Source organism: Mycobacterium sp. 852013-51886_SCH5428379 (genome assembly GCF_001665575.1).
In the GTDB taxonomy this organism is placed as follows: domain Bacteria; phylum Actinomycetota; class Actinomycetes; order Mycobacteriales; family Mycobacteriaceae; genus Mycobacterium.
Window position 1 is genome coordinate 228,748 of sequence record NZ_LZSU01000036.1, and the last position, 55,307, is coordinate 284,054.

Here is a 55,307-nt window from a genome sequence, read left to right on the forward strand (position 1 = left end):
TGAGCCGCTGTCGTCGGCGGATGCGCTCAAGTGGGGCCTGATCAATCAGGTGGTGCCGGACGGCTCAGGAAGCAGCGCGGTCGATGCCGCGCTCGAACTCGCCGCACGGATCACCTGCAACGCGCCGCTGGCGGTGCGGGCCAGCAAGCGGGTGTCCTACGGCGCCGTCGACGGTGTGGTCGCCGCCGACGAGCCGTTCTGGAAGCAGACGTTCAGCGAGTTCTCCACGCTGCTGAAGACCGAGGACGCGATGGAGGGTCCGATGGCCTTCGCGCAGAAGCGCGAACCGGTCTGGAAAGCCAAGTAACACAAGACGTTAGGAAATACCATGAAACGCACCATCTACGACGCCGAGCACGAGGCGTTCCGCGACACCGTCAAGGAGTACATCGAGCGCGAACTCGTCCCGAACGCCGAGAAGTGGGAGACCGAGCGCATCGTCGACCGGTCGGCCTACACCGCGGCGGGTAAGTACGGGCTCATCGGGTTCAACATGCCCGAGGAGTACGGCGGCGGTGGCTCCGACGACTTCCGGTTCAACGCGATCATCGACGAGGAGACCGCCAAGGCCGGGGTGCACGGTCCCGCGCTGAGCCTGCACAACGACGTCGTCGGCCCCTACTTCAAGGACCTGACCAACGACGAGCAGAAGAAGCGCTGGCTGCCCGGCATCACCAGCGGCGAGACGATCATCGCCGTCGCGATGACCGAGCCCGGCGCGGGCAGCGACCTCGCGGGCATCCGGACCTCCGCCGTGCGTGACGGGGACGACTGGATCATCAACGGCTCCAAGACGTTCATCTCCTCGGGTATCAACTGCGACCTCTGCGTCGTCGTCGCCCGCACCGATCCGGAGGCCGGTCACAAGGGCTTCTCACTGTTCGTGGTGGAGCGGGACATGGAGGGCTTCAGCCGCGGCCGCAAGCTCGACAAGATGGGCCTGCATTCGCAGGACACCTCCGAGCTGCACTTCGAGAACGTCCGGGTGCCCAACGCCAACCTGCTCGGCAAGGAGGGTCGCGGGTTCTACCACCTGATGACCAACCTGCCCTCGGAGCGGCTGTCGATCGCGATCTCGGCGATCGCCGGCGCGCGTGCGGTGTTCGACGAGACGCTGCAGTACAGCAAGGACCGCAAGGCGTTCGGCCAGCCGATCGGCAGCTTCCAGCACAACCGCTTCCTGCTCGCCGAGATGGAGACCGAGCTCGAGGTCACCGAGAACTACATCGACCGCTGCCTGCAGGGCGTCGTGGACGGTGAGCTGACCGCCGTCGAGGCGGCGAAGGCCAAGTGGTGGGCGACCGAGGTGGCCAAGAAGGTCGTCGACCAGTGCGTGCAGCTGCACGGCGGCTACGGCTACATGCTCGAGTACCGCGTCGCGCGCGCCTACGTGGACGGCCGCATCCAGACGATCTTCGGTGGCACCACCGAGATCATGAAGGAGATCATCGGCCGCGACCTCGGCGTCTGAGGTTCGTCAGTTCGTCCCCCTGAAACAGAATCGCCCCGCCTCGCAAGAGGAGGGGCGATTCTGCACTATCCGAGTGTCAGGCGGCCGGGGCCGCGGTCTCAGCGGGCAGCGGCGTCGCGGGCTCGGTGGTCTCGGTCGGGGTGTCGGTCGTTGTGGTCTCGGTCGTCGACGAGGTCCCCGTCGGGGTGAGCGGCGTCGGCGCATCGGCCGGATCGAGCACCGTGTCGATCATGTAGATCCGGGCGTTCTCGGCAGAGATCCCGCCGCAGATCACCTTGGCGGTGTCGTTGACCGTGATGTCACCGTTCGTGCCGACGACGTTGATCTCGGCGCCCTGCTGGGTGGGCCGCTGACCCTTCACGTCGGCGGGACCCAGCAGACCGAGGAACACGTGGTAGTAGTCCAGGTCGGTCAGCGCGGCCGGATTGCTCTTCAACGCCTCGAGCTGCTCGGGCGGCAGCTTCGCGAACGCCTCGTTGGTCGGCGCGAACACCACGTACGGGCCGTTGTCGAGCACCGACGCCACGTTCACCGCGGGGTTGAGCCCGCCGGAGACCGCCGCGCTGAAGGTGCTCAGGTCCGGGATCTGCGCGAGGACCTGGCTGACCGGCTGGTTGGCGAAGCTCTTCCAGTTCGGGTTGGCTGCCCGGAAGGGATCGCAGTCGCCCTCGAGCGGGCCGAGCGGGGTCTCCACCGACGACGGCTCGGTCGTGGGCTGGGCATAGGCATTGACCGACAGGGGCAGGGACACCGCGATCGCGGCGATACCCACGGCGGCTCCCACTGTCTTGATGCGGGTATTCACTCTCGGCTCCTCAGCTCGTCAGGACGCCTGCGGATGGGCGGCGTCGGACCGGCTACCTGTGTGGCGCCGTTTCGGATGCTAAGGGCACCGCTGGCCTGCGACCAACTCGGCGACCTGCACCTTCACCCGCCGGAGGCTGCTGACCTGCACCGATGCAGGCTGAATCGGTTGTCTCACACCGCAGCACAAACGCCCGCATACGATGACGCCCATGCCAGAACCGCTGATCATCACCCTCGGTGAGAACGCCCCGGACCTGCACGAGACGGCGTGGGTCGCGCCCAACGCCGCGGTGATCGGCCGGGTGTCGCTGCTCGCGAAGGCCAGTGTCTGGTACGGCGCCACTCTGCGCGCCGAGGTCGAGCCGATCGAGATCGGGATGGGCAGCAACATCCAGGACGGCGTCACCGTGCACGTCGATCCCGGCTTCCCGGCCACCATCGGCGCCAACGTCAGCGTCGGGCACAACGCGGTCCTGCACGGCTGCACCATCGAGGACGACTGCTTGATCGGGATGGGCGCCGTCGTCCTCAACGGAGCGCGGATCGGCCGGGGCTCGCTGGTCGCGGCCGGCGCCGTCGTTCCGCAGGGCGCGCAGATCCCCGAGCGGTCGCTGGTCGCCGGCGTCCCCGGCAAGGTGCGTCGCGAACTCGCCGACGCCGACGTCGACGGCAACCGCACCAACGCGGTGCTCTACCAGCACCTGGTCGACGTGCACCGCTGACAGCGGGGTGTGGCGCGGGCAACGCCAACACGACGGTTCCCGGCGAGCGGACCCGGGTACCAAGCGGGAGTGAACACTCAGCGGGTGCTCGTCACGGGCGCCACCGGGTACATCGGCTCGCGGCTCGTCGCTGCGCTCCTGCAGGAGGGGGCCGACGTCGTCGTCGCGAGCCGCACCGTCGAGCGGCTCCGGGAATTCGGGTGGTACGACGACGTCACGAGCGTGTCGCTCGACGCCTCCCAGCCGGAATCGGTCAAACAGGCGTTCGCCGACGCCGGTGAGGTCGACGTCGTCTACTACCTGGTGCACGCCATCGGACAGCCCGACTTCCGCGAATCCGACAACCGTGCCGCCAGGACCGTCGCCGAGGCCGCCCGGGACGCCGGCGTCAAACGCATCGTCTATCTCGGCGGGTTCGTGCCGACCGACGACACCCTGTCCGAGCATCTGGCCAGCCGGGCCGAGGTGGCCGAGGCGCTGTCGGTCGACGGCGGGCCCGACGTGGTCTGGCTGGGCGCGGCGATCGTCATCGGGGCGGGGTCCACGTCGTTCGAGATGCTGCGCTACGTGGGCGATCGGTTCTGGCTGATCCCGATGCCGAAGTGGGCGGCCAACCCGCTCGACCCCATCTCGGTGCGCGACGCGCTGCACTACCTCGTCGCCGCTGCCGACACCGAGAACGTCCCGGCCGGCGCGTACGACATCCGCGGCCCCGAGACCACCACATACGGCGATCTGCTGCTGCGCTACGCCTGTCTGTCTGGCCGACTGCGGGCACCCCTACCGGTCCGCGGGATCGCCATCGGCCTGATCTCGCAGGTCAGTGGTCTGGTGTTGCCGGTGCCCGGCGGGCTGGCCGGCGACCTCGTGGAATCGCTGGACCATCCGATGACCGCGTCCAAGCTCGGCATTCGCGACATCGTGCCCGATCCGCCCGGCGGGCTGATGCCGATCGACGAGGCCGTGAAACGTTCGCTGGCGTCCCGGCGCGCCCAACCGGTCGACAAGCTCAGCGACGTCCACCATCTGGCGGACACCGACCCCGACTGGGCCGGAGGCGATACGCTGCGGATCAAGCAACTCGTCCGAACCATCACCCCACCGCTCGCCCGGCCGGCGCTGGCGCTGTTGGGTGCGGTGCCCGGCCCCGTCGCCGGTGCGCTGCGCACCGGTTTGGACACCCTGGTCAACCTGGTACCGAAAGGTCATCCGGCATGACGGAGGTTTCACCCCCGCCCTGCGACGAGCGCAGCGGCTTCCTCGCCGAAGCGCGCCGCATCCTGACCGGCGTCGCCGAGCCCCACAACGAAGGCCCGGCCACGATCCGCCGTCGCCGGATTCTCGTCGCACTCTTCGTCGTCGTCGGGTTCGTGCTCCTGGGCTACTCGCTCCGGCTGCCGCCCGGCGATCCGTCGTTCTACTGGTTCACCATGGCCCTGGCGGCGTGGTGGACGCTCGGCGCTTTCGTATCGGGACCGGTCCATCTGGGCCGGATCTGCTTCCGCGGACGCAATCAGCGACCGGTGATCACCGGTACCGCGGTCGGAGTGATCCTCGGTGCCATCTTCGTGGTCGGCGGGCTCGTAGCCCGCGAGATCGAGCCGGTGCGCGACTACATCGTCCAGGTCCTCGCATACGCCAACCAGGGATCGCTTGCCGTCATCGTGGCCATCACCGTGATCAACGGCCTGGCCGAGGAACTGTTCTTCCGCGGTTCGCTGTTCACCTCCCTGGGCAAGCGCAACAACGGCTGGTTCGCCTTCGTCGTCTCGACCGTCATCTACGTGATCGTCACGGGCGTCAGCACGCAGAATCCGATGCTGGCGTTCGCAGCGGTCATCCTCGGCACGGTCTGCGCGATGGAACGCCGGGCGACCGGCGGGGTGCTCGCTCCCATGCTGACCCATTTCTTCTGGGGGCTGGTCATGGTCCTTGCGCTGCCACCGATCTTCGGCGTCTGACGCCCGGTCAGCTCAAGGGGTGGGCGATCTCGTCGCGCGGCATCCGCGCGGCGATCAGCGCCACCGCGGCCAGTAGCACCGGTGCGACGCCTGCCACCAGGAAGATCGTCTGCATCGGGATCACCTTCGACAGCGGCCCGACGATCGCGAACGACAGCGGCATGAACGCCAGCGAGACGAAGAAGTCCAGGCTCGACACCCGGCCCAGCATCTCGGTCGGCACCCGGCGCTGCAGCAGCGTGCCCCAGATGACCATGCCGGCGCCGTCGGTCAGTCCGATGACGAAGGTCGCCGCCGCCATCACAGGGAACGACGACGTCGTGCCCACGACGGCCAGCGGCAGGGAGCCCGCGCCCCACATCGCCATCATCACCGTCAGGTAGCGCCGCGGCATTCTCAGAGACGAGACTGCGAGCGCGCCGATGGCGCTGCCGATGCCGAAGAACGCGAGGACGAAACCGTATGCGCGGGCGCCGTCTTCGAAGCGCTGCTGCGCGATGAACGGCAACAGCACCTCGATCGGGCCGAGGACGAGGAGTACGAACACGCTGGCGAACAGCAATGTCCAGAGCAGCCACGGGGTGGACGTCACGAAGCGCACGCCGTCGCGCAGGTCGCGCAGAACATGGTTGCGCGGCGCGGCCGGCGGCTGCTGGGCGACCGCTGCCGGACGGGTTGCGACGAGCAGGAGCAGTGCGAGGCCGAAGAGCGCGGCCACGGTCACCGCGCCCACCGAGGGCACGGTGGCACCGACGACGACGCCGGCCACCGCAGGCCCGACCGAGCGCTGGAACACCGGACGCACGACGCCTTCCACACCGTTGGCGGCCAACAGATGTTCGGGCGCCAGGATGCGGGGGAGGATCGCGCTGTAGGCGGGGAAGAAGAACGCCGCAGCGATCCCCAGGGCCGCCGCCGCCACCGCGAGATGCCAGATGCGCAGCGCACCAACCACACTCAGCACTGCTACCGCCGACACCGCGGCGAGGTTCACGATCTGGACGAGGATGATGATGGCGCGCTGTTCGAATCGGTCAGCCGCGATACCGCCGACGAGCACGAACGCCACCAGGCCGCCGCCGAGGCAGGCGGCCACCAGGGACAGCGACGCGGGATCGTTGTCGAGTGCGATGACCTGCAGGGCCATCACGACGGTCCACATGCCCTCGGCGAAGATCGACAGCGACACCGCGGCGATCAGCAGCCGGTACTCGCGGGAAGCGAAGGGCGCGAGTACGCGCCACCGGCCGGTGCGGCAGGTGTCGGCTTCGTACTGCGTCTTCACCTGTCGATGGTCGCGGACGGGAGCTGTGCCCGTCCAACGATTTTCGGACTACCGGTCGGTGAACTCCGCGGTCCGCCGCTGCTGGAAAGCCTTGGTGCCCTCGCGGAAATCGTTGCCGGCGAGCAGTTCCAGCTGACCCTCGGTCTCGCGGCCCAGCGCTGCCTCGAGTTCGGTCAGCGTCGAAGCGTTGATGGCCTGCTTGGTCTTTCGCAGCGCCACCGCAGGCCCCGACCGCAACGTCGCCAACACCTTGTCCAGCTCGGCGTCGAAGTCCTCGGGTGGGTGCACCGCGGTCACCATGCCCCACTCATAGGCCTGCGCCGCGGTGATCCGTTCAGCCAGCAACGCCATCCGCATGGCGCGGATCCGGCCCACCGCGGCCGCGAACAGAGCGGATGCACCACCGTCGGGCATCAGACCGATCTTGGTGAACGCCAGCATGAAAAATGCCTTCTCCGAAGCGATCACGACGTCGCAGGCCAGCGCCAGCGAGGCCCCCACTCCGGCGGCCGGGCCGTGCACCGCCGCCACCACCGGCTTGGGCAGCGCGACGATCGACCGGACGGCCCGGTTGGCGGCGTCGAGCACCGCGTTGATGCCGACCTCGGCCTTCTTGTGCTGATCCTCCTCGCTGATTCCGGCGCCCGAGCTGAAGCCGCGGCCGGCGCCACCGAGCCGCACCACCTTGACCTGCGGATCGTCGGCCGCCCGGTCGAGGGTGTCGGCCACACCGTTGAGCATCTCGTCGGTCAGCGAGTTCAGGCTGTCGGGCCGGTTCAACGTCACGGCCAGCACGCCGTCGTTGAGTTCCACGGTGAGGTCGTCGATGCTCGTCATGAGTTCACCTTCGCATGCGCGGGCGATGCCCGTGGTCGGTCGACAAGGTTATACAAGTAAGCTATGTCGCGGTCAACTACTCCGAAGGAGCGGTAGAAATGGCGGGACCCCTGCACGGATTGCGCGTCGTCGAACTGGCCGGTATCGGTCCCGGTCCGCACGCGGCGATGATTCTCGGCGACCTCGGCGCCGACGTCGTACGTATCGAGCGACCGGGCAAGGGCCCGGGCATCCCGACGAAAGGTCGCGATCAGCTGCTGCGCAACCGTCGTTCGGTCGCCGCGAACCTCAAGACCGACGAAGGCCGCGAGCTCGTCCTCAAACTGGTCGCCAAGGCCGACGTCCTCATCGAGGGTTTCCGTCCCGGCGTCACCGAACGTCTCGGCCTCGGCCCGGAGGACTGCGCCAAGATCAACGAGCGCCTCATCTACGGCCGCATGACGGGGTGGGGGCAGACCGGCCCGCGCAGTCAGCAGGCCGGCCACGACATCAACTACATCTCGCTCAACGGTGTGCTGCACGCGGTCGGCCGCGCCGGCGAACGGCCCGTCCCCCCGCTGAACCTCGCCGGTGACTTCGGCGGCGGCTCGATGTTCCTGCTCGTCGGGATCCTCTCGGCGCTCTGGGAGCGGGAGCGCTCGGGCCAGGGACAGGTCATCGACGCCGCGATGGTCGACGGCTCCAGCGTCCTGGCGCAGATGATGTGGGCGTTCCGCGCGATGGGCATGTGGACCGACACCCGCGGCGAGAACATGCTCGACACGGGCGCGCCCTACTACGACACCTACACCTGCGCCGACGGTAGGCATGTCGCAGTCGGTGCCATCGAGCCGCAGTTCTACGCCGAGCTCCTCGAGAAACTCGGCCTGCAGGACGCCGGTCTGCCGGATCAGAACGACATGGCGCGGTGGCCGGAGTTGCGCGAGGCGCTCACCAAGGCGTTCGCCGAACACGACCGCGACCACTGGGCCGAGGTGTTCGCCGGCAGCGACGCCTGCTGCACCCCGGTGCTGTCGTTCGGCGAGGTGGAGAGCGAATCCCACAACACCGAACGCGACACCTTCTACCGCGAGGGCGACTGGCTGTTCCCGGCCCCCGCACCCCGCTTCTCCCGCACGCCCAACGCGGCGCCGAAGCCGCCCGGCGTGCCCGGCGCGGACACCGAAGCAGTTCTCAACGACTGGGCTTGAGCCCGAACAACAGAAAGGTATGTGCGAGTGGAAATCAAAGACGCCGTCGCCGTTGTCACCGGCGGAGCATCCGGACTCGGCCTGGCGACCACCAAGCGCCTGCTCGACCGGGGCGCCTCCGTGGTGGTCATCGACCTCAAGGGTGAGGACGCGGTCAAGGAACTCGGCGACCGGGCCCGCTTCGTGCAGGCCAACGTCACCGATCCCGAGCAGGTCAGCGCCGCGCTCGACGCCGCAGAGGAGATGGGCCCGCTGCGCATCAACGTCAACTGCGCGGGCATCGGCAACGCGATCAAGACCCTGAGCAAGAACGGCGCGTTCCCGCTCGAGGAGTTCAACAAGGTCATCCAGGTCAACCTGATCGGCACGTTCAACGTGCTGCGGCTGAGCGCGGAGCGCATCGCGAAGACCGAGCCCCTCGGGGAGGAGCGCGGCGTCATCATCAACACCGCGTCGGTCGCGGCCTTCGAAGGCCAGATCGGGCAGGCCGCCTACTCGGCGTCCAAGGGCGGGGTGGTCGGGATGACCCTGCCGATCGCCCGCGATCTGTCGCGCGAGTTCATCCGCGTGTGCACCATCGCGCCCGGCCTGTTCAAGACCCCGCTGCTGGGCTCGCTGCCCGAGGAGGCGCAGAAGTCCCTCGGCCAGCAGGTGCCCCATCCCGCCCGCCTGGGCGACCCCGACGAGTACGGCGCTCTGGCCGTGCACATCGTCGAGAACCCGATGCTCAACGGTGAGGTGATCCGCCTGGACGGCGCGATCCGGATGGCGCCCCGATGAGCCTGAGAACGAAATTCACCGAGACGTTCGGCATCGAGCATCCGATCGTCCAGGGTGGGATGCAGTGGGTGGGTCGCGCGGAACTCGTCGCGGCGGTGGCCAACGCCGGCGCCCTCGGTTTCATCACCGCGCTCACCCAGCCGACGCCGGCCGATCTGGCCAACGAGATCGCGCGCTGTCGCGATATGACCGACAAGCCGTTCGGCGTGAACCTGACGATCCTGCCGACGATCAACCCGCCGCCGTACGACGAGTACCGCCAGGTCATCGTCGACGCCGGCATCAAGATCGTCGAGACGGCCGGCTCGAACCCGGCCCCGCACCTGCCGATGTTCCACGACAACGGCATCAAGGTGCTGCACAAGTGCACGTCGGTGCGGCACGCCGTCAAGGCCCAGAGCCTGGGTGTCGACGGCATCAGCATCGACGGGTTCGAGTGCGCGGGACACCCCGGCGAGGACGACATTCCGGGTCTGGTGCTGATCCCGGCGGCGTCGGCCAAGATCGACATCCCGATGATCGCCTCGGGCGGATTCGCCGATGCCCGCGGCCTGGTGGCGGCGCTGGCGCTGGGCGCCGACGGCATCAACATGGGTTCGCGGTTCATGTGCACCGTCGAGTCGGCGATCCATCAGAAGGTCAAGGAAGCGATCGTGGCCGGCACCGAACTGGACACCGAGCTGATCTTCCGGCCGCTGCGCAACACCGCCCGCGTGGCGAGTAACGCGGTCTCGCGTGAGGTGGTCGACATCCTCAACAAGGGGGGTCAGTTCGAGGACGTCAAGGATCTGGTCGCCGGCAAGCGCGGCGTGAAGGTCTACGAGATCGGCGATCTGGATGCCGGCATCTGGAGCGTTGGGACCTCGATGGGCCTGATCAACGACATTCCGACGGTCGGCGACCTGGTGGCCAGGATGGTCGACGAGGCGGAGGAACTCATTACCGGTCGACTGGCCGGCATGGTGGGCTCGGCAGGAGACATGGTCGCGGTCTGAGACCGGACCGGGCAGCAAACGGCTCAACTGACACGCGCGCCATATGGGCGCGCGTGGTCAGCCGGCTTGGGCGAGGGGGGTCGAGTCGTCGAGCTGCTCAGAGGTGTCGCCCTCGACGAGAAAATCGCCGTGGTAGAGCGCCTCGAAGTCAACCTTGATGACATCGGCACTGGTGTCGTCGATCCACATGACTGAGAGCCTATGAGTCACCTTTAAGGATTCATTGAGTCACGATTCGGAAAATGGTGGCAATCCTACTTTTCGGTAGGTTTCTGGCCAGTAGGACCTGAGCGGGGTATGAGGTCCGATTGCAATGTCGGGCTGACAGCCCCGTCACGCATATATATCCATGACGACGCTCTCACGCCGACATTGCATGGGTGATACTCATCGCGTGGACAATCCGTTCTTCGCTCGACTGTGGACGGTCATGTCCGGCCACGAGCCGGAGGCGGTGCGGCGGCTGCGCCACGACAATCTCGCCGGTCTGAGCGGGCGGGTGCTCGAGGTCGGGGCCGGGACCGGGACGAACTTCGCCCACTATCCCCCGGGGGTGAGCGAGGTGGTCGCCCTCGAACCCGAGCGCAGGCTGGCCGACCTCGCTAGATCCGCCGCCGCCCACGCGCCGGTACCGGTGACGGTCAGCGAGGAGACCGTCGAGCAGTACCGCACCCAGGACCGGTTCGATGCGGTGGTCTGCGCGCTCGTGCTGTGTTCCATCGACGATCCCGATGCGGTCCTGCGCGAGCTGGCCGGACTCCTCAAGCCGGGCGGGCAGCTGCGCTATCTCGAACACATCGCGGGCAGCGGTGTGCGGGGCCGGATCCAGCGGGTGGCCGACGCCACGGTGTGGCCGCGGCTGCTCGGCAACTGCCACAGCCACCGGCACACCGAGGACGCCATCGCCCGCGCCGGGTTCGACGTGGTGGCCTCCCGCCACGAGTGGGTGTTTCCGCGCTGGCTGCCGTCACCGGTCGCCGAAGTGGCGGTCGGCCGGGCCGTGCGCTCCGGAAACTAGCCCAGAAGTTCGGGCAACCTCGGCAACAGCGCGGGCAGCGCCCCCGCCGCCGTCTCGCGCAGCGACAGCGTCGCACTGTCCGACAGCGGCGTGCGCTCGGGGTTGACCTCGATCACCGGGACACCGCGGGCGATTGCCAGCTCGGGCAGGCCCGCCGCCGGATACACGATGGACGACGTACCGACCACGATGACCACGTCCGCGGACGTCACGGCCGCCACCGAGCGCTGCCACGCGTCGTCGGGCAGCGCCTCGCCGAACCACACCACGTTCGGACGGATCAGCCCGCCGCACGGACACCGCGGCGGATCCACCGCCTCGACTGGTTCCGGCATCTCCGGCAGATCACCCTCGAACTCCGCACCGCAAGAGTCGCAATGGAATTCGAACAGACTGCCGTGCAGGTGGTAGACGCGATCACTGCCGGCCCGCTCGTGAAGATTGTCGACGTTCTGGGTGACGACGTGCACCTCGGCGTAGTCCTGCCACGCCGCGACCGCGCGGTGCCCGTCATTGGGGGCCACGCCGCCCATCATGTAGTGCCGCCACAGATACCAGGCCCACACCTTCTCCGGCTGGGCCCGCCAGCCCTCGACACTGGAGATCTCGTAGGGGTCGACAGTGGCCCACAGCCCTGTTTCCACGTCGCGAAACGTCGGCACCCCGCTCTCGGCGGAGATGCCGGCGCCGCTGAGTACCGTCACCTGCACATGACCAACGGTAGTCGGGTGGGTGATACTGAGCACGTGGCCGAATTGGGGGATTGGGTTCAGATGGACCCGCGGGCGCCGCAACCACTCTTCGAACAGCTCCGGCTCCAGATCATCGACGGTGTCCGCGACGGCCGGCTGCCGCCGGGCACCCGCTTGCCGACGGTCCGTGATCTGGCGGGGCAGCTCGATCTCGCGGTCAACACCGTGGCGCGGGCCTACCGCGAACTGGAGACGTCGGGGATCCTCGAGACCCGCGGCCGGTTCGGCACGTTCATCGCCCGCAGCGATCCGGCCGACACCGCGATGGCCACGGCGGCCCACACCTTCGTCGCGGCCGCCCGCGCGCTGGGCGTCGGCCGCGACGACGCGATCCGGTACGTCGAGGACGCGTTCGGCTAACCGAATTCGAGCAGCGTGAACACCGGGCGCACCGCGTCGAACACCGGAAGTCGCTGCGCCGCCCACACCAGGGAGTTGATGATCCGGCCGCGGCCCTGAGGTAATGCGACGTCGTGCACCGCCCGGATTCCGGGCACCTTGTTCACCAGGTCGGCGGCCTCGCTCGGACTGAGGCTGAACGGCATCGGGGGAACCCGGTAGCGCAACGAGGTCCGCATCCCCTTGCGCGCCCACCACGCGAACCACGACGGCGGCAGGTCGAACATCATCCGCCCGCCCGGGAACCGTTCGGCGCACGCGGTGATCAGCGCCATCGACTCCTCGGGCTGCAGATACATCAGCAGACCCTCCGCGGTGATGAACACGCCGTCGGAGTCGTCGACGTGGTCCATCCAGCTGTAGTCGAGCGCGGACTGGGCGCGGACGGCGACGCGATCGGACTGCGGCAGCAGTTGGTTGCGAAGCGCGATGATCGGTGGGAGATCGACGGTGAGCCAGCGGAAGTCGTGTCCGACGTCGGGGGTCTGGCCCTCGGCGTCGAGACGGTAGAAGCTGGTCTGCAGACCCTCGGCCAGCGCGACGATCGTGGCCTTGGGGTGGGTGCGCAGATAGCGCCGGGTTTCGGCGTCGAACGCCTTGGCGCGCAACGCCATATCCTGACGCCGGCTGGGCCCGAACTTGGCGAAGTCGAAGTCGATTGCATCGACGAGGTGAACGGCCATCGGATCGTCGATGAGGGCATCCGGGCGGCGAGCCTCGGCGGCCCGCACCTGCAGCGTGAGCAGTGCCGTCTCCGACACACCGGTGAGCGCGCTGCCGTCCGCCCGTCCGGAGAGGGGAGCGTTCGGGGTTGGTGTCATGCTTTCGAATCTACCGACCGCAGCACCTTGTCCAGGGTGCGCAGGTTGCGCGTGGTGGTCGACGACTTGTACCGCTTCTTGCCCATGGTGGCGCCCATGGCGGTCTTGAGCGTGGCGCTTCTCGGCACCTGCCAGTAGACGACGCCGTCGCCGCGCTCGATCTTCTCCTCCGGCGCGGCGTCCGCCGCCAGAGCGGCGAGCTCGTCGAGCACATCGCCGTCGCTGACGAAGGTGACGTAGGAGTGGTGGCCCTCGACCTCCCGCTCGAACGGATACGCCGCGGAGATCGCGGCGACGGTGTCCATGTCGTAGGCCAGCACCCAGGCGTCGTAGCCGAACCGATCCCGCAGCGCCCGCTCGGCGGTGGTGCGCACGGTGCTCGTCGCGGCGCCGCTGTCGAAGACGACGTTTCCGCTGGCGAGGATCGTCTTCACCGCGGTGAAACCGGCGTCCTCGAAAGTCGCTTTGACGTCGGCCATCTTCAGCGTCACCTTGCCGACGTTGACACCCCGCAGGAACGCCGCATAGCGCGTCATGACCCGAACTCCAGCAGCGTGATGCTCGGCCGCCCGCGCCGGTAGACGCCGATGCGATCCCACCCCGGCCGGAACATGACGTCAAAGACGCCACGACCGCGGGGCATCGCGACGTCGTACGCGGACCGAACCCCCGGCACGCTGTCGGCCAGCGCCACCCCGTCGTCGGCGGTGAAGCCGAACGGCATCGGAGGTGCGGTGTACCGGTCGGACAGCTTCCAGCCCTTCAGGGTGCGCCGGCTCAACCACGGCGGGATGTTGTCGAACATCAACCGGCCGCCGGGAAAGCGTGCGGCGCAGTCGGCGATCAGGCCGATGACGTCGTCGGGGTCGAGGTACATGAACAGGCCTTCGGCGGTGATGAAGACACCGTCCGAGGGGTCGACGCGGTCCATCCAGCTGCGGTCGAGCGCGGATTGGGGCAGCGCGACGATGCGGTCGTCGGCCGGCAGCAGTTGCTCGCGCACCGTCATCACCGGCGGCAGATCCACCGAGTACCAGGTGAGTTCGTCGGCGACGCCGGTCCGGTCCAGCCGCCACAGGCTGGTCTGCAGGCCCTCGGCCAGCGCTACGACCGCGGCCCTGGGGTGGGCGGTCAGAAAGACGCCGGTCGCGGTGTCGAAGGCGCGGGCGCGCAGCGCATGCGACTGGTTGGGCTTGCCGAACTTCAGGTAGTCGTACTCGATCGTGTCGAGCAGCGTGACGGCCCACGGATCGCGGATCACGCCGTCGGAGCGCTTGGCCTCGGTGCCGCGGTTGTGCAGCGTCCACAGCGTGGTGGCCGAGACGCCGTCGAGGGTGTTGCCGTCGATCGCACTCATCGCTTTCGATGGTAAGGACTCCGCCTTGGACTACGCTCGTTTCATGGCGCGCCAGGTGTTCGACGACAAGTTGTTGGCCCTCATCGGCGGCAACTCGCTGGGGGTGCTGGCGACCCTCAAACGTGACGGCCGCCCGCAGCTGTCCAACGTCTCCTACTACTTCGACGCGCGCGCGGTGGCGATTCAGGTGTCGGTCACCGAGCCCCGGGCCAAGACGCGCAATCTGCGCCGCGATCCGCGGGCGTCGATCCACGTCGGTTCGGACGACGGCTGGGCGTACGCCGTCGCCGAGGGCGACGCGGTGCTCACCCCGCCCGCCGCCGCCCCCGACGACGACACTGTCGAGGCGCTGATCACGTTGTACCGCAACATCTCCGGTGAACATCCGGACTGGGACGATTACCGCCGCGCGATGGTCGACGACCGGCGGGTGCTGCTGACGCTGCCCATCTCCCACGTCTACGGCATGCCGCCGGGCGTGCGGTGATCAGGCGCGGGTTATTTCGAATGACGGCGCCGCACCGCCCACGCTAGGCTTCCGGCATGGCTGAGCAACCGGAAGACGACAACAAGCGCAGGTTCCGGGAAGCGCTCGAACGGAAGAAGGCGAACGCCGGCGGCGGCACCGACCACCGCGACGGCGGACGCAAGCAGCCCAAACAGCACGGGCCCGTCGAAAACCGCCGCGAGTTCCGCCGCAAGAGCGGCTGATCGCGCCGGGGGAGGTCAGTCTCCGGCGCGGTCCGCGTTGGCGTGGATTGCCTCGCGGCAGTACTGCGCGAGGCCCGGGAGCCCGAAGGATTCGTCGTAGGTGGCGACGTATCTGGGGTCGCTGACGTACATGTCGCCCAGATTGCGGTGGAAGGCCGGCGGGCACTCGTAGAACCAGCGGTTCACATGCCGTCGGTGTAGCTCCGCGGCGTCCATCGCCTCCCTGGACTCGGGTGGCAGCCCGGCGCGGAACGCGTCGGCCAGGGCCTTCTCGACGGCTTCTCCCTCGGTCTTGATCTGAATCCAGTCGTCCTTGCCGTAGGCCTTCGCCCGTCGCTGCGATTCCTTCCACTCCGCGGTCTCGCCCCACTTCTGTTCGGCTTCCGCCTGATAGTCGTCGAAGCCGTCGCCGAAGAGCTCGCGCATGTCGTCGTCGGTCATGGGGGTGTTCGTCATCGCTTTCTCCAATGCCTGGTCGATTGCCTCGACGAGCTCGTTCAGCTCGTCGAGCCGGGCCATGACGCGTTCGCGTTGGCGGAGCAGATGGCTGACCTCGTCGCCCTCGGCGAGCAGACTGGCGATCTCGTCGAGCGACAGTTCGAGCCGGCGGTAGACGATCACCTGCGACAGGCGCATCAGGTCTGCCGACGTGTACACGCGGTAGCCCGATGCCGTTCGTCGACTCGGGTTCAACAAGCCGATCTGGTCGTAGTGGTGAAGCGTCCGGACCGTGATGCCGAACCGCTCCGCGACCTGGCCCACGGTGAGTGCGTCCACCAGCGTCTCCTGCGTCACGTCGATCAGAGTGCTGCCTCACGTCGCGTGAGGGTCAAGCTCGACGATATTCGTGCGGCGACGAGCGCGGCCAGCATCGCCGCCACACACCACAGGCCGTCCTCCTTGAGCCCCCAGTTGACCGAGACCAGGGTGGCGGCCCCGGCCACGCACAGCAGGGTGCCGACGAGCGCGCTACGCCCGCCGGGTCCGGTCACCGCGCCACCGTCCCAGTAGGGCAGCGGCGAGTTCTCCAGCGGTCGTAGCGCGATGAACGCGGCGCCGACCAGCACCACCATGATCACCACCTGAACGATGGACAGCACGATGAAACCCGTTGCGGCCGGGTCGAACCGCGGGAAGCCGAGATAGTCGAACGTCAGGTGCATCCCGAGCAGCACCGGCATATGCCAGAGGTAGAGCGTCATCGCGCCTGAGTTGCCGATCGCGGTCAGCCACCAGACCCGCGGCCGCCGAGCCCACCGGGAAATGGCGGGGGCGGCGGCAATCGCCAAGGCGCACAACATGATCGCGTGGCCGGCCAGCAGTAACGACGGCGGCGACATGTTCTTGAGCTGCTGGGTCTCCACACCGACGAGGCTGAGCTCGTAGGGGCCCAGCCACATCAGCACGACGTTGACCGCGAACATGGCGGCCCCGAGCGTGACGCCCGCCCGGGGGCGCAGCAGCCCGCGGCGGTACGCCACGCCGAGCAGACCGGGCAGCAGCCACACCACGGTGTTCACATACCCGAGCGCCGAGAAGCTCTCGACGTTGAGCCGGATGACGTCGACCGTCGCGATGACGCCGTACGTCACCGCCATCGCGGCGATCAGCCGGCCGGTCGTGTGCACCCTGCTCAGCAGCGGCACCGCGGCGAGCACCAGCACGTACGCGCCGAGAAACCACAGTGTCGGTCGAAGGCACTAATGTCCGCTACATGCGAACGGCCATCTATCTGCGGCAGTCTCTCGACAAGGCCGGTCTTGAGCTGGGCATAGACCGCCAGCGGGAGGACTGCTTGGCGCTGTGTGAGGCGCGGCGGTGGTCCCACCCGGTCGAGTACATGGAGAACAACACCAGCGCGACCCGTGGCATCCGCACGGAGTATCAGCGGATGCTCACGGACATCGCTGAGGGCCGCATCAGCGCAATCGTCGCGTGGCACCCTGACCGGCTGTACCGCAAGCTGCGGGATCTCCTGCCGCTGATCGAGCTGTGCAACGAACGTGGCGTGACCATCGCGACCGTCGAGTCGGGCGACCTCGATCTGTCGACCGACTCGGGGCGACTCGTCGCGAAGATCCTCGGTGCCGTCAGTGAAGGTGAAGGGGAGCGCCGTACCGCACGGCAGAAGCGGGCCATGCGGCAGCTCGCCGCGAACGGCAAGGGGTGGGGACACCGCAGCTTCGGCTACGTCTACGACCACGTGGACCCACGACTGGACCCGGCCGAGGCTGAGGCCGTGCGCCAGGGCTACGCCGACCTACTACGGGGAGCAACCCTGTACCGGATCGCGAAGCAGTGGAACGAAGCGGGACTGAGGACGACGCAGAGCGGCAACCTGTTCGACTCCACGTCTGTCGGCCGCGTGCTCCGCAGCCCGCGCAACGCCGGTCTCCGGGCCTACAAGGGCGACGTGGTTGGCCCGGGTGACTGGCCTGCCATCGTGGACCGGGCGACGTGGGAGGCGGCGTGCGTCGTCATGTCGGGCAAGGGTCGGCAGTGGGGCGCTGACCGGGCACGGGTACAGCTCCTCGGCGGGCTGCTGGTGTGCGGCGAATGCGGCAAGGGCCTGGGTACCGGCAGGCGCGAAAACGGCGGGCCGAGGATCTACAAGTGCAAGACCATGGGCTGTTACAAGGTGAACCGCAAGGTGGACGAGCTGGACGCCTGGGTGTCTGAGCTGATGGTGCAGACGCTGAGCCGCCGCCAGTGGGCGCGTCCCGACACCGGCGAAGACGTTTCGGTGTTGCAGGCTCAGGCTGACGTGATCCGGGCACGAATGGATTCCCTCGCAATAGAGTTCGCGGTGGGTGAACTGACGGCCAGCCAGTTGCGGGCAGCCACCGAGACGATGAAAGCCAGCCTTGCAGAGGTGGAGGAGAAGATCGCGGCGAGCGTGCACCGCCACGCAGTGCAGGATGTTCTGTCCTACGCAGACCTGAGTGCCGAGTGGGACAGCCTGGAGGTGGACCGCAAGCGCATGCTCATTCAGACGCTCACAACTCGCATCACGGTCAACCGGCTCGGGAAGGGCGGCAAGTCCTTCCCGGTGGGCACCGGTATTGAGGTGGAGTGGCGAAGCGCCTGACGGTCCCCCTGTAACCTCCCTCCGCTGCGTGGGAACATGTCTCTCAGCTAATACTCGATGCTCTGTCGAGCGATTGCGTGAGACAATGGACATACGGGTGATTGACTCTCCCGGTTCGCTATTCACCGATCCCGCCATGGCGCATCTACCAGCCTGCGGATGGAGCAGCAATTGAGCACACCACTACGTGGCGACCGGCTACTGAGCCTGGACGAGATCGCCGTGGCAATCGACCGCACCCGCCACACGGTGCGCTGGATGCGGCAAAACCAGCGCGGCCCTCGAACCTTCCTACACCGCGGCCGGATCGTGGCTTACGAGTCAGAGGTACGTGACTGGCTGCGTGCCGAGGAAGCCCGTACAGCACGGGCCGGTGTCCGTTGAGCGTCGACAAGTTCGCGTACATTAAGGCTCTACGCGGAGCCAAGATGACCCTCGCGGAGCGATGTGTACTACTCGCAGTCTGGGACTACTCGAACGCTGACGGCACCAACGCCTACGCGGGTGTCCAGCGGATCGCCGAAGATGTCGGCATCAACGAACGCACCGTGCGACGTGCCCTGCAGGCGCTATGTGCGGCCGGGTGGCTGCGCAAGGAATCGACCGGTGGCCGGTCCGGTGACGGTGCGCGGTGGGCGTCCGTCTACTCGCTGACCGTCCCGTCTCAACCGGACATTGACGACACTCAACCGGACACTCGCGACACTCAACCGGACATTGACGACATGTCAACCGGGCCTCAGACCCTCCCACCAGAGCCTCTACCAAATCCTCTTACACCAGATCCAGATACATCAGATCCCGTCGCGGGCGATCCTGCGCCACCCGCCGTCGTCGGCCGGTTCCCGCACCACGACAAGCGGGACGGCTACCAGGACGGCTGCCAACGCTGCGAGTGGGACGGGCGCGTATGCACCGACCACTACCGATCAGATTTCGGGATCGCGGACTACGCAGCACAGGTGCTCACTGGCGCGAGTCGGTGACCACATCTCCCTGTATCCCCCGATCCAGGCCCTATAGGATTGGACATAAACAATTGCGGCAGAACGGGATTGACAAGACATGAGCCAGACCACCGTCACCCACGGATACCCGCGCACCACATGCCCGTTGTGCGCCAAGGATGTTGCCCGCGACCCCGCTAAGGGAACCTACTTCCAGCACGGGCCACGGCAGCGCCGCTGCCCGGCATCCCGGCTCACCGAGGACCAGGCCCGCGCCTTCCGGCCCGAAGGAACCCCGCAGCTTCGCTGCGACTACGTGAGCTTCCTCAAGCGACAGTTCGAGATCGGCGACGCCGCGCCGGTAGCCAAGTGGTTGGGCTTGACCTACGTGCCGACGACCGCACCGTCCGGCATGACCGCCGAACAGGGGCTCGCCTTCCTCGTCGCCGACGCCCGCGACTGGATCATGCGCGTGTACAAGCGGCTGTACGGCACACCCAACGTGTGGGAGTGGTCGCCGTGACCGCACCGGCCGTCTGGGCGACCGGCAGCGCCTCGATTCTGCAGATGCGCCACCGCTGGGTCACGATCCGCTGCCCGTTCCAGTGCAAGGCCGGGATTCACATCCACACCCGTGAGTCCCTCGGTTCCACGGCCGTTCTAGCTGGCTGCCACGTCCCACACCGCCCGCGCACCTACTCCATCCCCGAACCCGCACCACGGAAGAGGCACCCATGACCGGCTACATCAAGCCGTCCGACTACGCAGCCAGCCCGCGCAGCACCGACCCCGCCGTCCTGCTGCGCGAAGAGCGAATCCGCTCGCGATACCTGCGCGAGCAGCTCGACGCCGCCGACAACGAGATCGCCGCCCGCGAGCGCCTGGTGAACCAGATGTACGCCGAGGCCGCCGCGTCCGCCCAGCCCGCTACTCCTGGTCCGTCTCGTTAACCGCCTCGGCCACCATCTGCAACACCTGCGAACGTGGCAACCCGGCCGCCTCAAACATCTGGATGAGGCGTGAGGACAAGTGGACGAACCCGTCGAACAGACCCTGCACTCCGCCTGGCTCACTGACGTATTCGCTGGCGATCTGTGAGGCGAGGGCAGTGCCCTCCTCCTCCGCGAAGTAGGCGGTCATCACCGCGATTGCACGGCGCGTGTTCTCCGCTCTCGCTGCCTTGTCGTACATGAACGGAGTATCGCAGTGGGAAGCCTGTTCCGTCCGTGCATCGAATGCGGCGACCTCATCGGCTCAGGGTCGCGATGCCCTGACTGCCGGCTCCCCAGCCCCTCGAAACCCTCTGCAGCGAAGCGCGGCTATCCCGCATGGTGGCGGCGTCTTAGCAAGGCCGCGACGACGGCGCAGGGCTTCTGCAGCACGTGCCTCACCACCGGCACACCGCGCAACCCGCTAACCCTCGACCACGGCCCAGAAGCGTGGGCGCTCATCCAAGCAGGCAGGCGACTCACCCTCAAAGACGTTGCAGCAGGACGCCTCTCAGTCCAGTGCATGAGCTGTAACAACAAGCTCGGAGCAGCACGCGGCGAGAACGTCACCCGCACCGTCTAGACGCGCCCCTGACGCAACGAGAGTCATCTTCTCGCCCCTGACTGCGCCCGACGCCTAAACGTGCGCTCACGGGCCGCGCAGGGACCAGCAAAGCGATGCGGGGACGGGCCCCAAGTGATCTGGACCGAGACCCAGACGGGCAAAGCGCAGGGTCGATTACTTTCTGCAGGAGGGCAGATTAGCTCTTGTAGCGTTGAATCAACTTCTCGTCGCCATCGTCCATGCTGGCGACGATTCCGATCCACTTCTCGAAAGACAGGAGTGCAGAATCGATCTGTCGCTGCAGCCTGCTTCGACTTGCGTTTAGTTTCCGGCTAGCCTGCTCTACCTCTTCGGTGTCTACCTGATCGCGGCTGTATGCCTTCTTGAGTCGGTCGGCGTACCACTTCACGTTTTCAAGATCGCTGGGAACCATGTAAGCCGCTGTACGGATGTCTGTAAGCCAGCTTGAGGTCGGGGACGTTAGCCCCTCCGTTCCTAGCGTTTCGATTTGCTCCTCTAACGTGACGAAAATACCAAGCACGTCATCAGGTGGGGGGTCGCCAGAATCCAACGCCTGTTTCAACCTCTTGAGTTCACCCTGAGCATCGAGCAACAGCCTACGCAGTCGTTCCCTTAGCTGACGCTGTCGCTCTTGCGCGGGCTTAGCTCGCTCCTGCTCCGCCTTGGCCGCATCTTGCTTTCTCGCCTGCCACGTGTTGAAGGCGCCGAGACCAAGACTCCCGAGACCCGCAAGCCCACCGATTTGCGTAACCGTTTCCCACCACCCCACCCGAGGAAGTCTCTCATGCCTGCCGGGCCAAAACGGGCATCCGACCCCAGTCCGCTTCCATTCAATTCCGACTTGATTGGTGCTGAGCGGTTCGCGGCATGGGCCCATCAATTTCTGACCGTCCCGAAGGGGCGCGGCGCAGGCGAGCAGATGCGTATTCGCCCCTGGCAGGTCGAGATGCTGCGGCCGTTTCTTGACCCTGTTCCGCGTCCGGTTATCGGCGCAATCATGGGGCCTCGCGGGCTAGGTAAGACGGGGATCTTCGCGGCCTTGGGGCTGTACGAATTGTTTGAAGGTCCACAGGGAAATGAGATCCCAATCGTGGCTGTCGATGAGCGAATGGCGATGCGGCTGCTGTCGCCCGCCGCGCAAATGGTCGCGCTCAACCCCGCACTGGCGAATCGGGCCCAGGTGTTTCGCGATCACATCGATGTGCCGGGTAAGCGGTCCAGCCTGATGGCCCTTCCCGCTGAGGCGAAGCGCATCGAGGGTCTGGGAACGTGGAGCATCGCCCTGGCCGACGAGATCGGCGAGATTGATCCGGACACCTGGACGACGCTGCTCCTGGGTGCAGGCAAGCTCGACGCGGCCATGGTGCTGGGTATCGGCACCCCGCCGAACCGGGACCAGTCGGTTCTGACCGATCTGCGCAGCCAGCACTTGGCGAATCCCGACGCTCCGACGCTGGCGTTCGTTGAGTTCAGTGCTGCAGGGTTCGAGCACCATGACGCCGCGTGCGTGCATTGCCTTGAGTTGGCCAATCCGCAACTGGACGATCTGCTGGACCGGCACCGGGCTACGGCGTTGCTAGCTCAGGTGGGCGAGGCCGAGTACAGGCGAAAGCGCCTCTGTCAGGTGGTCACCAGTAACGAGCACCCATTTGTGAACCCCTCGACTTGGGAGGGTCTGAGTACCGTCGAACCGATCCCCGAGGGTGTGGATGTGGTGATTGGTCTGGACGGCGCGTTCGGTGGCCGCGATTCCGACGCCTGCGCCCTGATCATCGGCACCGTCAGTGCAACACCACATTTCGATGTGCTCGCCTGCTACGAGAACCCCGGAGATCCGAACTGGCGCGTGGACCTGCTGCAGGTGGAGCGGGACATCAGGGACGCCGCGAAGCGATACAACGTGCGCGAAGTGGTCGCCGACCCCTTCCGCCTTGGCCGCACCCTGCAGGTGCTGCAGGCCGAAGGCCTGACCGTCAGTGAGTTCCCGTGGTCCCCGTCGCGTCTCACCAAGGTGACCACCGCGTTGCACGGTGCCGTTCTGTCCGGCGAGTTCACCCACTCCGGGCACGAGACGCTGACCCGCCACGCCCTGGCCGCCCAGGTCATCGACGCCAACGGCGGCCTACGCATCGGCAAGACCTCCCGCAAACGCAGCGCCGGGAAGATCGACTGTTTGGCCGCGCTGCTGATGGCTTGGAGCAGAGCCACTTGGTTGGCCAACAACACCCGCAAGCGACGTTCCCGAGTGATTGGAATCTGACCCCCTTGTCCGCCGACCTACTGACCGACCTGCTCCACTCACTGAACGCCCCACAGGGAACGTTCACCGAACTTGAGCGATACGCCACCGGAACCCAGCCGCTAGCCTTTATCAGCCCCCAGAGCCGAAAGGCATTGGGGGACCGCCTGACCCGCATCGCCAGCAACATCCCAGCCCTATCGGTCGACTCGATTGTGGAGCGGCTTCGCATCGTCGGCTTCTCCGACGCCCGCGCCTGGGAGGCATTCACTGCGGCTGATCTCGACCAGAAGGCAGCCGACGCCATGCGGGCCGCACTGCTCTACGGCACCGGCTACGTCCTGGTGTGGGGCAAGGACGGCAAGCCCGTTGCCTCCGTCGAGTCGCCCCGTCAGTGCGCCGTGATCCGCGACCCGGCAGACCGCAGCGTCCTCGCCGGGGTCAAGCGGTACAGCGACGACCGAGCGAAGACCACACATGCCTGGGTGTATCTACCCGACCGGGTGGAGCACTGGGTGGCTGACACACAGGGCGCAGCCGTCGCAGGCTTCCGCATCGCCGAGACGCTCGATAACCCGCTGGGCGTGGTGCCCCTGGTGCCGGTGGACAACGGTGCCTCGGAGATCCGCGACGTGATGCCGCTGGTCGATGCGCTCAACAAGCTGCTGGCCGACATGATGGTGGCCTCCGAGGCCGCTGGTAAGCCGCGTCGGTGGATTTCCGGGCTTGAGCTTGTAGAGCGAGCCCGTCTCGACCGGGACGGCAATCCGATCCTGGACGGCAACGGCGAACCGATCATTGACACCGTCTCGCCCATCGATGACGTGAACGTGGTGCAGACCTTGATCAGCGAGAACCCGGACACGAAGTTTGGGCAGCTCTCCGCGTCGGACCTGTCAGGTTTCCGGGAGGGCGTGCAGGTGATCATTTCCCAGCTATCGGCTGTCAGTTCGCTTCCCGCGCATTACCTTTCGCCATTGACGGCTGCGCAGGTGCCTAGCGCGGATGGCCTGAGGGCTGCCGAGGCATCGCTGACCGCCCGCTGCGAACAGAAGCAACTCGCGTTCGGGCGTGCCTTCGAACAGGTCGGCCGTCTGCTGATTGCCGTCGAGACCGGTCTCGATCCGGCTGCGATCCCGCTTCGCGTGAAGTGGGCTTCCGCTGCGACCCGCTCCGAGGCCCAGGAGGCCGACGCCGCCGTGAAGCTCTTCCAGTCCGGACTGCTGTCCCGACGTGCCACCCTGGCCCGGATCGGCATGAGCCAGGACGAGATCGACGCAGAACTGGCTGCCATCGACCGCGACGCGCAGGTCGGCCAGGACATCAAGTTCGGGCGCTTCATGGCCGACATGACAGACCGCTGAGAGGACACGACACAATGAGCGATACAAAGGCCGGCCCAGCGGCCACGGAGGCCGACGAAACCGACCCTGTTGGGGTCACCACACCGGACACCAATCCCGATGCGGCAGCGGGCGACTCATTCCCGCGTGAGTATGTCGAGACGCTGCGCCGGGAGTCCGCCGGTCACCGTGACAAGGCCCGCACCGCCGAGGCCCGCGCCGACGAACTGGCCCGCGCCCTGTTCACGGCCCGCGTCGCCGCCCTCGGCATGGTCGAGAACCCCGCCGAGATTGCGTATGACGCCGACCTCCTGGACGACGCCGACGCCCTCAGCGCCGCCATCGAAGCCGCGATCACCGAACGTCCCTACATCAAGGCCCGCCGGGTCACCGGCAGTGTCGGACAAGGCGCTCAGGGGGGACGAGACACAGGCCCGCGAGACTTCTCGTCGCTTTTCAGCTAACTCGCGGTACCATTAGGGAGACTAACGACCTGGTGTCAACGTCGCCCTTGAGCCTGGCGCTCACCTCTCACGCCCCGGCGGCGTAATCCAAAACTGTTGACACACAAGGACATTGATTATGGCTGTACTCAACCAGAACCTCCCACAGGCTTGGACCCCCGAGGACTACGGCACCCTCATCGATCTCGTCATCGCTGAGCAGTCCATCGCCTTCCAGGCCGCCACCAAGATCTCCACCACCTCGGAGACCTGGCGCACCCCAATGCACACCGCCGACCCTGCCGTCGCGTGGTACGGCGAGAACACCACCATCGCCCTGGCTGACCCATCCGCCAGTGAGCTGGTTGTAACCCCGAAGAAGGTCGCCGGTCGCACCCAGATCTCCAACGAGGCCGCGCAGGACACCAACCCTGCCGCCGCCGAGAACACCGGCCGCTCCCTTGCCCGCTCGGTCGCCAAGGGCATCGACAAGGCGTTCTTCGCCAACACGACTAGCGGCGGGCCATCCGGCCTGCTGTCGCTCACGGGCATCAACGTGGTCGACACCGGCACTTACACGCTGACCTCGCGTGACGCGTTCATCAAGGCGAAGTACGCCGCCCGTGCCGATGGTGCCGAGCTGACCCACTTCATCCTGGCGCTCGATGTTGCCGAGGCCCTGGAGCTGGCGAAGGAGAACGGCGAGTCCAACAAGCCGCTGTTCGATGACATCGCCACCCTGGCCGGTGTCACGGTGCTGGTGAGCCCGGACATCGCCCCCGGCAACGCGTGGGGCCTGGACAGCTCGCAGGTGTTCACCGTGCAGCGCACCGGCACCACCATCGTCAAGGACGCGTCGGCCGCGTTCGCCGAGGACGCCGTCCAGGTCCGTGCGACCGCCCGTGTCGGGTTCGGGTTCGCCAACCCTGCCGGTGTCGTTCGCCTGCACGACGCGGCCTGACCATGCCAACCCCGACTCCAACCGAGTTGGGCGACTTCCTGGGTAGGGCAGTGTCTGCGGAGCAGGCGGGCGCTGTCCTCCGGGTGGCCACCGCGCAGGTTCGCGCCTACGTTCGCGGTGGCCCCGGCTGGGTGCCCAACGACGAACTGGCATCGGTCATCCTCGGACTCGCGGCCCGCCTGGTCTCCCACCCGCGCATGATCGCGATGGACGAGACCGAGGGACCGTCAAGCGCCAGCTACCGGTCATCGCCGGGATCGTTCACGGTCTCCGAACTCTTCACGTTGAACCGGCACAGGCAGCGTGCTCTGTGAGGGTCACCGTCTACCGCGCCCCGGCCCGTAACGCCCACGGCGATCCTGTCGACCAGGACGGCCACCCCATCCGTGTCGGCGGGAACGGCACCAACGTCGGCGACATCGACGGCGCGATCCTCGGCGGGCAGTCCGTCGAACGGGTCTCCACCCGAGGGGACGTTGTCTCCACCGAGGGTTTGATCGGGGTGCCGGTCGCCGCCATCGCCCTGGAGATCGGCGACACCCTCATCGCCGAGGACGGCACCCGCCTCAAGGTGTCCGGCCCTGCCCTGTGGGGCCGACCTCATTCCCTGACCGGTGCCCCGGCCCGGTACCGCTGGCACCAGGTCGGCGCACTCCACAACTGAATGCTTGCCATCCGTTCCAGGACAGGGATGCGGGTGGCACCAAACATGCTGCCGAGGTATCTGGCGATGACTCGGCAGTACGCCACCGGCCTGCGTGGATTCAGGCGCGGGGGCATCGAGACGGCCTCTCTTCCCGTCCCGTCAGCAGCCCCACCTTCGGGTGGGGCTGCTTTCGTTTCAGTGTCCAAGCACTGATGTGGACTGATCCGGTCTAGGGCGTCCAAAGATGTTGTGGTGCGTGCTGATTCACGCGAGTGGGTCTACGGTTCTGCGCTGTGACCACACTCGCAGAAGCCCGCCGACTCGGGCTGATCACCGTCCGCACCCGCCCACTAGACCCGGAGAACACCCCGGTACTGACCGCCCAGCAGCGAGCCGAGTGGGAAGCGGTCAAGGCGTTGCCGTTCGGCTGACCGTCCCCGGCGGGCGGCCAAGTATTCTGGACAAGTTCAATCCGACTCTTTCCGAAGAAGGAACCGCCCGCATGCCCCAGGACCGCAAACCGCTCAAGATCGTCAAGGCCGAACCCTACTTCGAGCGCGGACAGCGGGCGGGGACGAAAGCCGGAGAAAAGTACAACGTGCGGTTCGACCTGAGTCGGGACCTCACGGTGTATGAGGTGAACCTCATCAACGTGTCTGCCGTTGACCGGCCGCTTGGCATCGGCGCGACCGGCGACAGCTTGCCGGACAACGTGATGATGGCCTGGAGGACAACCATCGAAGAGGTAGCCGAGGCTCGGGATGAGATCAAGGCATTCCTCGAAGAGATCGAGTCCAGGGGTCTGGCAGCCGAGAGAGAAGCCGAGGAGAAGGCCGACCGCGAGACCGCTGACCGGGACACCGAGGAGGCGCGGCGCAAGGCCGTTGCGGACTCCATCAACTGGGACTGACCACCCCACCACCCACGCGCCAGGACCCTGCCCGAACACGACCGGGCGGGGTCCTGTTCCACATCAGGGCCCTAAACCTGACCCCAGGAACCACAGCAGCTGCACCGAGATTCCCGCGATCGGTTCGTACACGTGCACGGGCACCATGAACCGCAACGCCGTCAGCGCCACGCCCCAGAACGCGAGGTAGTAGAACACCGGCCGGTAGAGGCGGGTGCAGCGGCGCAGTAGCCAGCCGCCCCAGCTCAGGCCCGGCCGCCACGAGTCGAGGCAGGCGGCGACTCCGGCGAAGAAGAACAGCGGCATGATCTGGAAGATCCAGGTCAGCGCCTGGAACGCCGGCACCTCCGCGAGGAGGTTGTCCCAGATGAACACGTCGTCGCGCAGGGTGCTGGTCGCCATCAGCGTGTGGCCGAGCACCACCGCCAGCAGTGCGGTGATGCGGATGACGTCGATGGCGCGGTCGCGGCCGGCCGGTGTGCCGGCCGTGACCTCGGCCGGGCTGGGGAACATGCGGGTCGCAGGTGGCATGGCCGCAACGCTAGGGAGGCGCGGCACCCACCGTCTTGAGTAGAAACCCCTCTACTGCACGGCCACCGGCGCGTCGGCGATCTTGACCAGGGAGACCTGCGGACGGGCGGGCACCTCGTCGACGAGGAACCAGCGGAAGGCGAGGTTGCCGCTCGGATAGTCCATCGTCGTGATCGCGTTCGGGTGGGCGGTCAGATTCTTGGAAAGCACCACGGTCACCGATCCGTCGGCGTTCGGGACCGCACTGTGCCCGTTGACCGACGTCCGGGCGTCGGTCACGCACGGACCGGCCATGAACGGGTTCCACACCACCAGGTTCCAGAACCGGCATGACGGCGGCCGGTGGGTGATCACCAGGGCTTCGTCGTCGGCGAGGACGAAGCTGCCGTAGGAATAGCATGCGTCTCGCGCCGACCAGCCGAAGTTCGCATCGGGTACCTGGTACGGGTCGGCGAATTCATTTGCCGCATGAGCGATCTCGTGACCCAATGATTGAGTGTCGGCGCGCACGCCGATGGTCAGCGGCAGGATGGCGAACATCGTGCGCATCCATGCCGCGCTCGCGCGCAGCCCGGCGGCGGTCTCGGCGTCACCGTGGCGGATCGGATCGGGTTCGTCGAGCGCCTCGATCCGCCACTCGACGGGGCGGCCGGTCAGTGGATCGGCCTGGTAGTCGCGCGTCATCAGCACCGCGGCTCCTGGCAGCGGCCCCAGATCGAAGGTGAACTCTCCGTCCTGGTCCACCGTCAGGTCGTCGTCGCGGATGACGGCGACGATGCGGTCCGACCAGGCGCCGGGCGACGGTTCGTTGTAGGCGGTCACCGAGAAGTAGACGCTGTCGCCGCGGTTGCCGCTGATGCGGTAGCGGCGGTTCTCGTCGACCGGGCACATGAAGTAGTAGGCGTCGGTGTTGTCACCGCCCCAGCGGCGGTCGCGGCGGAACGGGGTGTTCACGGCGACGAAGACGGGGCGGCTGCGTTCGGCGAACAGGTAGGTGTCGAAGGCGACGCCGAGTGTGGTGGCCAGCATGCGGTAGCCATCGGCGATGTGGCGGTCGTCGGTGACGGCGCGGTCCCCCTCCAAAAAGGAGCTGTCGAGCCTGCCGAGGGTGTCGAGCAGTTCACGCCATGCGGCCGTGGATTCATGCGTCATGCCGAGATGCCTTTCGTGATCAGGGTGGAGGTGCGGTCGATCCAGGTGTCGTCGAGGCCGTCACCGCGGGTCAGCAGTGCGAGCAGGGTGATGCCGGCCAGCGCCTCGGTGAGGTCGGCAGGTGTCACCCCCGGTCGGACCTCACCGCGTTCGGCGGCGCGGGTCAGCCGGTCGGCCAGTCCGCGGCCCAGGATGTCGTGGAAGCGCGCCAGAAGTGCCGCGTGCAGGGTGAGGTCGGTAGCCATCTCCGCGACCAGTCCGGGCAGCGCCGCCCTGGCCGCCGGGGTCGTCAGCACCGCGACGGTGCGACGCAGCATCTCCTGCACGTCGCCGGTCAGTGATCCGGTGTCGGGGAGGTCGGTGCTCGCATCGATCGGGAACACGGCCTCGTGCACGAGGTGCGCCTTGCTGGGCCAGCGCCGGTAGATGGCGGGCTTGCTGGTGTGTGCACGCCGGGCGATCGCCTCGACGGTGAGGTCGGCGTATCCGGTGCCGGTCAGCAGTTCAACCGCGGCGGACAGCACCGCGGCGTCGATTCGTCGATCGCGGGGCCGCCCGAAGTCCGTCGCCATTACGGAACTCAGAGTAACATAAGTCGCTGTGACCGACGCCACAGCCGCCGTCGTGACGCTCGACGACCTCGCGGCACCCCGCTTCAGCCCCGATGCCGACCGGATCCGCGACATGATGGCCACGTTGGCGCCGGACTGTCCGCTCGACTCCGACGTCCTGCACGCCAAAGCGCGCGCCGAGACCGGGCTCGACGACTTCGGCGCCGACGACTACCGCGAGCGGCTCGACGTCTATCTCGCCGCGCTGCGGGAGATCGACGGCCTGGAACCGGCCGGCGTCGTCAACTTCCACGCCCAGCTACTGCAGCTGCTGAAGAACCGGTTGCTGCTCACCGATCTGCTGACGCGCCACCCCGAGATCCACGACATCGAGCTGACGGCGCCCGTGGTGATCGCGGGGCTGCCGCGGACGGGCACCACCCACCTGCACAATCTGCTGGGCGCCCCGCCGACCTTCCGCACGCTGCCCTACTGGGAGAGCGTCGAACCGTACCCGCTTGCGGCCGAGGCCGGTGTCGAACCCGACCCGCGGCGCACCCGGATGGACATGGCCGTCACCATGATGGATCTGGTGATGCCGCACTTCCGGCTGATGCACGAGATGACCACCGATCACGTGCACGAAGAGATCCAGCTGCTGGCCAACGACTTCTCCACCATGTTCTTCGAGACGTTGGCCGACGTGCCGCGCTGGCGCGACCACTATCTGTGCCACGAGCAGAGCCCGCACTACGCGCATCTGGCCGTGCAGCTCAAGGCGCTGCAGTTTCTGCGCGGCGGACGACGGTGGCTGCTCAAATCACCGCAGCACCTCGAGCAGATCCCGGTGCTGGCGAAAACCTTTCCCGACGCCGTGGTGGTGTTCACCCACCGCGACCCGGTTCCGGTCGCACTGTCGATGATCGCGATGATCACGTACTCGGCTCGCATGCACCGCAGCCCCGTCCCGGTCGAGCACATCGCCGCCTACTGGATCGACCGTCTCGAGCGGATGCTCGGCCGCCTGGTCGCCGACCGCGAGGCCGTCGGCCCGCACCGCTCCACCGACGTACGGTTCGACGACTTCATGGCCGACGAACTCGGCGTCGCGCAGCGGATCTACGATCTCGCCGGCGAACCGCTGACCGACGAGTGCCGGTCGGTCATGTCCGACTATCTCGCCGGTCATCATCGCGGCCGTCTCGGCCGGGTCGCCACGTCGTGTGAGATGTTCGGTCTCGACGAAGCCGAGCTGCGAACCCGGTTCGCGCCCTACGCGGCCCGATTCCTGGAGTGACCGCGCCCCCGGATCAGGATCGCGGCCAGACAGATCGCCGCGAGCACCGCGACGGCGATCGCGAAACACACCCCGGCGGTCTGTAAACCGAACGTCTGGGCGGCCAGACCCTCACCGATCACCGGCAGCGAGATCGCCACGTAGGCGACCACGAAGTAGGTGGAGCTGACCTCAGCGCGCCTCTCGGGCGGCGTGCGTTCGGAGACGGCGGCCAGCCCGCGGCTGAAACTCATCCCTTGACCGATACCGGCGATCACGGCCGCGGCGATCAGACCCGGTAACGACGAGAACTGCAGCGCCACAGCCAGAACCGTCATCCCGGCCACCAGGATCGCGCACCCGACGGCGACCGCGCGCGGCGGCGGAATGCGGTTGGCGGCCACCTGGGTGACCGCCGAAGCCGCGAAGATGGTGCAGACGACCGCGCCCGCCACCGCGTGGTGGCCGATGCCGAGCACCTCCTCCAGGAACGACGGCGCCACCGCGGTGAACAGGCCGGTGACGGCGAAGCCGGCGAACGCGGCGAGCCCGGCGATCACGAACACCGAGCGCGCCTCGGCCGGCACCGACAGCCTTTGCAACCCGATCCGGCCACTGCGCGGTGACGTCTCCGGGACGACGAGCACTGCGATACCGGCCAGCGCGGCCATCGCGATGTGGACGGCGAACACCAGATGCAGAGGCTGCGGCGCGTACTGCACCAGGATGCCGGCGAGCAGCGGGCCTGCGCCCAGTCCACCGATGTTGGCGACCGTTGCCACCGCCGTCGCTCGGGAGCGCCAATGCTGCGGGGCGGCCTCGATGATCGCAGCCGTCCCCGTCCCGGTGAACAGGCCGGCCGACAGCCCGGACAGCACCCGGGCGACCACCAAGGCCCCCACCGAGTCGGCGACGAGGAAGACGACCGCGCTGGCGATCGCGGACACGACCCCGGCCAACAGCATCGGCCGTCGCCCGACGGCGTCCGACCAGCGACCGAAGACCAACAGGGCGGCCAGCACACCGCCGGCGTAGGCGGCGTAGATGATCGTCGTGGTGAGGACCGCGAAGTCCATCCGGTCGGCGTAGAGCGCATAGAGCGGAGTGGGCACGGTGGTACCGAGCATGATCACCGCGAACGCGTACGCCAGCAGGGCGAAGGCGTATCGGCTCACGGGACGCGGCACGGCATCCGACGGTAGGGGATGGGCGAGGAGAAGCCCGCGGCGAGTCGGTGTCACTGGTGATGTAACACCGGCAGATCGCCGCGGGCTTCCCCGCTGGTCACGTCCGGGTCAGTGCGAGACGGCTTTCTCCGAACCCACCCCGGTCAGCGACCGCACCTCCATCTCGGCGGCGATCGTCGGGTCCTCGTCATCCGGCGAGGTCAGCGTGCCGACGATGCCCAGGATGAACGCCAGCGGGATCGACACGATGCCCGGGTTGGCCAGCGGGAACCACGCGAAGTCGACGCCCTTGATCATCGAGGTCGCCGTACCGGACACCGCGGGGGAGAACACGATCAGCACGATCGTCGAGATCAATCCGCCGTACATGCTCCACAGCGCACCGCGGGTGTTGAACCGCCGCCAGTACAGCGAGTACAGGATGGTCGGCAGATTCGCCGCAGCGGCCACCGCGAAGGCCAGTGCCACCAGGAATGCGACGTTCTGTTCGCGGGCCAGGATGCCCAGTCCGATCGCCAGCGTGCCCAGCACCACCGCCGTGATCCGCGAGATCCGGACCTGCTGTGCCTCGGAGACGTTGTCGTTCTTCAGCACACTGGCGTAGATGTCGTGGGCGAACGACGCCGACGCGGTGATCGTCAGCCCGGCGACCACGGCGAGGATCGTCGCGAACGCCACCGCGGAGATGACGCCGAGCAGGATCACCCCGCCGAGCTCGAAGGCGAGCAGCGGTGCCGCGGAGTTCACCCCGCCGGGCGCGTCCAGAATGCGGTCCGGGCCGACCAGGGCGGCGGCACCGTAACCCAGCGCCAGCGTGAACAGGTAGAAGGCGCCGATCAGCGCGATCGCCCAGACCACGCTGCGACGGGCCTCTTTGGCCGTCGGCACGGTGTAGAAGCGCATGAGTACGTGGGGCAGGCCCGCGGTGCCGAGCACCAGGGCCAGCGCCAGCGAGATGAAGTTGATCTGCGTGGTCAACGACGCGCCGTACTGGGCGCCGGGGGCGAGTACGTCACGGGCCGCGACCTTCGCATCGGTGCTGCCGCTGACCATCGACTGCGCGGTGCCCAGGATTTCGGAGAAGTTGAAGCCGAACTTCGCCAGCACCATCAACGTCATGATGCCCGCGCCGCCGATCAGCAGCACCGCCTTGATGATCTGCACCCACGTGGTGCCCTTCATCCCGCCGACGAGCACATACACGATCATCAACACGCCGACGACCGCGATCACGATCGACTGTCCGAGACCGCTCTCGATGTTGAGCAGCAACGCGACCAGGACACCGGCACCGGCCATCTGGGCCAGCAGGTAGAACAGCGACACCGCGAGGGTGTTGGTGGCTGCGGCCAACCGCACCGGGCGCTGTTTGAGCCGGAAGCTGAGCACGTCGGCCATGGTGAATTTGCCGGTGTTGCGCAGCAATTCGGCCACCAGGAGCAGCGCGACCAGCCAGGCGACGAGGAAGCCGATCGAGTAGAGGAAGCCGTCGTAGCCGTAGACCGCGATGGCGCCGGCGATGCCGAGGAAGCTCGCGGCTGACAGATAATCACCGCTGATCGCGATCCCGTTCTGCGGGCCGGTGAAAGCTCTTCCGGCGGTGAAGAATTCGGTGGCAGTGGCGTTCTTCTTGCTCGCCTTGATGACGATGAACAGGGTCACCAGAACGAACAGCCCGAAGATCGAGATGTTCGCGACGGGGTTGCCGACGGTCTCGGCGGCCAGCGTGGTCACGGTGCGTGTCCTTCCAGTTCCTCGCGCAGTGCGGTGGCGCGCGGGTCGATCACCCTGTTGGCGTAGCGGACGTAGATGCCGGTGATGAGGAACGTGGTGACGAACTGCCCGATACCGATCAGCAGACCGACGTTGATGTTGCCCCAGACCTGGATCGCCATGAAGTCATGGGCGAACGCGCCGAGCAGCACGTAGGAGGCGTACCAGATGAGGAAGGCTGCGCTCATCGGAAAGACGAAGCGGCGCAACCTATGTCGTAGATCCTGGAATTCAGGGCTGGCCTGCATGGCCAGATACTGCTCCCCGGTGGGCATATGTGCCTCGCGCGGTGGAAGCTCCGTTTCGGACACCGTGACTCCTGACCTCGTCGTGTGCAGCGGTTCTCGGTTGAAACTAATTGAGACGCACGTCACATACCCGCTTCTTCGTGGGGTCACACGGCGAAGACAGGTAGCGCTGCGGTGAGCGGTCGATGACCGGCGACGAACGGTGAGCGCTCATCCCCTCGGCATGCGCTCGACGCCGAGACCCAGACGTTCCGGCACGTGCATGCGGGCGAAGACGCTGGCGACGTCGGGCGGCGCGCTGCGCCGGGTGAGCAGGCTGGCGCCGATCATCGTCGCGAAAGCGATCGGCACCGTGACCGCGGCGGGGTAGCCGATCATCATCGCGGGCCATCCGCCGAGCGCGCCTTCGTCGACCACGCCGGTGATCGCCAGGGTGACCGCTGCTGCGGAGGCGGCGCCGCCGACGATGAGACCGCACGCTGCGCCCGCGGCGGTCAGTCCGCGCCACCAGATCCCGAGCACCAGCAGCGGGCACAGCGTGGACGCCGCGACCGCGAACGCCAGGCCGACGCTGCGGGACAGCTCGAGCCCGGAGATCGCCAGCGACAACGGAATCGGGATCAGACCGCCGATCACCGCGGCCAGCCGGAAGTCCCGGATCCGTCCGCGCAGCACGTCGGTGGCCAGCGCTCCCGCGATGCTCACCAGCAACCCCGACGACGTCGCGAGGAAGGCGGCGATCGCCCCGGCGGCCACCAGCGCGGCCAGCAGCTGACCGATCGGACCGCCGATCGCAGCACCGGGCGCCAACAACACGGCGGCGTCGGCGGTTCCGGTGACCAGCACCTGCGGGACGTAGAGCCGGGAGAACACCCCGAGCAGGGTGGGGAAGAGATAGAACAGCGCGAGCAGCGCGATGACCGCCAGCGCGGTTCGCCGGGCCGCCCGGCCGTCGCGGTTGGTGTAGAAGCGCACGAGCACGTGCGGCAGCCCCATGGTCCCCAGGAACGTCGCGACGATGATCGACATCACCTGATACAGCGGGTGTCCGCCGCCTAGCCCGCCGCCCGAGGCGATCCAATCACCGCCGGCTGCGGGGGTGCCGGCGAGCACCGGGGTGGACGCGCCGCCTGCCAGCGTCATGGTGCTGCCCGCGGTGAGGTGGTGGTCGCCGGCGGCGGTCAGGGGCGCGGCGGTCACGTCGGCGCCGTCGAGGTTCCCGGTGACGGTGATGCCGTCGGGTCGGACCACCTGCACGACGACGTCGGTGTCGATGGTGACCGTGGTCTGCCGCTGGACGGTGGGCGGCAGCGTGCCGCCGAGTTCGCCACGGTCGGCGGAGAACAGCCCCACCAGCGCGAGTGCAGGGACGGCGACGGCGGTCAGCTTGAGCCAGTACTGGAAGGCCTGGACGAACGTGATCGACCGCATTCCGCCTGCGACGACGTTGGCGATCACGATGACGCCGACCAGTACGGGGCCGACCCACACCGGCATCCCGAGCAGCGTTTTCAGCGCCAGACCCGCACCCTGGTACTGCGGTACCAGATAAACCACGCAGATCACGACGACGACCACCATCGCCACCTTGCGCAACCGCGGTGAGCCGAGCCGGAACTCCGCGAAGTCGGGCACGGTGTAGGCACCCGACCGCCGCAGCGGCGCCGCGACGAACAGCAGCAGTCCCAGATAGCCGGCGGTGAAGCCGACCGGGTACCACAACGCGTCGGCCCCGTATTTGGCGATCAGGCCGGCGACCCCGAGAAACGATGCCGCGGAGAGGTATTCGCCGGAGATCGCGGCGGCGTTCCACTGCGGTCCGACGGTCCTGGAGGCGACGAGGAAGTCCGATGTCGTGCGGGAGAACCGCACGCCGTACGCGCCGATCACCACCGTCGCCACGGCGGCCGCCAACAGCGCAGCGGCGGTCAGCGGTGAGCCGGTCACGGTTCGCCGTCGACGACGCGGACGAAGTCGCGTTCGGCCTGCTCGGCCAGCCGCACATAGAGCCGCCCGGCGCCGTAGAGCAGGGGGTAGACGAGCAGAGCGAGGATCAGCCAATTCAGCCGCACCCCGAACACGGTCAGCGCACCGAGGCCCGGGAACGCCGCGTAGAGCAGCGGAATCGCCCCCACAGCAGCGACGATGACGACGGTCAGCCGCAGCGCGAGTCCGAGCTGCGCGCGGACCAGGCCGCGTACCAGCGCGTCGCCCACCTGGGTCTGCTCCTGTACCTCGACCCGGGTGCGCACCATCCGCGCGCCGCGGCGGTGGGCGAGCACGATCCGTTCCCGCTGCGGGCGTTCGGGTTCACTCATCGGCGCCGGTGGGTTTGAGGTGGCGCATCGGATCGCGCACCAGGCGGTCGCGCAGTTCGCGGGCCTGCCGGCGGCTCACGGGCAGTTCGACGGCGGGTGAGGCGCCGTTGGCGCGCAGCCGCACCAGCACCGCACCGTCGCACGTGCGCAAACCCGTCACCGTGCGCAGCGACACCAGATAGGACCGGTGGATGCGCTGAAAGCCGTGGTCGCGCCAGCGGGTCTCCAAGGCGCTCAACGGTATCCGCACCAGATGGGCACCCGACGCGGAGTGCAGCCTGGCGTAGTCGCCCTCCGCTTCGACCCAGCTGATGGAGTCGCGTGGCACCAACTGGGTGATGCCGCCGAGTTCGGCGGGGATCACGTCGGATTCAGCGTCGTCGGGTGTCTGCGGTTCGGCCACCCGGGCGGCGCTCACCCGTCGCACGGCCTCGTCGAGGCGGTCCTGACGGATCGGCTTGAGCAGATAGTCCACCGCACCCACGTCGAAGGCGGCCACGGCCTTGTCGTCGTGGGCGGTCACGAACACCACCGCGGGGCGGTGCGCGAAGTTGGCCAGGGTGGCCGCCAGTTCGAGGCCGGACAGTCCGGGCATGTTGATGTCGAGGAAGATCGCGTCGACAGTATGGCGGTTGAGTTCTCGCAGCGCGGCCGTCGCGTCGCCGGCCTGGATCACCTCGCCGACGGCGGGATGGCGATCCAGCAGATAGGCCAACTCGTCCAGCGCCGGGGCCTCGTCGTCCACGGCCAGCACCGTGAGCCTCACTCGAACGCACCTCCGCTGGCCCGCACGCCCGACCGGAACTTCGGCACCCGCATGACAACGCGCGTGCCCGCGCCGATCGCGGTCTCGACCACCAGACCGTAGTCGTTGCCGAAAGCGGCGCGCAGGCGATGGTCGACATTGGTCAGTCCGACGTGGGCACCGGTGTCATTCGGGTCGCCCGGCCCGGCGCGCAACGCCTCCGGATCCATGCCGACGCCGTCGTCCTCGACGGTGATGACGCAGTCGGAGCCCTCGTCACGGGCGACGATCTCGACCGAGCCGCCACCGCGGCCCGCGAAGCCGTGTCGGACGGCGTTCTCGACCAGCGGCTGCAGCGCGAGGAACGGCACCACGACGTTGAGTACCTCCGGGGCGACCTGCAGGCGCACGGTCAGCGAGGTGCCGAAGCGGGCCCGTTCGAGCGTCAGATAGCGGTCGATGTTGCGCAGCTCCTCGGCCAGCGTCGTGTATTGCCCGGCGGTGCGGAACGAATAGCGGGTGAAGTCGGCGAACTCGAGGATGAGTTCGCGGGCCCGGTCGGGGTCGGTGCGGACGAACGAGGCGATCGTGTTGAGCGCGTTGTAGACGAAGTGCGGGCTGATCTGGGCGCGCAGTGCCAGCACCTCGGCCCGGTCGAGCCGGGCCCGGGAGGCGTCGAGTTCGGCGAGCTCGAGTTGGCTTGCGGCGTACCGGGCCACCTCCCCGATGGCGCCGAGCATGCCGGGGCCGGGATCGCGGGTGGTGACGACGGTGAGCACACCGAGCAGATCTCCGTTGTCGGCCTGCAGTGGTTGGGCGATCGCCGACGATCCGGCGGTCTTCTTGAGCACGCGGCGTTCGCCGGCGATCGACTCTTGCGCGGCGCCCGCGGCGAACTCCGAGACCGACGGCCGCCAGACGGCGTCGTCACGGGGGTCGTGGGCGAGCAGGCGCCCGTCGGCGTCGAAGAGCGCGACGCCCTCGGTGCCGGTCAGGTTGCGCAGGAACGGGGCCGCTGATTCGGCGGAGTCGGCGTCGAGTCCGCGGCGCAGGGCTCGCGCGGCCAGTGACGCGGTGTGCAGGGCGGTATGGACGGCGCGTTCGGTGGGTGTGGCGACGACGCGGCGGGTGCGCACGACGACCACCGCGGCGGCCACCGCTGCGCAGATCAGCACCGCCGCCAGGATTATCGCCAGCTCGCCCGACATCTCACCTCGTCGTTTCGGGTCACTTTAAACTGGCGCCGTGGCGAAACTGCAGCTTGTTCAGGATCCAGCGGCCGACGCGCTGCTGGAGGCCAACCCGTTCGCTCTTCTGGTGGGGATGCTGCTCGATCAGCAGATCCCGATGGAAGTCGCGTTCGGCGGGCCCAAGAAGATCGCCGACCGGATGGGCGGGGTCGACGCCCGCGAGATCGCCGACCACGATCCCGACGCGTTCGCCGAACTGTGTGCGACGACGCCTGCCGTGCACCGGTTTCCGGGGTCGATGGCCAAGCGCATCCAGACGCTGGCGCAGACGATCGTCGACCAGTACGGCGGTGATGCCGCAGCGCTGTGGACCGCGGGCGATCCCGACGGCCGCGAGGTGTTGCGGCGGCTCAAGGCGCTGCCCGGATTCGGTGAGCAGAAGGCCAAGATCTTCCTCGCCCTGCTCGGCAAGCAGTACGGCGTGACCCCCACGGGATGGCGGGAAGCGGCCGGGGATTACGGGCAGGCCGGGTCCTACCGATCGGTGGCCGATGTGACCGACGCCGGCTCGCTGGACAAGGTCCGGGCGTACAAGAAGCAGATGAAGGCCGCTGCGAAGGCGGCGAAGTTGTGAGAGCGCGTTGACATTGCGGCGAGATCGTGAATTTCCGCGAAATGACGATCTCACTGCAAAGTCAGCGCGAGGGGATCGGCAATCCTGCTGGCTCACATGCCCTTCGGTGCATATGGTGAGGACATGAAGACACATCTGAACTGTCCGTGCGGCGAGGCGATCACCGGCAAGGACGAGGAGGACCTCGTCGAGAAGGCCCAGGCACATCTGTCCGAGGTGCACCCCGGCCGCGAGTACGACCGCGACGCCATCCTGTTCATGGCCTACTAGGCCAAGCCGTCTCGCCGAGTTCTACACCAGGGCGGTGCCGATCACGGTTCGACGACCCCGACGTAGAAGTCGACGCCAACGACGAAAAATCCCCGGCCGCCTGATGGCGACCGGGAATTCTTACGTTCGGAGCTCAGGGCACGACGGTCGACCCGATCGTCGGCATGAACTGGCACTGCTTCTCGGTGGTGGTGACCTGGCCGAAGATCGTCGACATGATGCTGCCCGACCCGGTGTCGACGATCGCGGTCAACGTCGTCGGCCCATCGGGGTTGATGTCCGAACGCGGCTTGAGCGTGGCGCTGCCCGACTTGCCGGTGGTGAGGTTCACCCACGTCACGTTCAGCGGCAGCTTCTGCTCGGCGGCCGGCCCGGGCGTGCCCACCGCGGTGAACACGTAGGCGGTCTGGCCCGGTCCAGGTCCCGGCAGCGGGATCTTCGCCGGTCCGGCCACCGAGATCGCCGTGGCCAACACGTTTCCGCCGTCCTTGAGGCAGCCGTTGCTGATCGACGGATACATGAAGTCCTGCGTGGGCGGACTGTCGGGGGCGAACCCCGGCGGACCGGGGGTGCCCGCCGGAGCCGCACCGGGCGCCGGCGCCGGAGCGGGTGCAGACTGCACCGCCACCGGAGCCGGAGCGCCGGGAACGGCCTCAGGAGCAGCGGGAACCGGAGCCGCGGCCGGGGCCGGAGCGGGTCCCGGCGGACCAGGCATCGTCGCCGCCGCAGGCATGTGCGGCATCTCGAGCGGGGTCGCGGCCTCCGGCGCCGGCCCGACGGCGTACGCCGGATTGATCCCCGCCGGAATGTGCGCCTCGAGCCCTGGACCCGCGCCCGGCGCCGGGACGTGCGCCGCCGGATCCGCCACGAAGGAGTTGACCGCCGAGGCCACGTCGCGCGACGGCGTCGGCGCCGCCGTGTCGCCGACGAACGCGGCCGCGGCCGCCATCAGCATCGATGCGGCGTTGTTCGGATCGGCCGCGGCCTGCTGGATCACCGGACCCAGACTTTCCATCGCCGGCAGTCCGGGTGCCTGCTGCGCGTCGATGGGCAGCGTGGGCGCCGGTTGGGCCTGCGCCGGCGCACTGCTGAACAGCAGTACGACCGACGACCCGGCCGCAACCGTGGTCCTCAACAACGTCTGAGCCGAAGCCATGTCACTCCTCGAGTGGTAGTGCGCGGTGATTCAGGGTCAGGGCAGAGCGGAGACGGGGAACAGCGTTCCCATCGGCAGGCTCGGGGCCGGCCCCGCAGTCGCGGCGGGCAGCACCGGCAGTGCCGGGCTGGTCGCCGAACCCGCCGCGGGCAACAGGTTGGTCAGCGCTGAGCCCGCGGGCATCAGGGCCGCCAACGGGTTGGCGGCCGCGGCCCCCGGCATGCCGGGCAGCGTCGACGGGCTGCCCACCGGGGAGGTGACCGCCGGCGCCTGCGGCAGCGTGATGGACGCGGTGGCACCGGGCGCGGGCGCCGGAGCCGTGACGGCCGCCGGGCTGACACCGGTCGCCGCGCCGGCCGGGGCGAGCGCGCTGGCCAGGTTCTGCAGCAGCGCCGGCGCGTTGCCGAGCTGGTCCAGGAATGGGATGGCCGGGACCGGCGGAGTCGGAGCGGGCTGGGCCGCGGCGGTGGTGCTGAGCGCCACGGCGAGCGGAACCGCTCCCGCTGCGGCGATCATGCTGGTAGCGAGCATTTTTCTGCGAAGCTTCATGGATCTCCCAATCCTTGGAGGGCACGTCTACGCCCGAAGCTACGCAGTTACTGGTGTTACTCAAGTGACATGTGTGGCATTTATGGAGTCGTTACGGAAGTGAGTGACGACGGAGACCGGAGCGCGCGGCTCAGTAGAGTCGGGCGAATCGACACCTCACCCGACGCCCCGGCACGTGCGCCGGGAGCCGTGCGCCGACTGTCCGTGGCCGCCCCGCTGCTGCTCATCGTGAGTATCGCGGCCCGGCTGGCCTGGACCTACCTGGTGCCCAACGGCGCGAACTTCGTCGACCTGCACGTCTACGTCGGCGGCGCCGAGGCACTCAACAATCCGGGGTCGCTCTACGACTACGTCTACGCCGAGCAGACGCCGGACTTCCCGCTGCCGTTCACCTATCCGCCGTTCGCGGCGGTGCTCTTCTATCCGCTGAGCTTGGTGCCGTTCGGCGTGTTGGCCTTCTGCTGGCAGATCGGCATCATCGCCGCGCTCTATGGCGTGGTGCGGCTCAGCCAGCGGCTGCTCGGCGCATCCGGCGACCGCCGCGTGGCGATGGTGTGGACGGCCGTCGGCATCTGGCTCGAACCGCTGCGCAGCACCTTCGACTACGGGCAGGTGAACGTGGTGCTGGTGCTGGCCGTCCTGTGGGCGGTCCTCAGCTCGCGCTGGTGGCTGTCGGGTCTGCTGGTGGGACTGGCTGCCGGGGTGAAGCTGACACCCGCGGTGGCGGGGTTGTACTTCCTGGGCGCCCGCCGGTGGGGCGCCGCGGTGTTCTCGGCGATCGTCTTCCTGGCCACCGTCGGGGTCTCGGTGCTGGCGGTCGGTCCGGCGGGGCGACGGTACTTCACCGATCTGCTCGGCGACGCCGACCGGGTGGGCCCGATCGGGACGTCGTTCAACCAGTCCTGGCGCGGCGGCGTGTCGCGCATCCTCGGCCACGACGCCGGCTACGGACCCGTGGTGGTGATCGGCATTCTCGTGACCGCGGCGCTGGCGATTCTGGCTTGGCGTGCGATCGGCGGCAGCGCCGACCGGCTTGGCGCCATCCTGATCGTGCAGCTGTTCGGGCTGCTGCTCTCGCCGATCTCCTGGACGCACCACTGGGTCTGGCTGCTGCCGTTGCTGATCTGGTTGTGGCACGGCCCGTTCCGGGACCGCCAGGGCGCCGCCGCGCTGCGGTGGACGTGGCTCGTCCTCACCGTGGTCGGGGTGCCATGGCTGCTGAGCTTCGCGCAGCCCACCATCTGGGAGATCGGGCGCCCCTGGTACCTGGCCTGGGCCGGGCTGATCTACCCCGTCGCGACGCTGGCGACGCTCGGCTGGATCGCCGCTACCGGCCGACGATCCCGTCGATCTCCCGAGCCATCTGCAGATCCTTCTCGGTGATCCCGCCCTCGGAATGCGTGACGAGCGCGAATGTCACTGTGCGCCAACGGATGTCGATGTCAGGGTGATGGTCGCTGCGCTCGGCCTGTTCGGCCACCCGCTGCACCGCTTCGATACCGTCGAGGAAGGCGGGGAACTCGACCGACCGGCGCAGCGCGCCGTCGGAGCGCTCCCAGCCGTCGAGATCGGGCAGTGCGGCGTCGACTTGTTCGTCAGATAACACGGCCATGGTCTCGACGGTATACCGTCACCGACGATGTCTGTCCGAATCGTCGTTGCCGGTGCGCTGATCGAGGATTCAGCGCTGCTCGTGGCCCAGCGGGACCGGCCGCCGGAACTGGCCGGGCTCTGGGAACTGCCCGGCGGCAAGGCGATGCCCGGTGAACCCGACGCCGACGCGCTGGTGCGCGAACTGCACGAGGAGCTCGGCATCGAGGTGACCGTCGGAGAACGCCTCGAACCCGACATCCCGCTGGCCGAGAATGTGGTGCTGCGCGCGTATCTGGTGACGCGCACCGGGGGAGAGGTGAAGCCGATCGACCACCGGCAGTTGCGGTGGGCGACGGCCGGCGAACTCGACGGCCTGGCGTGGGTGCCGGCGGACCGCGCGTGGCTGCCGGCGCTCAGTCGCCGCCTTTGAGAGCGCCGTGAAGTTGGGAACGCGAGCGCACCGACAGTTTCCGGTAGACGCGGGACAGTGTCATCTCCACGGTCTTCACCGCGAGGAACAGCTCGGCGGCGATCTCCCGGTTGGACAGGCCGTCGGCGGCCAACCGCGCCACGCGTGCTTCGGTCGGGGTGAGTTGACCCCCGTACCTCGAGCCGTACTGCAGGCGCTGCAACTCCGTGAGCGCGCGCTGCGCCCAGAGTTCACTGCCCAGGTCGGTGAACACGCGCACCGCCGCGGTCAGGTTCTCGGTCGCAGCGCTTCGCTGTCGGTGGCGCCGCTGAATCTGGCCGAGCAGCAGCAGTGTGCGGGCGCGTTCGGCCGGCATGGGGAGCCGCTCGTGATGGTCCAGCGCCTGCTCCGCTGCGCGCTGCGCGCCGTCGAGATCTCCCTGAGCCCAACGGAGGTGCGCGCGCCCACGCGCGCCGGCGCCCGACATCCACGGGCGGTCGTGCCGCTCGCCGTTCGTCTCCAACGCCGAGATCAGCGCTTCGGCCCGCTGATGATCGTTCGTCGCGATCAGAGCCTCGACGGCGTCCGGGAGGAACCCGCCGACGACGATCTCGGTGCCGTGATCGGCGTCGAAATCGGCCAGCAGCGGCTGCAATTCGGCGACGGCGGCGCGGTGCCGGCCCTGCGCCACGTCGACGGCGGCCAGCCACGTGATCGCCGCGTTGAGGTAGTGCAGATGCCCACTCGCCCGTGCGGCCGCGATGCCGGCACGTGCGGCGCCGCGCGCCTCGTCCGCCCGACCGCGGTGCGCGGCAACAGCCGCCTGACAGATCAGCGCTGTGATACGGCTGTGGCGGACGCCGACCTCCTCGGCGCGGGCCCGAACCCGGTCGGCGGCTTCCGCTGCATCGTCGTAGCGACCCAGCCACAGCTCGATCATCGTCATGAAGTCGGCCGCCCAGATCGCGTCGACGTCGTTGCCGCGCTCGGCGCAGCGCTGTTCCACCGCCGCCATCTCGGTGTGCGCCTGCACCAGTTCACCGCTCCAGGCCCGCAGAGCGGCTTGCACCGCCGTGGCCTGCAGCGTCACCGGCGCGAGCACGTCGTGATTCTCGGCGTCGGCCGCCAGTTGCAAGGTGTCGCGGTCGAGGCCGTATCCGTGCATGAAACTGACATGGCACCACAGCGCCGCCGCCTGGCTGAGGACGGTCGGATCGTCGAGCGGCGTCGCATTCTCATATGCCGCGCGCGCGTGCGCGACGGAGGCGGTCATGTCCCCGGTGAGGCCCACGGCCAGCGCGAGCAGCAGTTGGCTCTGCACCAACAGCGGCGGATGGTCGGCGGCGTTCGCCACGGCTTCGGTGAGGGCCGCGACTGCATCGCCGATGCTGTCGCCGTACCCGTGCACGGCCCCGCGCAGCATCAATGCCACGGCGCGCAGCACGCCGGCCTGCAGGTCGGGGAGCAGGCGATCGAGACGGAGGCCCGCGTCGGCGTGCGCACCGGACCGGAACAGCTGTTCGGCGGCGCGCAGTTCTCGGACGGGATCGCTGCCACCCAACGCGATGGCCATGTCGAGCAGTTCCGCCGCGACACTGGGCGCGCCGCGCGCGGACGCCGCATCCGCCGCCGAATCGAGGGCGCGCAGCGTCGCCTCGTCGGGCGCCGCGGTCCCCAGACACAGATGGCGGGCCCGCACCTCCGGCACCCGGGCGAACTCCGCGAGCCTGCGATGAGTGGCGCGCCGCCGATCGGCATCGGCGCGTGTGTACACCCCGTGTGCCAGCAGAGGATGGGCGAATTGCACTCGCAATCCGTCCAATCGGACGACACCTCGAGCTTCCGCCGGCGCCAGCGCCGCCGCGACATCCTCTCCGCTGACGCCCAACGCCGCGGCCACCTGCTCTACCGTCGGCGCGGCCGAGCAGGCGGCCGTCAGCAGCGCATCCGCGGTCTCGGACGGTAGCCCATCGAGGCGATCGTCGATGAGGCAGGACAGCGAATCAGGAAGCCCGACAATGTAATCCGGTGCCGTGGCGATCACCGGGCGCGCGAGTTCCAGCGCGTAGAACGGATTACCGCCCGCGATCCGGTGGATGTGGGCCACGACCGAGCGCGGAAGCGTATGCCCCGTCCGGGATTCGATGACGGACCGCAGTGCGGCCGCATCCATCGGTCCGACCTCGATGTGCGCCAACAACTCCGGCCGTGGCAGCTGCAGCCAGTCCACCGAAGCGACCGTATCGCCGGTGCGGACCGTCGCGAGGACGCCGATCCGGCCGGCCAGCCGCCGCGCCGTGAACGCCACCACGGTGCGGCTCGGTGAATCGAGCCACTGCGCATCGTCGATGGCGATGAGGACCGGCTCGGTCCGCGCCAGCGCCTCGACCACGCCCCGGAAGGTCGCCGCGACCACGTACTGGTCGGTGGCGCCGGCCCGGTCCCCGTCGCGGAGCAGCACCCGATCCAACGCCAACCGCTGGATCGGCGGAAGTTCGGCGAGCGCCTCTTCGCTCACCCCGGCGAGCAGATCGGCGACTGCGGCGTAGCCCCGGACCGCCTCCGCGGCCGTGCCCCGCGACGCCAACACCAGAAACCCGGCATCGCGTGCGCGATCGACGGCAGTCGACCACAGCGTCGTCTTGCCGATTCCTGCTTCGCCGCCGACCACGAGCGCCGCGGGCCCCGCCGACGCTCGCGCGAGAAACTGCTCGAGCGCCCCCGGGAGCGCGGCCTCCCCGACCCCCACCACGTCGTCATCATGGCACCGGGCGACGACCCGCGTCGTCGATCAGGCTTTACGTGCGCGCTTGAAGACCTTGTCGAGATCTTTACCCCGAATGCCCTGGTGTTCGGCCTTGAGCACCTTGTGTAGGACGAGTGGGCAACGTTTGCACCGCGGCTTGCTGCGGCAGCACTTCTTCTTCGCCTTGATCTTGGCGTAGTCGGTGGTCTTCACGTCGGGTGGCGGTGTTCTCCGTCGGCGTTCGGGGGCGCTAACACTGTGCCACGTCGGCGGCGGTGAGCGACCTCTCGGAGTGTGGCGTACGTTGCTGCATTTCGCGATCGGTCAACTGCACTGCAACACTTACGGACGTGGATTTTCAAAACGACTTTCGCAACGTGGCCATTGTGGCCCACGTCGATCACGGTAAGACGACCCTGGTCGATGCGATGCTGCGGCAGTCCGGTGCGCTGACCCATCGGGGTGACGACGCCGTCGAGCGGCTCATGGACTCCGGTGACCTGGAAAAAGAAAAGGGCATCACGATCCTGGCCAAGAACACGGCCGTGCACCGCCACCACCCCGACGGCCGCAAGACCGTCATCAACGTGATCGACACCCCCGGCCACGCCGACTTCGGCGGCGAGGTGGAGCGCGGGCTGTCGATGGTCGACGGTGTGGTCCTTCTCGTCGACGCGTCCGAGGGGCCGCTGCCCCAGACCCGCTTCGTGCTGCGCAAGGCTCTCGCCGCGCATCTGCCGGTGATCCTGGTGGTCAACAAGACCGACCGTCCGGACGCCCGGATCGCCGAGGTCGTCTCCGAGAGCCATGATCTGCTGCTCGACGTCGCCTCCGACCTCGACGACGAGGCGCAGGCAGCCGCCGAGAAGGCACTCGACCTGCCGACGCTGTACGCGTCGGGTCGCGCGGGCATCGCCAGTACCGAGCAGCCCGCCAACGGGGAGAACCCCGACGGCGAGAACCTCGACCCGCTCTTCGACGTGCTCCTGGAGCACATCCCGCCGCCCACCGGCGACCCCGACGCCCCGCTGCAGGCGCTGGTGACGAACCTCGACGCGTCGGCGTTCCTGGGCCGGCTCGCCCTCATCCGCATCTACAACGGACGGCTGCGCAAGGGCCAGCAGGTGGCGTGGATGCGTGAGGTCGACGGCGTGCCGGTGGTGACGAATGCCAAGATCACCGAACTGTTGGCCACCGTCGGCGTCGAGCGCAACCCGACCGACGAGGCCGTCGCCGGTGACATCGTCGCGGTGGCGGGTCTACCGGAGATCATGATCGGCGACACCCTCGCCGACCCCGAGCACGCGCATGCCCTGCCGCGCATCACCGTCGACGAGCCGGCCATTTCGGTGACCATCGGCACCAACACCTCCCCGCTGGCCGGCAAGGTGTCCGGCCACAAGCTGACCGCCCGCATGGTCCGCGACCGGTTGGACCGCGAGCTGATCGGCAACGTGTCGATCAAGGTCGTCGACATCGGCCGCCCGGATGCCTGGGAGGTCCAGGGCCGCGGTGAGCTCGCGCTGGCCGTGCTCGTCGAGCAGATGCGCCGCGAAGGCTTCGAGCTGACGGTCGGCAAGCCGCAGGTCGTCACCCGCACGATCGACGGCAAGCTGCACGAACCCTTCGAGGCCATGACCATCGACTGTCCCGAGGAGTTCGTCGGGGCCATCACTCAGCTGATGGCGGCGCGCAAGGGTCGTATGGAGGAGATGACCAACCACGCCGCCGGATGGGTGCGGATGGACTTCATCGTGCCCAGCCGCGGGCTCATCGGGTTCCGCACCGACTTCCTGACGCTGACCCGCGGCACCGGTATCGCCAACGCGGTGTTCGACGGATACCGCCCCTGGGCCGGCGAGATCCGGGCCCGGCACACCGGCTCTCTGGTGTCCGACCGCACCGGATCGGTGACGCCGTTCGCCATGATCCAGCTCTCCGACCGCGGTCAGTTCTTCGTCGAACCCGGCCAGGACACCTACGAGGGTCAGGTCGTCGGGATCAACCCGCGCGCCGAGGACCTCGACGTGAACGTGACCCGCGAGAAGAAGCTCACCAACATGCGGTCCTCGACCGCGGACGTCATGGAGACGCTGGCCCGGCCGCTGGAGCTGGGGCTGGAGCAGGCGATGGAGTTCTGCGCCGAGGACGAATGCGTGGAGGTCACCCCGGAGATCGTGCGGGTCCGCAAGGTCGAGTTGGACGCGACGCTGCGCGGCCGCGCCCGCTCACGGGCGAAGGCGCGTGGATAACGGCCGATAGGCTGAACCACGTGCCGATCCGTTCCCGCCGCGCCGCCGTGCTGGTCGGGGCGCTCCTCTCGGTCCCGGCGCTGGTGCTGAGCGGCTGTACGGTCAGCCCGCCGCCCGCCCCGCAGAGCACTGAGACCACGGAGTCCACGCCGCCGCCTCCGGTCAAAGCGACGCAGATCATTGTGGCGATCGACTCGATCGGTCCGGGTTTCAACCCGCACCTGCTGTCGGATCAGTCGCCGGTGAACGCCGCCATCGCTGCGCTGGTGCTGCCCAGTTCGTTCCGTCCGGTGCCGGATCCGGCGTCGCCGACGGGATCGCGCTGGGAGCTCGATCCGACGCTGCTCACCTCCGCCGAGGTGACCGACGAGAATCCGTTCACGGTCACCTATACGATCCGGCCCGAGGCGCAGTGGACGGACAACGCACCGATCGGCGCCGACGACTACTGGTACCTGTGGCGGCAGATGGTCAGCCAGCCCGGCGTGGTGGATCCCGCCGGCTACGACCTGATCACGGGCGTGCAGTCGGTGGAGGGCGCCAAACAGGTCGTCGTTACCTTCGCGCAGCCGTATCCGGCCTGGCGGGAGCTGTTCAACAACATCCTGCCCGCCCACATCGTCAAGGACGTGCCTGGCGGATTCGGGGCGGGTCTGGCGCAGGCGATGCCTGTGACCGGCGGGCAGTTCCGGGTGGAGAGCATCGACCCGCAGCGCGACGAGATCCTGCTGGCCCGCAACGACCGCTACTGGAGCGTGCCCGCCACACCGGATCTGGTGCTGTTCCGCCGCGGCGGCGCGCCCGCGGCGCTGGCCGACTCGATCCGCAACGGCGACACCCAGGTCGCCCAGGTGCACGGCGGTGCGGCGACGTTCGCCCAGCTCAGCGCCATCCCGGATGTGCGGACAGCCCGGATCGTGACGCCGAGGGTGCTGCAGGTGACGTTGCGCGGTCAGTTACCCAAACTGTCGGACACCTCGGTCCGCAAGGCGATCCTGGGACTGCTCGACGTGGATCTGCTGGCGTCGGTGGGCGCGGGGGACGACAACACCGTCACCCTCGCGCAGGCGCAGGTGCGGTCACCGTCGGACCCCGGATACGTCCCGACCGCACCGCCGGCCATCGGCACCGAGGCGGCGCTCGCGCTACTCGCCGAGGCCGGATACCGGCCGGCGGAGAGTCCGGCGCCCGAAACCGGGTCCAGCCGCGGGCCGATCAGCAAGGACGGTGTGCCACTGACGCTGGTGCTCGGAGTCGCCGCGAACGACCCCACCTCGGTGGCCGTCGCCAACACCGCCGCCGACCAGTTGCGCAACGTGGGTATCGACGCCTCGGTGCTGGCGCTGGACCCGGTGACGCTCTACGGCGAGGCGCTCGTCGAGAACCGGGTCGACGCCGTCGTCGGCTGGCATCACGCCGGGGGAGACCTCGCGACCGCGCTGGCTTCCCGGTACGGCTGCCCGGCGCTGGAGGCCACCCCGGTCGCGACCGCGCCGGCCAGTCCGTCGCCCGACGGCGAGCCGACAACCAGCACGTCAGTCACGCCCACCCCGGCCAGCCCCACGCTTCCGCCGCCCCCGACCACCACCCCGCCGAGCGCGACCGCCGAACCGGACTCGGGGGCGCTCGTGCAGGCGCCGAGCAACATCACCGGTATCTGCGACCGCAGCATCCAGCCCAAGATCGACGCCGCGCTGGACGGCACGGAGCCGATCGGCGAGGTGATCGACGCGGTCGAACCGCGGCTGTGGAACATGGCGACGGTGCTGCCGATCCTGCAGGACACCACGATCGTCGCCGCAGGCCCCAGCGTCCGAAACGTCAATCTCTCCGGTGCGGTGCCGGTCGGGATCGTCGGGGACGCCGGCGGCTGGGTGAAGTCGCCCCAGTGATCACAACCCGGTGAAGCCAGTACGCCGCGACAGCTCCGATCATGAAGACGATCAGCAGCCACCAGGGCGGCCGCGCCAACTCCCACACGAAGAACGCGGCCCACAGCGGCGCGCGTTGCGTGATCGCCAGGACGCCGGCTGCGCACAGCAATGACACCGCGGGGACATTGACGGACTGCTCGGTCCATGTGTTGATCGCCAGCGCGATGAGCGAACCCGCTGCGGCCCCGGTCGCCAACGCCGGGGTCAGCAGGCCGCCGACGGCTCCGGCCCTCAGATAGACCGCAGTCAGCAGCGGCTTGAGCAACAGGATCGCGGCGGCGGATCCCAGGCCGATCCCGCTGTCCATGCTGACCTCGAGGACGCTCTTGCCGTTGCCGGGCAGTTCCGGCCACCACAGGGAGCAGATCCCCACGAGCAGTCCGGCTGCCGCGACGCCCGGGATGACGGTCCACGACGTCACCGCGCGTGCGGGCCGGGCAGAGGTCATCAGCCGGTGGAACGCCGCGCCGACGGCGACCGCAAGCGGGGCGAGTAGCACGGCGAGGACCGTCAGCAGCGCCGACAGCGACGGATCGGGCCAGTCCAGCGGTGTCTCGAGCCGCGTGACGGGGGCCGCCACCGCCACGGCGAGGCTCGAGGTGATCAGCGCGGTCCCCAGCGCCCGCGGCTGCCAGGTGTTCAACATGATCTTCGAGGCGAACAGCGCACCGCCCAACGGAACGCTGTACACGGCCGCAAGCCCGGCGCCCGCGGCGCACGCCAGCAGGATTTCACGGTCGCGCGGGGTGAGGGCGAGGCGGGAGGTGGCGGCGTCGCCTCCCGCGGCCGCGAGCTGGCGCGGGGCGCCCTCCCGGCCGAGTGACGCGCCGGATCCGACGACCAGCACCTGGAGGAGGGCGTCGATCGACATCGCCAACCGTGGGATCGGGCGGTGCTCCGCGATGGTCCCGGCCAGTTCCGGCACCTCCGTGCGTCGGCGCAGCAGCCACCAGCCGAGACCGGCGAGCGCACCACCGATCGTCGGTGCGAGTGCGCGCCGGACGGGACTACTGCCGGTGACGCCGTCGAGCAGCGTCCCGAAGGTGTACGCGTAGGAAAGGTGTTCGACGGCGTGCAGGAGCAGGGTGGTCGCCATGCCGGCGAGGCCGGCGAGCAGGCCGATCAGAAGGACGGCGCAGGAGAACTCCAGGTTTCTCCGGCTCATCTGCGCCTAGCGGCCGACCCCGCTGGTGGGTGCGTCGTTTGCGTCGTCGTCGTTCGAGCCGCTGTCGTCGGTGCCGGCACCGGTATCGGTGTCCGTGTCGGTGCCGCGGGTCGGCTGCTGGACGGCGGGGGGCCGCTCGACGCGCTGTTCGTTGTCGTCCTGCCCGGTGAGGCGCTTGACAGTGTCGCCGAGCTGTTCGAACACGTCGCGGATCTGCTGCCGGATGCCACCGGTCGTATCGGATTCGAAGGCCGGTGAGCCCGGTGTGCCCGGTGCCGGCGCCGATGTGGACGGTGCCGAATCGGCCGGTCCGCGATCCTGCTGCACTGTCGGGCGCTGCGGGGCGGCGGCCGTCGCTGTCTGACGTGCCGCGGTGCTGGGCGAGCTCGACGACCCGCGATCGAGGGAGGAGCGGTCCTGCGCGGCAGAGATAGAGGTGTCCGTGGAGGTACCGCCGGTGACGCCGGACTTCCGCTCGTCGGTGCCCGTCCTGACGGGTGTGTTGGCGTTGGAGTTCAACGCGTCGAGGATCGGCTGCAGGATGGTGTTCTGGAACGCTGCGTCGATCCGCTCGTCGCCGGTGATGACGGCTTGTCCGCCGAACGGCGCGTTGATGAGGCGGCGCAGCGCCTCAACCGGCGTCAACTCGCCGCTGATCACCTGCTCGGTGAGCGCGAGGATGAGCGCCGGCGTCATGGTCACCTGCTGGACCAGCGTGCCCGCGGCCTCGTTGATGCCGCTGCTGAGGTTGGCCAGCGTGCGCATGACCACCACGGCGCTCTCCGTGGGGTCGGTGAGCGTCTCCGGCGTGGCGAGGCGCATGGCCGCCTCATGATCTTGGACACCCGGCGAGTCTTCCGTGGCCGGCGGGGCCTCCGCGGCCCGCTGCAGCGCCTCGGCGAGGACCTGGGGGCTGACCGAGGTCGGGTTCTCGGCGAGATCGGCCAGCAGCGCATCGAGCGTGGCGACAGCGGTCGGCCAGCCCGGACGCATCGCGCCGATCGATTCGAGGAAGACCGGGTCGAGGATGTCGAGGGGCTGTCCGCCGGGCGCCATATCGGATACGGAGACGCGGATGTCGGAGGGAGCCGCCACCAATGGGTTGGCCACCACCGTCGCGGCACCGGCCAGCACGACACCTGTCACCAGGAACGGGCTGATGGTGCGGAGCATGATGCCTTTCCCCTCGAGGCTTTGAATCGCTTAACTTTAGCCTAATAGGAGCCTGAGAAGCTATGGGTTTCGTGCTGATGTGCAGGCCGCGGTGCGCGACTCCTTGCAAATGCCAAGACGCAGCGACCGCCCGCCTTCCGAGTGACGTGATCTTGACCTGCGATTTACCTGTAATTCGGCTCACACTGCAAACTTCGGCACGCTCGCGCCGTGCACGCGGCGTCGAGCCCTACGCCGAGCGGTTTGCTACTGCAAGGTCAGGATTCGGCCTGGATGTCGTTTCACCGGCAGGGTCTGCGTCGTTCACCGGGGGTTCGGATTCGACCCAAGCGAATTTGAAAGCTGAGTGCAGCCTGAGAACCAACGCCTACACGCTGTCAGTGCGCTCTCAACACAGATCACAGCATCATCACACGCATCACGATCGGAACGCTCTGAACTGTGGTTTCACCCCTGAACCCCTTCTGGGGCCGATGGGCCAGCAATCTTCAGGTCTCTCAGAAACTCGTTGCGTCAGGAAGGTTGCGATAGTTTCGATTGCAAGTAACTCGGTGATCCGCACCGGAAAGTAGGTGCGTCCGAAGGAGGCCCGGTGCTACGTTGCTGGTGCTCATCAAGCAGCTCTCATCCGTAAGGGGGATGAACTACATGTCCAACTCAACCAAGCGTCCGCTCATCGCGACCGCTGCCGCCATCGGTGGTGCCGGCCTCGTTCTCGGCGCTCCCGCCGCGGCGCTCATCGCGGCTCCGGCCGCTCAGGCCGCTCCGGTCACCGTCCAGGCGCCCGAGCAGTTCGGCGACCTCCTCGGTGGTCTGTCGTTCTTCGGTGACGCCTTCGGCTCGCCGCTGGCGCTGCTGACCCCGATCACCTCGATCACCAACAGCTTCCTCGACATCTTCGGGGCCATCCCGATCGTCAATATCTTCATCGGCAACGGTGCGGATGGCCTGCCCGGCCAGAACGGTGGCAACGGCGGCCTGTTCATCGGCAACGGTGGCAACGGCGGCAACGCGCTGTACAACCCGGCCACGAAGAGCTGGACGCCCGGCGGCAACGGCGGCAACGGCGGCTTCTTCTTCGGTGACGGCGGCAACGGCGGCAACGGCGGCTTCGGCGGCTACGACATCGCCACCGGCGATGCGGTCGATCCCAGCGCTGGCGGCAACGGTGGCAACGCCTCGTTCCTGTTCGGCAACGGTGGCAACGGTGGTGTCGGTGGTGCGGGTCGTGACGGCCTGGACGCCGAGAACCCGCGCCCGGATCTGCTGAACCCGGTCGAGGGCGTCTCCGACGGCATCGACGGCCCGGCCCTGACCGGTGCTGACGGCACCGACGGTGGCGCGGCCGGCGGCAACGGCGGCAACGGTGGCTCCGGCAACCTGCTGGTCAACGGTGGCGCCGGCGGCAACGGCGGCGACGCCCTCGCCGGTGGTGGCAACGGTGGCAACGGTGGCGCTGGCGCTGTCGGCGCCGGTGTGGCTGGTGTTGCGGCCGGTACCGGTGGCAACGGCGGCAATGGCGCCGACTCGACCGCTGTGGCCGGTGACGGCACCGCGGGTGCCGCTGGTGGCGCCGGTGGTAGCGGTGGCTTCCTGTTCGGCTTCGGCGGCAACGGCGGCGCTGGCGGCAAGGGTGGCGTCGGCGGCGACGGCGCCAACGGCGGCAACGGCGGCAACGGTGGTGTTGGCGGCGCCAACATCCTCGATGGCGACGGTGGCGTCGGCGGCAACGGCGGCAACGGCGGCGCCGGCACCGACGGCGGCAAGGGTGGCGCCGGTGGTACCGGTGGCGCGGCCGGCTCCGGCGGCTTCATCCCGTTCCTGACCGGTGGCGGCGTGGCCGGCAACGGTGGCGACGGTGGCGCAGGCGGTAAGGGTGGCAACGCGGGTGTCGCCGGTAAGGGCGGCGCGGGCGGCATCGCCACCGGCACCGGCGATCCGGGCACCCCGGGCACCGACGGCACCCCCGGCACCGCCGGTAAGGGTGGCGCAGGTGGCGCCGGTGGCGCCGCGGGCGGCCCCGGTGGCACCGCTGGTAAGGCTGGCGCGACTGGTGCCGACGGCATCGGTGCGGCTCCTGCCGACGATGACGACGACGACGCCTGATCGTCTGAGTCACACGATGTAAGTTCCCGGGGGTGGCGGTAACCCCGTCACCCCTGGGACTCATCGAAAGCTCTTCAGAACACCGGGTCCATCCGTGGGCCCGGTGTTCTGCTGTCTAGGCAGTCGTTAAGCTCGATCCGCGTCGACGAAAAATATTGGGGGAGTGCAGTGCACCAGGGGCCGACCACCGGAAGCGATACGAACGTCCTGGGGGGCACCGTGGGTCAGAACCCGGCCGCCCACACCTCGCTACCGGTCAAGGACATGGGCCGGCTGCTGCTGCGCTGTGAGGATCGCCCCGGTCTGGTGGCGGCCGTCAGCGCCTTCCTCGCCGGCGCGGGCGCCAACATCGTTTCGCTGGATCAGCATTCCACCCAGCAGACCGGCGGAACCTTCATGCAGCGCACCATCTTTCACCTCCCAGGCCTGGCCGCGGCCCGCGACGACCTGGAGCGGTCGTTCGTCAAAGAGGTCGCCACGAAGTTCGACATCGACTTCCGGTTGACCGAGGCCGCCAAGCCCAAGCGCGTCGCGATCCTCGCGTCCAAAGAAGACCACTGCCTCCTGGATCTGCTGTGGCGCAACCGCCGAGGAGAACTGGAGATGTCGGTGGCGATGGTGATCGCCAACCACGCCGACCTGGCCGATCAGGTGCGTCCATTCGGGGTGCCGTTCATTCACATCCCGGCGCGCAAGGAGATTCGCGAAGAGGCCGAGAGTCGGATGCTCGATCTCCTCCGTGGCAATGTCGATCTGGTGGTGCTGGCCCGGTACATGCAGATCATCACGTCGAACTTCCTCGACGAGGTCGGATGCCCGCTGATCAACATCCACCACTCGTTCCTGCCGGCCTTCATCGGCGCGGCACCGTACCGGCGCGCGAAGGAACGGGGCGTCAAACTCGTTGGTGCCACGGCGCATTACGTGACCGCCGATCTCGACGAGGGTCCGATCATCGAACAGGACGTGGTGCGGGTGGATCACCGGCACGGCGTCGAGGACCTCGTGCGCCTCGGTGCGGACGTCGAACGCGCGGTGCTGTCCCGCGCGGTGTCCTGGCACTGTGAGGACCGGATCATCCGGCACGGGAA

The 55,307-nt window shown here is 68.2% G+C and carries 61 protein-coding genes and 2 pseudogenes (2 of these 63 only partly in view); 34 read left to right on the top strand and 29 right to left on the bottom strand.

Translation table 11 applies throughout. The annotated features are described in order from the left end of the window. Both A5757_RS15810 and A5757_RS15815 read left to right on the top strand, forming a co-directional pair. Positions 1–307: the end of an enoyl-CoA hydratase-related protein gene (locus tag A5757_RS15810; RefSeq protein WP_066835736.1), read on the top strand. It extends 506 nt beyond the left edge of the window; only the last 307 of its 813 coding nucleotides appear in the window; its start codon lies off the left edge, out of view; the stop codon is at positions 305–307. 21 nt (positions 308–328) lie between these two features. After that, a complete protein-coding gene (locus tag A5757_RS15815; protein ID WP_066835738.1) occupies positions 329–1,471 on the top strand; it encodes an acyl-CoA dehydrogenase family protein in 1,143 nt (380 codons plus the stop codon). A gap of 76 nt (positions 1,472–1,547) precedes the next feature. On the opposite strand, the gene A5757_RS15820 is transcribed toward A5757_RS15815, so the two are convergent. Further along, a complete protein-coding gene (locus tag A5757_RS15820) occupies positions 1,548–2,276 on the bottom strand; it encodes a fasciclin domain-containing protein (protein WP_066835739.1) in 729 nt (242 codons plus the stop codon). A 211-nt stretch (positions 2,277–2,487) separates the two neighbouring features. On the opposite strand from A5757_RS15820, the gene A5757_RS15825 reads away from it, so the two are divergent. The 3 genes from A5757_RS15825 to A5757_RS15835 all read left to right on the top strand — a co-directional run bounded on the left by A5757_RS15825 (position 2,488) and on the right by A5757_RS15835 (position 4,961). Beyond that, positions 2,488–3,000: a gamma carbonic anhydrase family protein gene (locus A5757_RS15825; protein WP_066835911.1), complete on the top strand. Its 513-nt coding sequence runs from the start codon at positions 2,488–2,490 to the stop codon at positions 2,998–3,000. 69 nt (positions 3,001–3,069) lie between these two features. Next, entirely contained in the window at positions 3,070–4,218 is a 1,149-nt protein-coding gene (locus tag A5757_RS15830) for an SDR family NAD(P)-dependent oxidoreductase (RefSeq protein ID WP_066835740.1), read from the top strand. Next, complete coding sequence (locus A5757_RS15835) at positions 4,215–4,961, top strand: CPBP family intramembrane glutamic endopeptidase (protein ID WP_066835741.1); 747 nt, start codon at positions 4,215–4,217, stop codon at positions 4,959–4,961. The genes A5757_RS15830 and A5757_RS15835 overlap by 4 nt, the downstream gene beginning before the upstream one ends. A gap of 7 nt (positions 4,962–4,968) precedes the next feature. On the opposite strand, the gene tet(V) is transcribed toward A5757_RS15835, so the two are convergent. Both tet(V) and A5757_RS15845 read right to left on the bottom strand, forming a co-directional pair. Then, complete coding sequence (gene tet(V), locus A5757_RS15840; protein WP_066835742.1) at positions 4,969–6,246, bottom strand: tetracycline efflux MFS transporter Tet(V); 1,278 nt, start codon at positions 6,244–6,246, stop codon at positions 4,969–4,971. Between the two features lie 48 nt (positions 6,247–6,294). Then, entirely contained in the window at positions 6,295–7,083 is a 789-nt protein-coding gene (locus tag A5757_RS15845; protein WP_066835744.1) for an enoyl-CoA hydratase, read from the bottom strand. 98 nt (positions 7,084–7,181) lie between these two features. Here A5757_RS15845 and A5757_RS15850 point away from each other — a divergent pair, with 98 nt between their 5' ends. From A5757_RS15850 to A5757_RS15860, 3 genes are read left to right on the top strand one after another with little or no spacing between them, the layout of a single operon-like run. Further along, complete coding sequence (locus tag A5757_RS15850; RefSeq protein ID WP_066835746.1) at positions 7,182–8,273, top strand: CaiB/BaiF CoA-transferase family protein; 1,092 nt, start codon at positions 7,182–7,184, stop codon at positions 8,271–8,273. Between the two features lie 27 nt (positions 8,274–8,300). Further along, on the top strand, positions 8,301–9,053 hold the full coding sequence (locus tag A5757_RS15855; RefSeq protein WP_066835748.1) for a 3-hydroxyacyl-CoA dehydrogenase: 753 nt from the start codon (positions 8,301–8,303) through the stop codon (positions 9,051–9,053). Next, on the top strand, positions 9,050–10,048 hold the full coding sequence (locus A5757_RS15860; RefSeq protein ID WP_066835750.1) for a nitronate monooxygenase family protein: 999 nt from the start codon (positions 9,050–9,052) through the stop codon (positions 10,046–10,048). The genes A5757_RS15855 and A5757_RS15860 overlap by 4 nt, the downstream gene beginning before the upstream one ends. A 57-nt stretch (positions 10,049–10,105) precedes the next feature. On the opposite strand, the gene A5757_RS23895 is transcribed toward A5757_RS15860, so the two are convergent. After that, positions 10,106–10,237 (bottom strand): hypothetical protein, encoded by a 132-nt coding sequence (locus tag A5757_RS23895; protein WP_255360373.1) that lies wholly within the window; start codon positions 10,235–10,237, stop codon positions 10,106–10,108. 187 nt (positions 10,238–10,424) lie between these two features. On the opposite strand from A5757_RS23895, the gene A5757_RS15865 reads away from it, so the two are divergent. After that, positions 10,425–11,066, top strand: coding sequence for a class I SAM-dependent methyltransferase (locus tag A5757_RS15865; protein WP_066835752.1), 642 nt, complete (start codon positions 10,425–10,427; stop codon positions 11,064–11,066). Here the strand turns inward: A5757_RS15865 and A5757_RS15870 are convergent. Then, entirely contained in the window at positions 11,063–11,776 is a 714-nt protein-coding gene (locus tag A5757_RS15870) for an NAD-dependent deacylase (protein ID WP_066835754.1), read from the bottom strand. The genes A5757_RS15865 and A5757_RS15870 overlap by 4 nt on opposite strands. Before the next feature lie 36 nt (positions 11,777–11,812). Between A5757_RS15870 and A5757_RS15875 the strand changes: the two genes are divergently transcribed. Continuing rightward, positions 11,813–12,178, top strand: coding sequence for a GntR family transcriptional regulator (locus tag A5757_RS15875; RefSeq protein ID WP_066835756.1), 366 nt, complete (start codon positions 11,813–11,815; stop codon positions 12,176–12,178). Here A5757_RS15875 and A5757_RS15880 read toward each other — a convergent pair. The 3 genes from A5757_RS15880 to A5757_RS15890 are packed head-to-tail and all read right to left on the bottom strand — an operon-like array spanning position 12,175 to position 14,395. After that, positions 12,175–13,038 carry a class I SAM-dependent methyltransferase gene (locus A5757_RS15880; protein WP_066835758.1) on the bottom strand — a complete coding sequence of 288 codons (864 nt, stop codon included), beginning with the start codon at positions 13,036–13,038 and terminating at the stop codon, positions 12,175–12,177. The genes A5757_RS15875 and A5757_RS15880 overlap by 4 nt on opposite strands. Beyond that, positions 13,035–13,574: a DUF1697 domain-containing protein gene (locus A5757_RS15885; protein WP_066835760.1), complete on the bottom strand. Its 540-nt coding sequence runs from the start codon at positions 13,572–13,574 to the stop codon at positions 13,035–13,037. Before A5757_RS15885 ends, A5757_RS15880 begins: the two co-directional genes overlap by 4 nt. Then, positions 13,571–14,395 (bottom strand): class I SAM-dependent methyltransferase, encoded by an 825-nt coding sequence (locus tag A5757_RS15890; protein ID WP_066835762.1) that lies wholly within the window; start codon positions 14,393–14,395, stop codon positions 13,571–13,573. The genes A5757_RS15885 and A5757_RS15890 overlap by 4 nt, the downstream gene beginning before the upstream one ends. Positions 14,396–14,438: 43 nt before the next feature. Between A5757_RS15890 and A5757_RS15895 the strand changes: the two genes are divergently transcribed. Both A5757_RS15895 and A5757_RS23225 read left to right on the top strand, forming a co-directional pair. Continuing rightward, on the top strand, positions 14,439–14,882 hold the full coding sequence (locus A5757_RS15895) for a PPOX class F420-dependent oxidoreductase (protein ID WP_066835765.1): 444 nt from the start codon (positions 14,439–14,441) through the stop codon (positions 14,880–14,882). Between the two features lie 56 nt (positions 14,883–14,938). Further along, entirely contained in the window at positions 14,939–15,106 is a 168-nt protein-coding gene (locus tag A5757_RS23225) for a DUF5302 domain-containing protein (RefSeq protein WP_156618435.1), read from the top strand. A gap of 15 nt (positions 15,107–15,121) precedes the next feature. Here A5757_RS23225 and A5757_RS15900 read toward each other — a convergent pair whose 3' ends face one another. After that, positions 15,122–15,883, bottom strand: a complete 762-nt coding sequence (locus tag A5757_RS15900) for a MerR family transcriptional regulator (RefSeq protein WP_066835913.1) — start codon at positions 15,881–15,883, stop codon at positions 15,122–15,124. 23 nt (positions 15,884–15,906) lie between these two features. Then, a pseudogene (locus tag A5757_RS15905) lies at positions 15,907–16,791 on the bottom strand (acyltransferase); the annotation flags it as partial. Positions 16,792–16,820: 29 nt separating this feature from the next. Between A5757_RS15905 and A5757_RS15910 the strand changes: the two are divergent. From A5757_RS15910 to A5757_RS15920, 5 genes are all read left to right on the top strand, one after another. Then, positions 16,821–18,194: a recombinase family protein gene (locus tag A5757_RS15910; RefSeq protein ID WP_066835767.1), complete on the top strand. Its 1,374-nt coding sequence runs from the start codon at positions 16,821–16,823 to the stop codon at positions 18,192–18,194. A gap of 159 nt (positions 18,195–18,353) precedes the next feature. Then, the gene (locus tag A5757_RS23230) at positions 18,354–18,578 is read left to right on the top strand and encodes a DNA-binding protein (RefSeq protein ID WP_156618437.1); all 225 of its coding nucleotides are present in this window, start codon (positions 18,354–18,356) and stop codon (positions 18,576–18,578) included. A 44-nt stretch (positions 18,579–18,622) separates the two neighbouring features. Beyond that, positions 18,623–19,180, top strand: coding sequence for a helix-turn-helix domain-containing protein (locus A5757_RS24035; RefSeq protein ID WP_369815959.1), 558 nt, complete (start codon positions 18,623–18,625; stop codon positions 19,178–19,180). Between the two features lie 79 nt (positions 19,181–19,259). Continuing rightward, complete coding sequence (locus A5757_RS22860) at positions 19,260–19,664, top strand: hypothetical protein (RefSeq protein ID WP_082929488.1); 405 nt, start codon at positions 19,260–19,262, stop codon at positions 19,662–19,664. 211 nt (positions 19,665–19,875) lie between these two features. Beyond that, the gene (locus A5757_RS15920) at positions 19,876–20,091 is read left to right on the top strand and encodes a hypothetical protein (RefSeq protein ID WP_066835769.1); all 216 of its coding nucleotides are present in this window, start codon (positions 19,876–19,878) and stop codon (positions 20,089–20,091) included. Here A5757_RS15920 and A5757_RS15925 read toward each other — a convergent pair. Both A5757_RS15925 and A5757_RS15930 read right to left on the bottom strand, forming a co-directional pair. Beyond that, the gene (locus A5757_RS15925) at positions 20,069–20,332 is read right to left on the bottom strand and encodes a hypothetical protein (protein ID WP_066835771.1); all 264 of its coding nucleotides are present in this window, start codon (positions 20,330–20,332) and stop codon (positions 20,069–20,071) included. The genes A5757_RS15920 and A5757_RS15925 overlap by 23 nt on opposite strands. 559 nt (positions 20,333–20,891) lie before the next feature. Continuing rightward, the gene (locus tag A5757_RS15930) at positions 20,892–21,485 is read right to left on the bottom strand and encodes a hypothetical protein (RefSeq protein ID WP_066835773.1); all 594 of its coding nucleotides are present in this window, start codon (positions 21,483–21,485) and stop codon (positions 20,892–20,894) included. 15 nt (positions 21,486–21,500) lie between these two features. Between A5757_RS15930 and A5757_RS15935 the strand changes: the two genes are divergently transcribed. From A5757_RS15935 to A5757_RS15965, 8 genes are all read left to right on the top strand, one after another. Next, a complete protein-coding gene (locus A5757_RS15935; protein ID WP_066835775.1) occupies positions 21,501–22,976 on the top strand; it encodes a terminase in 1,476 nt (491 codons plus the stop codon). A gap of 5 nt (positions 22,977–22,981) precedes the next feature. Continuing rightward, positions 22,982–24,319, top strand: coding sequence for a phage portal protein (locus A5757_RS15940; RefSeq protein ID WP_066835777.1), 1,338 nt, complete (start codon positions 22,982–22,984; stop codon positions 24,317–24,319). A gap of 14 nt (positions 24,320–24,333) precedes the next feature. Beyond that, positions 24,334–24,762 (top strand): hypothetical protein, encoded by a 429-nt coding sequence (locus A5757_RS15945; RefSeq protein ID WP_066835779.1) that lies wholly within the window; start codon positions 24,334–24,336, stop codon positions 24,760–24,762. Between the two features lie 118 nt (positions 24,763–24,880). Next, positions 24,881–25,702, top strand: a complete 822-nt coding sequence (locus tag A5757_RS15950; protein ID WP_066835781.1) for a phage major capsid protein — start codon at positions 24,881–24,883, stop codon at positions 25,700–25,702. Positions 25,703–25,752: 50 nt separating this feature from the next. After that, positions 25,753–26,016: a hypothetical protein gene (locus A5757_RS15955; RefSeq protein ID WP_231984010.1), complete on the top strand. Its 264-nt coding sequence runs from the start codon at positions 25,753–25,755 to the stop codon at positions 26,014–26,016. Beyond that, positions 26,013–26,366 carry a hypothetical protein gene (locus tag A5757_RS15960; protein WP_066835785.1) on the top strand — a complete coding sequence of 118 codons (354 nt, stop codon included), beginning with the start codon at positions 26,013–26,015 and terminating at the stop codon, positions 26,364–26,366. Before A5757_RS15955 ends, A5757_RS15960 begins: the two co-directional genes overlap by 4 nt. A 275-nt stretch (positions 26,367–26,641) precedes the next feature. Then, positions 26,642–26,779 (top strand): hypothetical protein, encoded by a 138-nt coding sequence (locus tag A5757_RS23235; protein WP_156618439.1) that lies wholly within the window; start codon positions 26,642–26,644, stop codon positions 26,777–26,779. Positions 26,780–26,850: 71 nt separating this feature from the next. After that, positions 26,851–27,258, top strand: coding sequence for a hypothetical protein (locus A5757_RS15965; RefSeq protein WP_066835787.1), 408 nt, complete (start codon positions 26,851–26,853; stop codon positions 27,256–27,258). A 78-nt stretch (positions 27,259–27,336) separates the two neighbouring features. Here the strand turns inward: A5757_RS15965 and A5757_RS15970 are convergent. The 3 genes and pseudogenes from A5757_RS15970 to A5757_RS15980 form a co-directional block, all read right to left on the bottom strand. Beyond that, positions 27,337–27,789 (bottom strand): annotated as a pseudogene (locus A5757_RS15970) (acyltransferase family protein); the annotation flags it as partial. A gap of 51 nt (positions 27,790–27,840) precedes the next feature. Beyond that, positions 27,841–28,941 (bottom strand): DUF1214 domain-containing protein, encoded by a 1,101-nt coding sequence (locus A5757_RS15975; protein ID WP_066835789.1) that lies wholly within the window; start codon positions 28,939–28,941, stop codon positions 27,841–27,843. Continuing rightward, positions 28,938–29,513: a TetR/AcrR family transcriptional regulator gene (locus A5757_RS15980; protein WP_066835791.1), complete on the bottom strand. Its 576-nt coding sequence runs from the start codon at positions 29,511–29,513 to the stop codon at positions 28,938–28,940. Before A5757_RS15980 ends, A5757_RS15975 begins: the two co-directional genes overlap by 4 nt. Positions 29,514–29,625: 112 nt before the next feature. On the opposite strand from A5757_RS15980, the gene A5757_RS15985 reads away from it, so the two are divergent. Beyond that, positions 29,626–30,789 carry a sulfotransferase gene (locus A5757_RS15985; protein WP_082929501.1) on the top strand — a complete coding sequence of 388 codons (1,164 nt, stop codon included), beginning with the start codon at positions 29,626–29,628 and terminating at the stop codon, positions 30,787–30,789. Here A5757_RS15985 and A5757_RS15990 read toward each other — a convergent pair. The 7 genes from A5757_RS15990 to A5757_RS16020 all read right to left on the bottom strand — a co-directional run bounded on the left by A5757_RS15990 (position 30,765) and on the right by A5757_RS16020 (position 38,247). Next, the gene (locus A5757_RS15990) at positions 30,765–31,955 is read right to left on the bottom strand and encodes an MFS transporter (RefSeq protein ID WP_255360374.1); all 1,191 of its coding nucleotides are present in this window, start codon (positions 31,953–31,955) and stop codon (positions 30,765–30,767) included. The genes A5757_RS15985 and A5757_RS15990 overlap by 25 nt on opposite strands. A 108-nt stretch (positions 31,956–32,063) precedes the next feature. Then, positions 32,064–33,689, bottom strand: a complete 1,626-nt coding sequence (locus tag A5757_RS15995) for a cation acetate symporter (RefSeq protein ID WP_066835798.1) — start codon at positions 33,687–33,689, stop codon at positions 32,064–32,066. Then, the gene (locus tag A5757_RS16000) at positions 33,686–34,039 is read right to left on the bottom strand and encodes a DUF485 domain-containing protein (RefSeq protein ID WP_156618441.1); all 354 of its coding nucleotides are present in this window, start codon (positions 34,037–34,039) and stop codon (positions 33,686–33,688) included. The genes A5757_RS15995 and A5757_RS16000 overlap by 4 nt, the downstream gene beginning before the upstream one ends. Positions 34,040–34,186: 147 nt before the next feature. Further along, a complete protein-coding gene (locus A5757_RS16005; protein ID WP_066835802.1) occupies positions 34,187–35,923 on the bottom strand; it encodes a cation acetate symporter in 1,737 nt (578 codons plus the stop codon). Next, on the bottom strand, positions 35,920–36,294 hold the full coding sequence (locus A5757_RS16010) for a hypothetical protein (RefSeq protein ID WP_066835804.1): 375 nt from the start codon (positions 36,292–36,294) through the stop codon (positions 35,920–35,922). The genes A5757_RS16005 and A5757_RS16010 overlap by 4 nt, the downstream gene beginning before the upstream one ends. Beyond that, entirely contained in the window at positions 36,287–37,060 is a 774-nt protein-coding gene (locus tag A5757_RS16015; protein ID WP_066835805.1) for a LytTR family DNA-binding domain-containing protein, read from the bottom strand. The genes A5757_RS16010 and A5757_RS16015 overlap by 8 nt, the downstream gene beginning before the upstream one ends. Then, on the bottom strand, positions 37,057–38,247 hold the full coding sequence (locus A5757_RS16020) for a sensor histidine kinase (RefSeq protein ID WP_066835807.1): 1,191 nt from the start codon (positions 38,245–38,247) through the stop codon (positions 37,057–37,059). Before A5757_RS16020 ends, A5757_RS16015 begins: the two co-directional genes overlap by 4 nt. A 37-nt stretch (positions 38,248–38,284) precedes the next feature. Between A5757_RS16020 and A5757_RS16025 the strand changes: the two genes are divergently transcribed. Beyond that, the gene (locus tag A5757_RS16025) at positions 38,285–38,863 is read left to right on the top strand and encodes an HhH-GPD-type base excision DNA repair protein (protein WP_066835809.1); all 579 of its coding nucleotides are present in this window, start codon (positions 38,285–38,287) and stop codon (positions 38,861–38,863) included. Positions 38,864–38,986: 123 nt separating this feature from the next. Continuing rightward, positions 38,987–39,133, top strand: coding sequence for a DUF1059 domain-containing protein (locus tag A5757_RS16030; protein ID WP_066835917.1), 147 nt, complete (start codon positions 38,987–38,989; stop codon positions 39,131–39,133). A 133-nt stretch (positions 39,134–39,266) separates the two neighbouring features. Here the strand turns inward: A5757_RS16030 and A5757_RS16035 are convergent, their stop codons facing one another. Both A5757_RS16035 and A5757_RS16040 read right to left on the bottom strand, forming a co-directional pair. Continuing rightward, positions 39,267–40,289, bottom strand: coding sequence for a hypothetical protein (locus tag A5757_RS16035; RefSeq protein WP_066835811.1), 1,023 nt, complete (start codon positions 40,287–40,289; stop codon positions 39,267–39,269). 36 nt (positions 40,290–40,325) lie between these two features. Next, positions 40,326–40,838, bottom strand: a complete 513-nt coding sequence (locus A5757_RS16040) for a hypothetical protein (RefSeq protein WP_066835813.1) — start codon at positions 40,836–40,838, stop codon at positions 40,326–40,328. Between the two features lie 69 nt (positions 40,839–40,907). Between A5757_RS16040 and A5757_RS16045 the strand changes: the two genes are divergently transcribed. After that, positions 40,908–42,221 (top strand): mannosyltransferase, encoded by a 1,314-nt coding sequence (locus A5757_RS16045; RefSeq protein WP_066835815.1) that lies wholly within the window; start codon positions 40,908–40,910, stop codon positions 42,219–42,221. Here the strand turns inward: A5757_RS16045 and A5757_RS16050 are convergent. Then, a complete protein-coding gene (locus A5757_RS16050) occupies positions 42,166–42,450 on the bottom strand; it encodes a 4a-hydroxytetrahydrobiopterin dehydratase (RefSeq protein ID WP_066835817.1) in 285 nt (94 codons plus the stop codon). The genes A5757_RS16045 and A5757_RS16050 overlap by 56 nt on opposite strands. Before the next feature lie 27 nt (positions 42,451–42,477). On the opposite strand from A5757_RS16050, the gene A5757_RS16055 reads away from it, so the two are divergent. Then, positions 42,478–42,861: a (deoxy)nucleoside triphosphate pyrophosphohydrolase gene (locus A5757_RS16055; RefSeq protein ID WP_066835819.1), complete on the top strand. Its 384-nt coding sequence runs from the start codon at positions 42,478–42,480 to the stop codon at positions 42,859–42,861. On the opposite strand, the gene A5757_RS16060 is transcribed toward A5757_RS16055, so the two are convergent. Together A5757_RS16060 and A5757_RS23450 are read right to left on the bottom strand one after the other, a co-directional pair. After that, complete coding sequence (locus A5757_RS16060) at positions 42,845–45,592, bottom strand: LuxR C-terminal-related transcriptional regulator (protein ID WP_066835821.1); 2,748 nt, start codon at positions 45,590–45,592, stop codon at positions 42,845–42,847. The two genes, A5757_RS16055 and A5757_RS16060, sit on opposite strands and share 17 nt — an antisense overlap. Before the next feature lie 39 nt (positions 45,593–45,631). Then, positions 45,632–45,799: a hypothetical protein gene (locus tag A5757_RS23450; protein WP_197497355.1), complete on the bottom strand. Its 168-nt coding sequence runs from the start codon at positions 45,797–45,799 to the stop codon at positions 45,632–45,634. A gap of 137 nt (positions 45,800–45,936) precedes the next feature. On the opposite strand from A5757_RS23450, the gene typA reads away from it, so the two are divergent. Both typA and A5757_RS16070 read left to right on the top strand, forming a co-directional pair. Next, positions 45,937–47,838, top strand: coding sequence for a translational GTPase TypA (typA, locus tag A5757_RS16065; RefSeq protein WP_066835823.1), 1,902 nt, complete (start codon positions 45,937–45,939; stop codon positions 47,836–47,838). 20 nt (positions 47,839–47,858) lie between these two features. Continuing rightward, complete coding sequence (locus A5757_RS16070) at positions 47,859–49,730, top strand: ABC transporter family substrate-binding protein (RefSeq protein WP_066835825.1); 1,872 nt, start codon at positions 47,859–47,861, stop codon at positions 49,728–49,730. On the opposite strand, the gene A5757_RS16075 is transcribed toward A5757_RS16070, so the two are convergent. Together A5757_RS16075 and A5757_RS16080 are read right to left on the bottom strand one after the other, a co-directional pair. After that, complete coding sequence (locus A5757_RS16075; protein ID WP_082929490.1) at positions 49,660–50,937, bottom strand: chloride channel protein; 1,278 nt, start codon at positions 50,935–50,937, stop codon at positions 49,660–49,662. The genes A5757_RS16070 and A5757_RS16075 overlap by 71 nt on opposite strands. A gap of 6 nt (positions 50,938–50,943) precedes the next feature. Next, positions 50,944–52,110, bottom strand: coding sequence for a hypothetical protein (locus A5757_RS16080; RefSeq protein WP_066835828.1), 1,167 nt, complete (start codon positions 52,108–52,110; stop codon positions 50,944–50,946). A gap of 648 nt (positions 52,111–52,758) precedes the next feature. Between A5757_RS16080 and A5757_RS23960 the strand changes: the two genes are divergently transcribed. Further along, positions 52,759–54,216: a hypothetical protein gene (locus A5757_RS23960; protein ID WP_066835918.1), complete on the top strand. Its 1,458-nt coding sequence runs from the start codon at positions 52,759–52,761 to the stop codon at positions 54,214–54,216. 264 nt (positions 54,217–54,480) lie between these two features. Beyond that, positions 54,481–55,307, top strand: the 5' portion of a protein-coding gene (gene purU, locus A5757_RS16090) for a formyltetrahydrofolate deformylase (RefSeq protein WP_066835919.1). 19 nt of this gene lie beyond the right edge of the window; 827 of the gene's 846 nt are visible here — the first part of the coding sequence; its start codon is at positions 54,481–54,483; the stop codon falls past the right edge of the window.

Bases quoted from the DNA above. Each gene is read 5' to 3' on its own strand.
- A5757_RS15815 (WP_066835738.1), top strand. From the start codon at position 329: ATGAAACGCACCATCTACGACGCCGAGCACGAGGCGTTCCGCGACACC.
- A5757_RS15825 (WP_066835911.1), top strand. From the start codon at position 2,488: ATGCCAGAACCGCTGATCATCACCCTCGGTGAGAACGCCCCGGACCTG.
- A5757_RS15835 (WP_066835741.1), top strand. From the start codon at position 4,215: ATGACGGAGGTTTCACCCCCGCCCTGCGACGAGCGCAGCGGCTTCCTC.
- A5757_RS15845 (WP_066835744.1), bottom strand. From the start codon at position 7,083: ATGACGAGCATCGACGACCTCACCGTGGAACTCAACGACGGCGTGCTG.
- A5757_RS15850 (WP_066835746.1), top strand. From the start codon at position 7,182: ATGGCGGGACCCCTGCACGGATTGCGCGTCGTCGAACTGGCCGGTATC.
- A5757_RS15860 (WP_066835750.1), top strand. From the start codon at position 9,050: ATGAGCCTGAGAACGAAATTCACCGAGACGTTCGGCATCGAGCATCCG.
- A5757_RS23895 (WP_255360373.1), bottom strand. From the start codon at position 10,237: ATGTGGATCGACGACACCAGTGCCGATGTCATCAAGGTTGACTTCGAG.
- A5757_RS15865 (WP_066835752.1), top strand. From the start codon at position 10,425: ATGGGTGATACTCATCGCGTGGACAATCCGTTCTTCGCTCGACTGTGG.
- A5757_RS15880 (WP_066835758.1), bottom strand. From the start codon at position 13,038: ATGACACCAACCCCGAACGCTCCCCTCTCCGGACGGGCGGACGGCAGC.
- A5757_RS15885 (WP_066835760.1), bottom strand. From the start codon at position 13,574: ATGACGCGCTATGCGGCGTTCCTGCGGGGTGTCAACGTCGGCAAGGTG.
- A5757_RS15890 (WP_066835762.1), bottom strand. From the start codon at position 14,395: ATGAGTGCGATCGACGGCAACACCCTCGACGGCGTCTCGGCCACCACG.
- A5757_RS15895 (WP_066835765.1), top strand. From the start codon at position 14,439: ATGGCGCGCCAGGTGTTCGACGACAAGTTGTTGGCCCTCATCGGCGGC.
- A5757_RS23225 (WP_156618435.1), top strand. From the start codon at position 14,939: ATGGCTGAGCAACCGGAAGACGACAACAAGCGCAGGTTCCGGGAAGCG.
- A5757_RS15910 (WP_066835767.1), top strand. From the start codon at position 16,821: ATGCGAACGGCCATCTATCTGCGGCAGTCTCTCGACAAGGCCGGTCTT.
- A5757_RS23230 (WP_156618437.1), top strand. From the start codon at position 18,354: ATGGAGCAGCAATTGAGCACACCACTACGTGGCGACCGGCTACTGAGC.
- A5757_RS24035 (WP_369815959.1), top strand. From the start codon at position 18,623: ATGACCCTCGCGGAGCGATGTGTACTACTCGCAGTCTGGGACTACTCG.
- A5757_RS22860 (WP_082929488.1), top strand. From the start codon at position 19,260: ATGAGCCAGACCACCGTCACCCACGGATACCCGCGCACCACATGCCCG.
- A5757_RS15920 (WP_066835769.1), top strand. From the start codon at position 19,876: ATGACCGGCTACATCAAGCCGTCCGACTACGCAGCCAGCCCGCGCAGC.
- A5757_RS15925 (WP_066835771.1), bottom strand. From the start codon at position 20,332: ATGTACGACAAGGCAGCGAGAGCGGAGAACACGCGCCGTGCAATCGCG.
- A5757_RS15935 (WP_066835775.1), top strand. From the start codon at position 21,501: ATGCCTGCCGGGCCAAAACGGGCATCCGACCCCAGTCCGCTTCCATTC.
- A5757_RS15945 (WP_066835779.1), top strand. From the start codon at position 24,334: ATGAGCGATACAAAGGCCGGCCCAGCGGCCACGGAGGCCGACGAAACC.
- A5757_RS15950 (WP_066835781.1), top strand. From the start codon at position 24,881: ATGGCTGTACTCAACCAGAACCTCCCACAGGCTTGGACCCCCGAGGAC.
- A5757_RS15965 (WP_066835787.1), top strand. From the start codon at position 26,851: ATGCCCCAGGACCGCAAACCGCTCAAGATCGTCAAGGCCGAACCCTAC.
- A5757_RS15975 (WP_066835789.1), bottom strand. From the start codon at position 28,941: ATGACGCATGAATCCACGGCCGCATGGCGTGAACTGCTCGACACCCTC.
- A5757_RS15980 (WP_066835791.1), bottom strand. From the start codon at position 29,513: ATGGCGACGGACTTCGGGCGGCCCCGCGATCGACGAATCGACGCCGCG.
- A5757_RS15985 (WP_082929501.1), top strand. From the start codon at position 29,626: ATGATGGCCACGTTGGCGCCGGACTGTCCGCTCGACTCCGACGTCCTG.
- A5757_RS16010 (WP_066835804.1), bottom strand. From the start codon at position 36,294: ATGAGTGAACCCGAACGCCCGCAGCGGGAACGGATCGTGCTCGCCCAC.
- A5757_RS16020 (WP_066835807.1), bottom strand. From the start codon at position 38,247: ATGTCGGGCGAGCTGGCGATAATCCTGGCGGCGGTGCTGATCTGCGCA.
- A5757_RS16030 (WP_066835917.1), top strand. From the start codon at position 38,987: ATGAAGACACATCTGAACTGTCCGTGCGGCGAGGCGATCACCGGCAAG.
- A5757_RS16035 (WP_066835811.1), bottom strand. From the start codon at position 40,289: ATGGCTTCGGCTCAGACGTTGTTGAGGACCACGGTTGCGGCCGGGTCG.
- A5757_RS16040 (WP_066835813.1), bottom strand. From the start codon at position 40,838: ATGAAGCTTCGCAGAAAAATGCTCGCTACCAGCATGATCGCCGCAGCG.
- A5757_RS16045 (WP_066835815.1), top strand. From the start codon at position 40,908: ATGTGTGGCATTTATGGAGTCGTTACGGAAGTGAGTGACGACGGAGAC.
- A5757_RS16050 (WP_066835817.1), bottom strand. From the start codon at position 42,450: ATGGCCGTGTTATCTGACGAACAAGTCGACGCCGCACTGCCCGATCTC.
- A5757_RS16055 (WP_066835819.1), top strand. From the start codon at position 42,478: ATGTCTGTCCGAATCGTCGTTGCCGGTGCGCTGATCGAGGATTCAGCG.
- A5757_RS16075 (WP_082929490.1), bottom strand. From the start codon at position 50,937: ATGAGCCGGAGAAACCTGGAGTTCTCCTGCGCCGTCCTTCTGATCGGC.
- A5757_RS16080 (WP_066835828.1), bottom strand. From the start codon at position 52,110: ATGCTCCGCACCATCAGCCCGTTCCTGGTGACAGGTGTCGTGCTGGCC.
- A5757_RS23960 (WP_066835918.1), top strand. From the start codon at position 52,759: ATGTCCAACTCAACCAAGCGTCCGCTCATCGCGACCGCTGCCGCCATC.